This is a genomic window from Streptomyces sp. NPDC050448, from assembly GCF_040655295.1.
Lineage (GTDB): Bacteria > Actinomycetota > Actinomycetes > Streptomycetales > Streptomycetaceae > Streptomyces.
This window is the reverse complement of sequence record NZ_JBFAJR010000032.1, coordinates 1-57671: the sequence shown is the minus strand read 5'-3', so window position 1 is coordinate 57671 and position 57671 is coordinate 1. Positions and strand designations below refer to the sequence as shown.

The 57671-nt window shown below is 72.4% G+C and carries 45 protein-coding genes, 1 rRNA gene and 1 other RNA gene (1 of these 47 running past the window's edge); 26 read left to right on the top strand and 21 right to left on the bottom strand.

What is annotated here, in order from left to right; all coding sequences use genetic code 11:
* A protein-coding gene (locus AB0I68_RS29515) for a LysR family transcriptional regulator (protein WP_363180415.1) crosses the window boundary here: on the bottom strand, positions 1-333 show its start. It extends 633 nt beyond the left edge of the window; 333 of the gene's 966 nt are visible here — the first part of the coding sequence; its start codon is at positions 331-333; its stop codon lies off the left edge, out of view.
* 84 nt (positions 334-417) lie between these two features.
* Here AB0I68_RS29515 and AB0I68_RS29510 point away from each other — a divergent pair, with 84 nt between their 5' ends.
* From AB0I68_RS29510 to AB0I68_RS29500, 3 genes are read left to right on the top strand one after another with little or no spacing between them, the layout of a single operon-like run.
* Positions 418-1692 (top strand): MFS transporter, encoded by a 1275-nt coding sequence (locus AB0I68_RS29510; RefSeq protein ID WP_363180414.1) that lies wholly within the window; start codon positions 418-420, stop codon positions 1690-1692.
* Positions 1693-1720: 28 nt separating this feature from the next.
* On the top strand, positions 1721-1996 hold the full coding sequence (locus AB0I68_RS29505) for a type II toxin-antitoxin system Phd/YefM family antitoxin (protein WP_134075676.1): 276 nt from the start codon (positions 1721-1723) through the stop codon (positions 1994-1996).
* On the top strand, positions 1993-2250 hold the full coding sequence (locus tag AB0I68_RS29500; protein ID WP_363180413.1) for a Txe/YoeB family addiction module toxin: 258 nt from the start codon (positions 1993-1995) through the stop codon (positions 2248-2250). The genes AB0I68_RS29505 and AB0I68_RS29500 overlap by 4 nt, the downstream gene beginning before the upstream one ends.
* Positions 2251-2318: 68 nt before the next feature.
* Here AB0I68_RS29500 and ssrA read toward each other — a convergent pair.
* The 5 genes from ssrA to ftsE form a co-directional block, all read right to left on the bottom strand.
* Positions 2319-2707: a transfer-messenger RNA gene (gene ssrA / locus AB0I68_RS29495) on the bottom strand.
* Between the two features lie 84 nt (positions 2708-2791).
* Positions 2792-3277, bottom strand: coding sequence for an SsrA-binding protein SmpB (gene smpB, locus AB0I68_RS29490; RefSeq protein WP_352215056.1), 486 nt, complete (start codon positions 3275-3277; stop codon positions 2792-2794).
* An 18-nt stretch (positions 3278-3295) separates the two neighbouring features.
* Positions 3296-4501: a S41 family peptidase gene (locus AB0I68_RS29485; protein WP_363180412.1), complete on the bottom strand. Its 1206-nt coding sequence runs from the start codon at positions 4499-4501 to the stop codon at positions 3296-3298.
* A 67-nt stretch (positions 4502-4568) separates the two neighbouring features.
* On the bottom strand, positions 4569-5501 hold the full coding sequence (ftsX, locus tag AB0I68_RS29480; RefSeq protein ID WP_363180411.1) for a permease-like cell division protein FtsX: 933 nt from the start codon (positions 5499-5501) through the stop codon (positions 4569-4571).
* Positions 5502-5518: 17 nt separating this feature from the next.
* Entirely contained in the window at positions 5519-6208 is a 690-nt protein-coding gene (gene ftsE, locus AB0I68_RS29475; RefSeq protein WP_030161344.1) for a cell division ATP-binding protein FtsE, read from the bottom strand.
* Between the two features lie 224 nt (positions 6209-6432).
* On the opposite strand from ftsE, the gene AB0I68_RS29470 reads away from it, so the two are divergent.
* Entirely contained in the window at positions 6433-6624 is a 192-nt protein-coding gene (locus AB0I68_RS29470; RefSeq protein WP_363180410.1) for a hypothetical protein, read from the top strand.
* Positions 6625-6736: 112 nt separating this feature from the next.
* On the opposite strand, the gene prfB is transcribed toward AB0I68_RS29470, so the two are convergent.
* On the bottom strand, positions 6737-7846 hold the full coding sequence (prfB, locus tag AB0I68_RS29465; protein ID WP_363180409.1) for a peptide chain release factor 2: 1110 nt from the start codon (positions 7844-7846) through the stop codon (positions 6737-6739).
* A gap of 312 nt (positions 7847-8158) precedes the next feature.
* Here prfB and AB0I68_RS29460 point away from each other — a divergent pair, with 312 nt between their 5' ends.
* Complete coding sequence (locus AB0I68_RS29460; protein WP_363180408.1) at positions 8159-9166, top strand: 2-oxoglutarate and iron-dependent oxygenase domain-containing protein; 1008 nt, start codon at positions 8159-8161, stop codon at positions 9164-9166.
* Between the two features lie 202 nt (positions 9167-9368).
* Here the strand turns inward: AB0I68_RS29460 and AB0I68_RS29455 are convergent, their stop codons facing one another.
* Together AB0I68_RS29455 and AB0I68_RS29450 are read right to left on the bottom strand one after the other, a co-directional pair.
* Positions 9369-10613, bottom strand: a complete 1245-nt coding sequence (locus tag AB0I68_RS29455) for a serine/threonine-protein kinase (protein ID WP_363180407.1) — start codon at positions 10611-10613, stop codon at positions 9369-9371.
* A 160-nt stretch (positions 10614-10773) separates the two neighbouring features.
* Positions 10774-12546 (bottom strand): protein kinase, encoded by a 1773-nt coding sequence (locus AB0I68_RS29450; RefSeq protein ID WP_363180406.1) that lies wholly within the window; start codon positions 12544-12546, stop codon positions 10774-10776.
* Positions 12547-12997: 451 nt separating this feature from the next.
* On the opposite strand from AB0I68_RS29450, the gene AB0I68_RS29445 reads away from it, so the two are divergent.
* From AB0I68_RS29445 to AB0I68_RS29395, 11 genes are all read left to right on the top strand, one after another.
* Positions 12998-16315: an FHA domain-containing protein gene (locus AB0I68_RS29445; protein WP_363180405.1), complete on the top strand. Its 3318-nt coding sequence runs from the start codon at positions 12998-13000 to the stop codon at positions 16313-16315.
* A 124-nt stretch (positions 16316-16439) separates the two neighbouring features.
* A complete protein-coding gene (locus tag AB0I68_RS29440) occupies positions 16440-17828 on the top strand; it encodes an ABC transporter substrate-binding protein (protein WP_363180404.1) in 1389 nt (462 codons plus the stop codon).
* Between the two features lie 4 nt (positions 17829-17832).
* On the top strand, positions 17833-19161 hold the full coding sequence (locus AB0I68_RS29435; RefSeq protein WP_363180403.1) for a sugar ABC transporter permease: 1329 nt from the start codon (positions 17833-17835) through the stop codon (positions 19159-19161).
* On the top strand, positions 19158-20069 hold the full coding sequence (locus AB0I68_RS29430) for a carbohydrate ABC transporter permease (protein WP_363180402.1): 912 nt from the start codon (positions 19158-19160) through the stop codon (positions 20067-20069). Before AB0I68_RS29435 ends, AB0I68_RS29430 begins: the two co-directional genes overlap by 4 nt.
* A gap of 147 nt (positions 20070-20216) precedes the next feature.
* On the top strand, positions 20217-22502 hold the full coding sequence (locus AB0I68_RS29425) for a bifunctional glycosyltransferase family 2 protein/CDP-glycerol:glycerophosphate glycerophosphotransferase (RefSeq protein WP_363180401.1): 2286 nt from the start codon (positions 20217-20219) through the stop codon (positions 22500-22502).
* A gap of 119 nt (positions 22503-22621) precedes the next feature.
* Positions 22622-23389 (top strand): iron-containing redox enzyme family protein, encoded by a 768-nt coding sequence (locus AB0I68_RS29420; protein WP_363180400.1) that lies wholly within the window; start codon positions 22622-22624, stop codon positions 23387-23389.
* Between the two features lie 33 nt (positions 23390-23422).
* Complete coding sequence (locus AB0I68_RS29415; RefSeq protein ID WP_363180399.1) at positions 23423-24400, top strand: 2-hydroxyacid dehydrogenase; 978 nt, start codon at positions 23423-23425, stop codon at positions 24398-24400.
* Between the two features lie 2 nt (positions 24401-24402).
* Entirely contained in the window at positions 24403-25557 is a 1155-nt protein-coding gene (locus AB0I68_RS29410) for an FAD-dependent oxidoreductase (RefSeq protein WP_363180398.1), read from the top strand.
* A 54-nt stretch (positions 25558-25611) separates the two neighbouring features.
* The gene (locus AB0I68_RS29405) at positions 25612-26142 is read left to right on the top strand and encodes a hypothetical protein (RefSeq protein WP_363180397.1); all 531 of its coding nucleotides are present in this window, start codon (positions 25612-25614) and stop codon (positions 26140-26142) included.
* 13 nt (positions 26143-26155) lie between these two features.
* The gene (locus AB0I68_RS29400; protein WP_363180396.1) at positions 26156-27049 is read left to right on the top strand and encodes a hypothetical protein; all 894 of its coding nucleotides are present in this window, start codon (positions 26156-26158) and stop codon (positions 27047-27049) included.
* Positions 27049-28893 carry an SUMF1/EgtB/PvdO family nonheme iron enzyme gene (locus AB0I68_RS29395; RefSeq protein WP_363180395.1) on the top strand — a complete coding sequence of 615 codons (1845 nt, stop codon included), beginning with the start codon at positions 27049-27051 and terminating at the stop codon, positions 28891-28893. Before AB0I68_RS29400 ends, AB0I68_RS29395 begins: the two co-directional genes overlap by 1 nt.
* A gap of 90 nt (positions 28894-28983) precedes the next feature.
* Here the strand turns inward: AB0I68_RS29395 and AB0I68_RS29390 are convergent, their stop codons facing one another.
* Positions 28984-29622, bottom strand: a complete 639-nt coding sequence (locus AB0I68_RS29390) for a TetR/AcrR family transcriptional regulator (protein WP_363180394.1) — start codon at positions 29620-29622, stop codon at positions 28984-28986.
* 164 nt (positions 29623-29786) lie between these two features.
* Here AB0I68_RS29390 and AB0I68_RS29385 point away from each other — a divergent pair, with 164 nt between their 5' ends.
* A complete protein-coding gene (locus AB0I68_RS29385) occupies positions 29787-30704 on the top strand; it encodes an ABC transporter permease (RefSeq protein WP_363180393.1) in 918 nt (305 codons plus the stop codon).
* Positions 30697-31515, top strand: coding sequence for an ABC transporter ATP-binding protein (locus AB0I68_RS29380; RefSeq protein ID WP_363180392.1), 819 nt, complete (start codon positions 30697-30699; stop codon positions 31513-31515). The genes AB0I68_RS29385 and AB0I68_RS29380 overlap by 8 nt, the downstream gene beginning before the upstream one ends.
* 160 nt (positions 31516-31675) lie before the next feature.
* Here the strand turns inward: AB0I68_RS29380 and AB0I68_RS29375 are convergent, their stop codons facing one another.
* From AB0I68_RS29375 to AB0I68_RS29365, 3 genes are all read right to left on the bottom strand, one after another.
* Positions 31676-36652: an NAD-glutamate dehydrogenase gene (locus tag AB0I68_RS29375; RefSeq protein WP_363180391.1), complete on the bottom strand. Its 4977-nt coding sequence runs from the start codon at positions 36650-36652 to the stop codon at positions 31676-31678.
* Between the two features lie 354 nt (positions 36653-37006).
* The gene (locus AB0I68_RS29370) at positions 37007-37705 is read right to left on the bottom strand and encodes an HAD family hydrolase (protein WP_363180390.1); all 699 of its coding nucleotides are present in this window, start codon (positions 37703-37705) and stop codon (positions 37007-37009) included.
* Complete coding sequence (locus tag AB0I68_RS29365; RefSeq protein WP_363180389.1) at positions 37702-38202, bottom strand: hypothetical protein; 501 nt, start codon at positions 38200-38202, stop codon at positions 37702-37704. The genes AB0I68_RS29370 and AB0I68_RS29365 overlap by 4 nt, the downstream gene beginning before the upstream one ends.
* A gap of 377 nt (positions 38203-38579) precedes the next feature.
* Between AB0I68_RS29365 and AB0I68_RS29360 the strand changes: the two genes are divergently transcribed.
* The gene (locus AB0I68_RS29360) at positions 38580-38966 is read left to right on the top strand and encodes an Rv3235 family protein (RefSeq protein ID WP_363180388.1); all 387 of its coding nucleotides are present in this window, start codon (positions 38580-38582) and stop codon (positions 38964-38966) included.
* Positions 38967-39099: 133 nt separating this feature from the next.
* Here AB0I68_RS29360 and secA read toward each other — a convergent pair whose 3' ends face one another.
* A complete protein-coding gene (secA, locus tag AB0I68_RS29355) occupies positions 39100-41871 on the bottom strand; it encodes a preprotein translocase subunit SecA (protein ID WP_363180387.1) in 2772 nt (923 codons plus the stop codon).
* A 226-nt stretch (positions 41872-42097) separates the two neighbouring features.
* On the opposite strand from secA, the gene AB0I68_RS29350 reads away from it, so the two are divergent.
* Both AB0I68_RS29350 and AB0I68_RS29345 read left to right on the top strand, forming a co-directional pair.
* Complete coding sequence (locus AB0I68_RS29350) at positions 42098-42718, top strand: GNAT family N-acetyltransferase (RefSeq protein ID WP_363180386.1); 621 nt, start codon at positions 42098-42100, stop codon at positions 42716-42718.
* A gap of 46 nt (positions 42719-42764) precedes the next feature.
* The gene (locus AB0I68_RS29345; protein ID WP_363180385.1) at positions 42765-43967 is read left to right on the top strand and encodes a crosslink repair DNA glycosylase YcaQ family protein; all 1203 of its coding nucleotides are present in this window, start codon (positions 42765-42767) and stop codon (positions 43965-43967) included.
* 21 nt (positions 43968-43988) lie between these two features.
* Here AB0I68_RS29345 and AB0I68_RS29340 read toward each other — a convergent pair whose 3' ends face one another.
* The 6 genes from AB0I68_RS29340 to mtrA all read right to left on the bottom strand — a co-directional run bounded on the left by AB0I68_RS29340 (position 43989) and on the right by mtrA (position 51290).
* A complete protein-coding gene (locus tag AB0I68_RS29340; protein ID WP_363180384.1) occupies positions 43989-44690 on the bottom strand; it encodes a response regulator transcription factor in 702 nt (233 codons plus the stop codon).
* A gap of 199 nt (positions 44691-44889) precedes the next feature.
* Positions 44890-45585: a ribosome-associated translation inhibitor RaiA gene (raiA, locus tag AB0I68_RS29335; protein WP_363180383.1), complete on the bottom strand. Its 696-nt coding sequence runs from the start codon at positions 45583-45585 to the stop codon at positions 44890-44892.
* A gap of 349 nt (positions 45586-45934) precedes the next feature.
* The gene (locus tag AB0I68_RS29330; RefSeq protein ID WP_363180382.1) at positions 45935-46684 is read right to left on the bottom strand and encodes a phosphoribosyltransferase family protein; all 750 of its coding nucleotides are present in this window, start codon (positions 46682-46684) and stop codon (positions 45935-45937) included.
* Positions 46685-46761: 77 nt separating this feature from the next.
* Positions 46762-48618, bottom strand: a complete 1857-nt coding sequence (locus AB0I68_RS29325) for an LpqB family beta-propeller domain-containing protein (protein ID WP_363180381.1) — start codon at positions 48616-48618, stop codon at positions 46762-46764.
* A complete protein-coding gene (gene mtrB, locus AB0I68_RS29320; protein ID WP_363180380.1) occupies positions 48608-50599 on the bottom strand; it encodes an MtrAB system histidine kinase MtrB in 1992 nt (663 codons plus the stop codon). Before mtrB ends, AB0I68_RS29325 begins: the two co-directional genes overlap by 11 nt.
* Position 50600: 1 nt before the next feature.
* On the bottom strand, positions 50601-51290 hold the full coding sequence (mtrA, locus tag AB0I68_RS29315) for a two-component system response regulator MtrA (RefSeq protein WP_189973359.1): 690 nt from the start codon (positions 51288-51290) through the stop codon (positions 50601-50603).
* A gap of 234 nt (positions 51291-51524) precedes the next feature.
* Here mtrA and AB0I68_RS29310 point away from each other — a divergent pair, with 234 nt between their 5' ends.
* Genes AB0I68_RS29310 through AB0I68_RS29290 form a run of 5 tightly spaced genes read left to right on the top strand, consistent with a single transcriptional unit; the run spans position 51525 to position 57324 of the window.
* Positions 51525-52796, top strand: a complete 1272-nt coding sequence (locus AB0I68_RS29310) for a hypothetical protein (protein ID WP_363180379.1) — start codon at positions 51525-51527, stop codon at positions 52794-52796.
* A gap of 7 nt (positions 52797-52803) precedes the next feature.
* Entirely contained in the window at positions 52804-53484 is a 681-nt protein-coding gene (locus tag AB0I68_RS29305; protein WP_363180378.1) for a DUF4129 domain-containing protein, read from the top strand.
* Positions 53481-55055 (top strand): DUF4350 domain-containing protein, encoded by a 1575-nt coding sequence (locus AB0I68_RS29300; RefSeq protein WP_363180377.1) that lies wholly within the window; start codon positions 53481-53483, stop codon positions 55053-55055. The genes AB0I68_RS29305 and AB0I68_RS29300 overlap by 4 nt, the downstream gene beginning before the upstream one ends.
* On the top strand, positions 55052-56014 hold the full coding sequence (locus AB0I68_RS29295; protein WP_363180376.1) for a MoxR family ATPase: 963 nt from the start codon (positions 55052-55054) through the stop codon (positions 56012-56014). The genes AB0I68_RS29300 and AB0I68_RS29295 overlap by 4 nt, the downstream gene beginning before the upstream one ends.
* Complete coding sequence (locus AB0I68_RS29290) at positions 56014-57324, top strand: DUF58 domain-containing protein (protein ID WP_363180375.1); 1311 nt, start codon at positions 56014-56016, stop codon at positions 57322-57324. The genes AB0I68_RS29295 and AB0I68_RS29290 overlap by 1 nt, the downstream gene beginning before the upstream one ends.
* A gap of 261 nt (positions 57325-57585) precedes the next feature.
* Here AB0I68_RS29290 and rrf read toward each other — a convergent pair.
* Positions 57586-57671: ribosomal RNA gene (gene rrf / locus AB0I68_RS29285) — 5S ribosomal RNA — on the bottom strand; the annotation flags it as partial.

Below are 57671 nucleotides of genomic sequence, written 5' to 3'. Positions count from 1 at the left end.
CCGCTCGAGCACCGTGCGGGCGGTGCTCGGCCCGTCGGTGTTCAGGTCGACGAGCAGCGCCCGGGGTCCGGCGAAGGCGGCGGCGAGCCCCTCGTGCGCGGCCAGCACCCGCCGGGCCAGGGGCAGCAGCCGCTCCCCGTCGGCGGTCAGCTCGACGGCGCGGGTGGTCCGTACGAACAGCCCTGCGCCCAGGGCCTCTTCGAGCCGCCGTACGTCCCGGCTCAGCGCCTGCTGGGCGACGTACAGGCGGGCGGCGGCGCGGGTGAAGTGCAGCTCTTCGGCCACGGCGACGAACCCGCGCAGCAGCCGGGGTTCCACATCACGGGGATTCACCCGGTGAGACTAACAACGAATACGGGTGAATGGCTCCGGAACAGGTGTTGGACGCCGGTGCACCCCGCCCCGGAGCCTTGGATCATGCCGCAGACCGCTTCCGCCCCCCTCATGGCCGTGACCGGCTCCACCCTCGTCCTCTCCGCCCCGGCCAGCGCCCCGCGGCGCCGCGCTGCCCGCGCACCGGGCCCCTACCGGCGCCTGTTCGCCCTCCCCGGCACCCGCGCCTTCACCGCCGGGAACCTCATCGCCCGCCTCCCCACGGGCATGTTCGGCATCAGCGCGGTCATGATGATCGCCGGCCAGCGCGGCTCGTACGCCCTCGCCGGCGCGGTCACCGCCACCGGGCTGGCCGCCACCGCGGTGGTCGGGCCGTGGACCGCCCGCCTGGTCGACCGGTACGGGCAGGCCCGGATCGCCGTCCCGGCGACGCTGATCGCGGTGCTCGGCTCGGTGGGGCTGATCCTCTGCGTCCGTACGCACGCCCCCTCCTGGACCCTGTTCGCCTCCTGCGTCGCCACCGCGACCACCCCCAACATCGGCGGCATGTCCCGGGCCCGCTGGACGCACCTGCTGCGGGACTCGCCCGCCGCGCACCACACGGCGATGTCCTTCGAGCAGGCCGCGGACGAGCTCTGCTTCATGTGCGGCCCGGCGGTGGCGGCGTTCCTCTGCTCGGCCGCCTTCCCGGAGGCGGGCACCCTCACGGCGGCCGTCCTCCTCCTCACCGGCATGCTGCTGTTCACGTCCCAACGCGCCACGGAGCCCCCGGTGTCGGCGCCCCGCCACGGCACGTCCCCGCTCCGCGCGGTCCGCCCCCTCCTGGCGCTCTTCCTCCCCCTGGGCCTGCTGTTCGGCTCGATGGAGGTCACCTCGATCGCCCAGCTCGGCGCCCACGGCCTGGGCGCCGCCACCGGCCTGGTCCTGGCGCTCCAGGCGGCGGGTTCCTGCGCGGCAGGCCTGTTCTACGGCGCCTTGCGCCCGCGCAGCCTGCGGACCTGCCTGATCACGCTGAGCGCCGCGATGGCCCTCCCCTGGGCGGCCGCCTCGACCGGCTCGCTCGCCCTCCTGGCCCTCGCCCTGCTCCTGGCGGGCATGGCCACGGCCCCGACGATGGTGACGGCAATGTCCCGCATCCACGCCGTCACGCCGGAGGGGCGCCTCAACGAGGGCATGACCCTGGCGGTGACGGCCATCTTCGCGGGCATCTCCCTGGGCTCGGCCACGGCAGGCACCCTGATCGACGCCCTGGGCCCGACGACCCCCTACGCCCTCCCGGCCGCAGCGGCCCTCCTGGCCCTCCTGATCCTCCTCACCTGCCAACCGGTACGACTTTCCGGTACGACTCGGGTACCGTGAAGCGGTACCACTACCGGAGGAGCGGACCGTGTCCATAAGCGCCAGCGAAGCCAGGGCGACCCTGTTTCCGTTGATCGAACGGGTCAACACCGATCACGCCCCGGTGCGGATCACCTCGAAGAACGGTGACGCCGTTCTCATGTCCGCCGACGACTACGACTCATGGCAGGAGACCGTCTACCTCCTGCGGTCCCCGGCCAACGCCCAGCGGCTGATGGAGGCCGTCGCACGTGATCGCGAGGGCGCTTCGTCCGTCGCCAAGAGCATGGACGAGCTGAGGCAGTTGGCCGGAGGGGAGGAGTGAGGAGCGTTCATTTCGACCCGGCCGCGTGGGAGGACTTCCTGTTCCGGCTGTCCTCCGACCGGAAGATGGCCCGTCGGATCACCCGCCTGATCGGCGAGATCCAGCGCGACCCGTTCACCGGGATCGGCAAGCCCGAGCCGCTGAAGGGCGAACTGTCCGGCTACTGGTCTCGCCGCATCGACGACGAACACCGCCTCGTGTACCGGGCGGACGACAAGGAAGTGAAGGTGCTCAAGGCCCGGTATCACTACTGATGCCGCGGCCCCCGGCATGACGAAGGCCCCGCAGCCTGGAGGCTGCGGGGCCTTCGCCCACATGGGATGAGTGGAGATGGCGGGAATCGAACCCGCGTCCAACGGTGCAGAAGCAGGGCTTCTCCGAGCGCAGTCCGCTGCGCTTTTCTCGGCCCCGGAGATCACACGGACAAGTCTCCGACGGGCTCAGTCACTGTTTGGTTTCCCTCCAACCCCCGTGACCGGGGCTAGAGGTTTAGATCCCTAATTGACGCCAGGATCCGGACCGGGACCACTTCCGGGCTGACGCTCCTCACAGAGGCTTCAGCTCACTGTTATTAGGCAGCGAGGGTGAAGCGGGAGTTATCGCTCTTGGAGTTGGCGATTATTGTTTGCGACATGTGGTTAGCGAGATCATTGCCGCTTCCTCGGCTCGCTTCCCCTGCATCGACATCCGCTGTCGAAACCGATCATCCCCATGTTGTTTTTTCAAGGTGCTCCGCCCCCGGGGGGACGGCGCTGACGCCATGGTACGCGAAGTGGACCACGGGATGCCAGGAGATTACAGCTGACCGCGCTCCTTGCGCTTCACGGCCGAGATCACCCGGTTCGTCTCGCGCGTGTCCTGCTTCTCGCGCAGGGCCTGGCGCTTGTCGTACTCCTTCTTGCCCTTCGCCAGCGCGATCTCGACCTTCGCCCGGCCGTCCTTGAAGTACAGCGAGAGCGGCACGATCGTGTTGCCCGTCTCGCCGGTCTTCGAGTCCAGCTTGTCGATCTCCTCGCGGTGCAGGAGGAGCTTGCGCTTGCGGCGGGCGCTGTGGTTGGTCCAGGTGCCCTGGCTGTACTCCGGCACGTGCACGTTGTAGAGCCAGGCCTCGCCGCTCTCCACCGACACGAAGCCGTCCACCAGCGAGGCACGGCCCTGGCGCAGGGACTTGACCTCGGTGCCGGTGAGCACGATGCCGCACTCGTAGGTGTCGAGGATCGTGTAGTCGTGCCGCGCCTTCTTGTTCTGGGCGATCAGCTTGCGCCCTTTTTCCTTAGCCATAGTGCGGCCATTTTCGCACTAAGACCCCGCCCCGAGGCCACCCAATACCGTGCGTGCCCGTTCCTCGACGCCGTTGCCCGCCGCGACGTCCGGGGTGATGCCGCTGCCGTCGAGGCTGCGGCCCGCCGGGGTGCGGTACGTGCCGACCGTCAGCTCCGCCACCGAGCCGTCCGGGAGCTCTGTCGGCATCTGCACCGAGCCCTTCCCGAAGGTTCTCGTGCCCACCGCCACCGCGCGGCCGCGGTCCTGGAGGGCGCCCGTCACCAGCTCGGCCGCGCTCATCGTGCCGCCGTCGACCAGCGCGACCAGGGGTCTCGCGGTGTCCCCGCCCGGGCTCGCGTACAGGGCGCGCTGGGCCCCGCGCACGTCGTACGTGGCCACCAGCCCGCCGTCCAGGAAGGCGGAGGCGGCCGTCACGGCCTCGGTGACCAGGCCGCCGGGGTTGCCGCGCAGGTCGAGCATGAAGCCGGCCCCGGCCGGGGCCGCGCGGACTGCGGCCAGGACCTGTTCGCCCGAGCCGCGGGTGAAGGAGGCGACCTTGATGACGGTGATCCCGCCCGGGAGCTCCCGTACGGTCACGGGCTCGGCGTGCAGCTGCTCGCGGCGGAGGGTCTCGGTGAGGTCGGCGCCGTCCCGGGTGAGGTGCAGGACGACGGGGGTGCCGGCCTCGCCGCGCAGCAGGGCGACGACGTCGCAGACGCGCAGGCCGGTGACGGCGTGGCCGTCGATGCTCAGCAGCCGGTCCCCGGCGCGCAGGCCGGCCCGGGCGGCGGGGCTGCCGGGCTGGACCCTGTCGACGTCGATGCGGCCGTCCTGGCGGCGCTCGGCCCAGAGCCCGACGCCGGTCCAGCGGCCGTCGAGCTCGTCGGTGAAGGCGGCGTACTCGCCCTGGTCGTAGACCATGCCCCAGCGGTCGCCGCTGCGGCTGACCACCTCTTGGGCGGCCAACTTGCCGGACTTGCCCTCGGCGGCGGCCTCGGCGGCGGCGCGGGCGACGGCCTCGCGGTCGGCGGTGCCGGCCTCCCGGGGCGCCTCGGGCCCGGCCGCAAGCGGTGTCTGCGTACCGGCGGCCGTTAACCCGCCGCCGGCGGCGCTCAGGGCGTCCGCACGGTCCCAGCAGCCGGTGCTCGCCGCAGTACCGACGGCCGCGATGAAGGCCAACGTCAAAACGGCCCCGCGACGCAGGTCGCGGGGCCGGAGACAGAAGGCGGGCAGACCCGGCATGGCGCCGAGTCTAGGACAAGCCCCGTGGAGGCACGGCGCGTTGAGCGGACCTCACACGGGGCGCTTGTCACACCTTCAGGTACTTGCGCAACGCGATGAAGGCCGCCATGGAGGGCATCAGCACGCCGATGACCAGCACCAGCGGCAGCTTGGTCAGGACGGAGTCCCAGCCGATGAAGTTGATCAGCTCCATCTTGGTGCGCAGCGAGGCTCCGTGGTCGATGACGAAGTACTGGCCGGCGCCGAGCATGCCGCAGGCGAACACGGCGCCGATGAGGCCCGCGAAGGCGGCCTCCATGATGAACGGCACCTGGATGTAGAAGCTTGAGGCACCGACGAGCCGCATGATCCCCGTCTCACGCCTCCGGCTGAAGGCGGAGACGCGCACGGTGTTGACGATCAGCAGCAGGGCCACGATCAGCATGATCAGCATGATGCCGAGGGCGGCCCAGTTGAGGTAGCCGAGCATCTGGAAGAGGTTGTCGAGCTCGGTGTGCTGGTCGGCGACCGACTGGACGCCGTCGCGGCCCGCGAACGCCGTGGTGATGACCTTGTACTTCTCGGGCTGCTTCAGCTTCACCCGGAAGGAGTCGGGCATCTGGTCCGGGGTGATCACCGAGGCGAGCGCGGTGTGCCCGAAGCGCTCCTTGTAGTGCTTGTACGCCTCGTCGGAGGACTCGTAGTGGACCGTCTCGACGAGGTCCATCTTCTTCAGGTCGGTCTCGATCTGCTGCTTCTGTTCGGGAGTGACCGCGCCCTTGGCGCAGGCCTTGCTCCCGCTCTCGCTGTTGTCCTCCGCGTCGCTCTTGTTGCAGAGGTAGATCGAGACGTTGACCTTGTCGTACCAGTAGCCCTTCATCTTGCTCACCTGGTCGCGCATGAGCAGGGAGCCACCGAACAGGGCCAGCGACAGGGCCACGGAGATGATGACCGCGAAGGTCATGGTGAGATTGCGACGGAGACCGACGCCGATCTCCGACATGACGAACTGGGCGCGCATGACGTCTCAAGGGCCTTTCAGTGCTGGTAGCCGTAGACGCCGCGCGACTGGTCGCGTACGAGTCGGCCCTGTTCGAGTTCGATGACGCGCTTGCGCATCTGGTCCACGATCTGCTGGTCGTGCGTGGCCATGATCACGGTGGTGCCGGTCCGGTTGATCCGGTCCAGCAGCTTCATGATGCCGACCGAGGTCTGGGGGTCGAGGTTGCCGGTGGGCTCGTCCGCGATCAGGAGGGCCGGCCTGTTGACGAAGGCGCGGGCGATGGCCACGCGCTGCTGCTCACCGCCGGAGAGCTCGCCGGGCATCCGGTCCTCCTTGCCGCCGAGGCCCACGAGCTCCAGGACCTGCGGGACGGCCTTGCGGATCTCGCCTCTCGGCTTGCCGATGACCTCCTGGGCGAAGGCGACGTTCTCGGCCACCGTCTTGTTGGGGAGGAGGCGGAAGTCCTGGAACACGGTCCCCAGCTGGCGCCGCATCTGCGGGACCTTCCAGTTGGACAGCTTGGCGAGGTCCTTGCCGAGGACGTGGACCTGGCCGTGGCTCGCCCGCTCCTCGCGCAGGACCAGCCGCAGGAAGGTGGACTTGCCGGAGCCGGAGGAGCCGACCAGGAAGACGAACTCGCCCTTCGCGATGTCCAGTGAGACATCTCTGAGTGCAGGGCGGTTCTGCTTCGGGTAGGACTTGGAGACGTTGTCGAATCGGATCACGGGTGCACCACGGTCGCCGGGAGTAGGTGTGCGTGACCATACGCGAACGGGCGGGAGGTGGGGACCCGGCGTCCGGAGTTGCCCGATATATCCCCTGGTCCGGGAGGGGTCGGCCCGTGATTGCCCGGACGGGCCGCGCCGAATGTCGCGAGAGCTGGCACAGTGGTAGGGGAACGGAGTCGTTCCGTCAAGCGTTGTTCAAGGGGACGAGAGGAGGAGAGCGCATGACATATGACCGGCTCGTGTGCGCGAACTGCGCCGCGCCCGTCAGTCAGGGCCGCTGCCCGGTATGCCGGGCGAACCGGGAGCGCCTCCAGCAGGAGGGCCCCTTCGCCGGCCTGAACCCCATGGCGCTCATCGTGCTCCTGGTGGTCCTTGTGGCAGCTCTGGTTCTGGTGGCGCAGCACACGGCGTAGCCCTGCTCCTCGCCACGTCCCGATCATTCACAGAGACAAGAGACAGACGGACGTAGGGCCCGGACACCTCAGGTGTCCGGGCCCTACGTCCTGCGTGCGCGCGTCGACGCTGCTACACGGTCTGCTCCTGCTGCTTGCGCCAGCGGATGCCGGCCTCGAGGAAGCCGTCGATCTCGCCGTCGAGCACCGCCTGCGGGTTGCCGACCTCGAACTCCGTCCGCAGGTCCTTGACCATCTGGTACGGGTGCAGGACGTAGGACCGCATCTGGTTGCCCCAGGAGCTGCCGCCGTCCTTGAGGGCGTCCATCCTGGCCTGCTCCTCCTGGCGGCGCCGCTCGAGCAGCTTGGCCTGGAGGACGTTCATGGCGCTGGCCTTGTTCTGGATCTGCGAGCGCTCGTTCTGGCAGGAGACGACGATGCCGGTCGGGAGGTGCGTGATGCGCACCGCCGAGTCGGTCGTGTTGACGCCCTGGCCGCCGGGGCCGGAGGCGCGGTAGACGTCCACGCGCAGCTCGGTCTCGTCGATCTCGACGTGGTCGCTGGTCTCGACGACCGGGAGCACCTCGACGCCCGCGAAGGAGGTCTGGCGGCGGCCCTGGTTGTCGAAGGGCGAGATGCGCACGAGGCGGTGGGTGCCCTGCTCGACGGAGAGGGTGCCGTAGGCGTACGGGGCCTTGACGACGAAGGTGGTCGACTTGATGCCGGCCTCTTCCGCGTACGAGGTCTCGTAGACCTCGGTCGGGTAGCCGTGGCGCTCGGCCCAGCGCAGGTACATGCGCTGCAGGCGCTCGGCGAAGTCGGAGGCGTCGACGCCGCCGGCCTCGGCCCGGATGTTGACCAGCGCCTCGCGCTCGGCGTACTCGCCGGAGAGCAGGGTGCGGACCTCCATCTCGTCCAGCGCCTTGCGGACGGAGGTCAGCTCGGCCTCGGCCTCGGCCAGGGTGTCCGCGTCGTCCATCTCCTGGGCGAGCTCGAAGAGCACCGCGAGGTCGTCGATGCGACCACGCAGGGTCTCGGTCTTGCGGACCTCGGCCTGGAGGTGCGAAAGCTTGCTCGTGATCTTCTGAGCGGCCTCCGGGTCGTCCCACAGGGACGGCGCGGCGGCCTGCTCCTCGAGCACGGCGATTTCTGCCCTCAGCTTGTCGAGGTCCAGGACGGCCTCGATCGACCCCATGGTCGAGGAGAGGGACTTCAGCTCTTCGGAAACATCGACGACTGCCACGGGTCCAGCGTAGCCGGTCCGCGGGCGGCGCTGTCCGGGCAGGCCGGATCACCCGTTCTGGTGAACGGGGGAACGGGCGTACGCTCGCGGTATGACTCTCCTCCTCGTCAAGCGCCGCCATGTGGATCACATGCGTGTCACGACGACGAGCTGTCTGCCGCCGGACCATCCCCAAGCCTGATCCACCCCGATCCGACTTGGTCCTGACGCGGCCCAAGCGGCTCCGGCGCCATCCCTGCCGGCGGCCCTCCCCATCCGCTGCCCCGACACCTCTGGGGAACAGGACCCCGTGACATCCGAAACGGAGCCGTCATGCCGTCCGCGCACACCCTCCCTGTCATCGATCTCTCCCAGGCCGACGATCCGACCCTGCGGGCCGACTTCCTGAAGAAGCTGCACGCGGCAGCCCGGGACACCGGCTTCCTGCACCTCACCGGGCACGGCATCACCGATGCGGAGACCGCCCGCATCCTGGAGCTGACCAGGGCTTTCTTCGCTCTGCCCGAGGCCGACCGGCTCGCCGTGAGCAACCTGAACTCGCCGCACTTCCGCGGCTACACCCGCATCGGCCACGAGCTGACCGGCGGAGCCTCCGACTGGCGCGACCAGCTGGACGTCGGCGCCGAGCGGCCCGCGCCGGTGGTGGGCCCCGACGACCCGCCGTACCTGTGGCTGGAGGGCCCGAACCAGTGGCCGCAGGCCCTGCCGGAGCTGCGTCCGGTCGTACTGGACTGGCAGTCCCGGCTGGCCGCGGTGGCCCACCGCCTGCTGCAGGAGCTGCTGACCTCGATCGGCGCCCCCTCCGACTTCTTCGACGCGGCCTTCGCGGACCGGCCCCACCTGCACACGAAGCTGATCCGCTACCCGGGCTCCTCCCCGACCGGCACCGACCAGGGGGTCGGGGCCCACAAGGACTACGGCTTCCTGACCCTGCTGCTCCAGGACTCCGTGGGCGGCCTGCAGGTGCGGCAGGGCGACGGGTTCCTGGACATCCCGCCGATGCCGGGGGCGTTCGTGGTCAACCTGGGCGAGCTGCTGGAGATCGCGACGGAGGGCTACCTGGTGGCCACGGACCACCGGGTGGTCAGCCCGCCGGGGGCGGTGGAGCGGTACTCGGTGCCGTTCTTCTACAACCCGCGGCTGGACGCGGTGGTGGAGACGGTCCCGGGCGAGTACCTGCGCTCGGCGCCGGGAGTGGCGCACGACGCGTCGAACCCGCTGCATGCCGAGTACGGGCGCAACGAGCTGAAGGGCTGGACCCGGGCCCACCCCGCGGTGGCCCGCCGCTGGCACCCGGAACTGGTCGCTTCGGGCGCGTAGCCCTCCGGGTACGGGGCCCGGCGGGGATGCCGCCCCGGCCCCGCCTCCGGGTTGCCGCTGCGCGGGGACGGCCCCGCGCAGCGGCATTTCCGGCCCGTCCGGCGTTCGAGGACCGGGGTCCGGGCGGAGCCCCGGTGGGCGGGAGAAGGGCGGGCGGGGGACCGCTGCGCGCAGCGGACCCCCGGTGCCCGGTCCGGCGCGGCTACGGCTTCGACGGGGCCGAGTGCTTGCCGTCCTGGGGCGGCGGCTCGTCGCCCGAGGTGGCGAGCCAGCCGCCCACCCCCACGGCAGCGGCCAGCACGAGCGCCGCGGCCGTCAGCGCCAGGCGGCGCTTGCGGGCCGTTTCCGCGCGGTGGCGGGCCGAGCCCGGCCGGTGGCCGCCCGCCGGGCGGGGGACCCGGGCCGTGCCCAGTGCGCCCCCGGCCAGTTCGTCCGGCCCCGGCACCCGCATGGAGGTGTGGGTGTCCCGGTTGGAGTCCGTCGCGGAGCCCGGCACCAGCGGGACCACGCCCCGGCGGCGGACCGGGTCGGTCGCCGGCGGCTCCGCCGACGCGGGCTCCGGCTCCGGCTCGTCCGGCTCGTCCACGTCCAGCGGCGGCATCCCGGCCAGCAGCGGCAGCAGGTCCCGCAGCCGCGCCGACAGCTCGGAGGCCCGCAGCCGGGACGCCGGGGCCTTCGCCAGGCACTGCACGATCAGCTGCCACAGCTCGTCGGGGATGCCGGGGAGCGGGACCACGGTCTCCGTCACGTGCCGCCGCAGCACCGCGCCCGGATGTCCCCCGCCGAACGGCGTGAACCCGGCCAGCAGCTCGTACAGCACGGTGGCGAGGGCGTATATGTCCACGGCCGCCCGCGGCGGCAGGCCCTCCACGATCTCCGGCGCCAGGTAGTCCGGGGTGCCGATGATCCGGGTCGTCGGGGCCGAGGCCCGCCCTGCGGAGGCCCGGCGCGGCGAGTCGATCAGCTTGGCGACGCCGAAGTCGGTCAGCAGCGCCGGATGCGATCCGCCCGGCCCCAGCCGGCCCTGCATGTCCAGCAGGACGTTCTCGGGCTTCACGTCCCGGTGCACGACCCCGGCCGCGTGCGCAGCCGCCAGCGCGTCCGCGACGTCGGCGACGATCGCCACGGCCGCCTCGGGGGCGAGCCGGCGCTCCCGGTCGAGGCGCGTGCGCAGATCCGTACCGCGTACGAGGTCCATGACCAGGGCCAGGTCGTTGCCGTCGACGACGAGGTCGCGAACGGAGACGATGTGGGGGTGGTCCAGGCCGAGCAGCGCGCTGCGCTCCTGGACGAAGCGTCCGACCAGCTCCTGGTCGGACGCGAGGTCCTCGCGCAGCAGTTTGACGGCGACGGGCCCGTCCGGCCCCTCGCCCAGCCACACCGTGCCCGCGCTGCCGCGCCCCAGGATCTGGTGCGCGGTGTACCGGCTGCCGATCTTCCGTGCCACGACTGCTCCCTCAGCGGCTGGCGTACGCACCAAAGCTACGCGGCCGGGTGGGGGTTGGAGGCCAGTAGGGGGCCCGATTCGCGGCGACCTTCACTTCTGGGAGCGAAAACACGTCCCAGAAGTCGACAAATCCACGAAGTCGGCGCTACGAGGACCCGGTTCAGGGCGTGCTGCCACCCGCGCCGCCACCCGTGGCGTCGCCGAGCGCGCCGACCCAGTCGACGATGTCGGAGCCCCAGGTCCACAGCTGGTCCCACCAGCCCTTGCCGGTGCCGACCCACTCCTGGAGCGGGGTGAGCTCCCAGACCAGCCAGCCCGCCACGACGAACAGCAGGATCATGACCAGGCAGCCCTTGAGGCAGCCCAGGCCCGGGATCCTGACCGGGTTGGCGCTGCGGCGGCGCGGCTCACGCGGCTCCCGGGGGGCGCGCTGCTGCGGCGGCGGTCCCTGCGGGGGCTGCTGCTGCGGGGGCGCCTGGCGCGGCGGAGCCTGCCGCTGGGGCTGCTGCTGGTACTGGGGTTGCTGCGGCTGCTGGTACTGCTGCGGCGGCGGCTGCGGCTGGTAGTACGGCTGCTGCTGCGGAGGCTGCTGGTACGGCGGCTGCTGCTGGTACTGCTGCGGCGGCGGGCCCTGGCGGTACTGCGGGGGCTGCTGCGGCCGCTGCTGCGGCGGCGGGGGCGCCTGCCGCTGCGGGCGCCGGCGCAGCGGGTCCTCGCTGGGGTCGAGGTAGTGCATCTGCGTCTGCTCGTTGCGGTCGCGCGCGGCCCGCATCTGCGACTGCCACGGGTGCGGCTGGTCCGGCTGCTGCACCGGGGGCATGACCGAGGTCGGGTCCGCGCCGGGACCGCCCGGGCCGCCCGTGCTGGGCAGTACCGAGGTGGCGTCGGCCGCGCCGACCGGAGGGAGCACGCTGGTCATGCCGTTCGGGTCGTACCCGCCCATCGGCGCAGCGGCCCGGCCGGGCAGCGTCTGGGTGGGGTCGGCGGCGCCGCCGTCCGCAGTCGCGGGGACCGGCGCGGGCGAGGGGTCGGGCGCGAGCAGCGCGCCGACGCCGAGGGCGGCCTCCACCTCGGAGGGGGCGCTGTGCACGCCGATGCCGGAGGCGACCACGCGCAGTCCGCGGGCCAGGTTCTCGGCGCTGGGGCGCTCGTTCGGCTCCTTGCGCAGGCAGCGCTCGATGACGATCCAGAGCGGCTCGGGCACGTGCGGCGGGCGCTGCGGGTCTTCGCTGAGGTGGCGGTGGAGCACTTCGAGGGCGGTGCCGCCGGCGAACGGCGGGCGTCCGGTGACCAGTTCGTAGAGCAGGATGCCGGCGCCGTAGATGTCGACGGCGGAGGTCTGCGGGCGGCCCTCGGCGGACTCGGGGGCGACGTAGGCGGGCGTGCCGACGAACTCGTGCGTGCGGGTCAGGCCGGGGGAGTCGGCGAGGCGGGCGATGCCGAAGTCGGTGAGCATCGGCTTCATCTGGCCGCCGCGCTCGTCGAGCAGGACGTTGGCGGGCTTCAGGTCGCGGTGGACCACGCCGTCGGCGTGGCTGGCGGCGAGCGCGTCCGCGATCTGGGCGGTCAGCAGGCTCGCGGCGACCGGCGTGAAGGGGCCGTTCTGCCGGATGTACTTGTGCAGGTCCGGGCCGTCGATCAGGTCCATGACCAGGGCGAGGAGGTCACCCTCGACGACGAGGTCGCGGGTGCGCACGATGTTGGGGTGCGTCAGGCGCAGCAGGACGGATCGCTCCCGCAGGAAGCGCATGACGATGTCCGCGTCCTGGGCCAGCTCCTCCTTGAGGACCTTGATGGCCACGGTCTCGCCGGGCTGCCCGGCGACGGCTGCCTCCGAGCCGGCGGTCTCCCGCTGGCGGGCACGCCAGACGGTGCCCGTGGCGCCGCGTCCGAGCGGCTCCTCGAGCAGGTACTTGCTGCCGACTGGCCGCACGTCTCGCGCTCCCTGCTGTCGTCCTGCTGTGGTTCGTTTTTTCCGGCCCACTCTAGGGGGTGTCCCCGGGGAAGACGCGGGGTGCCGGAGGTTGGTTGCCGCACATATGTGCGAAGAGTGATGTTTGAAGGGGTATGCCGGGGGCGATTTTCCCTGGCCTCCCCCGGCTTTCGTCGGCTTGTATGCCTGCCCGGATGTCCGGATGCGTTGCGCCGCGCACGCAGTGGGGCGATCATTCAAGATCATTTATTGGTGCGGGCCGGGCGTGTTGTCCGCGACAGGTGCGAGGATGCACCCGTACGGAACGGCCGGGACGGGAGCCCTGCCTTCCGGGCAGACCTGACCGGACGACGCGCCGTGCCGGGTGGGGGGTTGACCGGGCGGGCATGCCCCGTCGTACCCCTGCCGGGCGCACGCACCGCGCACCGCGCAGAAGGGACCGCTGACGGCGATGCAGATCCGGCTGACCGTCCTTGGGTCGCGCAGCGGCCACCAGACCGCGCCCGCCGGCTGTGACGTGCTCGTCACCGCGCCCGCGGGCACCGCGCTCGCCGCCGTGGCCTCCGGCCTGGCGGCGACCGTCGGCGGGCCCGACACCGGCGGCACGGTCGTGCTGTACGCCGGTACGGAGCGGCTCGACCTCCAGCGACGGGTACTCGGGGAGCCGCCGCTCGTGGACGGGGCGGTACTGGGGCTGCACGCGCCGGTGCCGGACGTCCTGCCGGACGGGACGGACGGCGCGCAGCTGCACGTGGTGGCGGGCCCGGACGCGGGCGGGGTGCACCTGCTGCACCCGGGGGCGATCCGGATCGGGCGCTCGGCCGACGCCGACGTCCCGCTGGACGACCCGGACGTGTCGCGGCTGCACTGCGCGGTGACGGTGATGCCGGACGGGCGGGTGGCGGTGGCCGACCTGAACTCGACGAACGGCACGACGGTGGACGGCGCGGTGGTGGGGCCGCGGCCGGTGGCTCTGCCGCCGGGCGCGCTGCTGCGCATCGGCGAATCGACCCTCCGCCTGGCCCCCGACGCGGCGTCCCCCCTCCCGGTCGTCCCGGACCTGGAGGGCCACCTCTCCCTCCCGGGCCACGCCCCGGACACCTCCGGCGGGGGCCGGGGCGCGGACTCGGTCCAGGCCCCTGACGCAGGGCCGCGCCCCGGCGGGCCGGGCGCTGCCGCCGCCCCGCGGGGATCGCTCCCGCACCCCGCCGCTTCCCTGAACGACGCCCCCGGCCCCGCTGCCGACCCCTCGGGGGCCGCGGGGCCCCACCCCGGCGCCTCCGGCGCAGCCGAACCCGTCACGGGCACCGCGCCCGGCGTGACGCGGGGCGGCGCAGCCGGCCCGGGCTCGATGCCCGGCGGGCCCTCCGGGCACGCGCACGGCACGCCGTCCGGCGCGGAGCACGGCAGGACGTCCGGCCCCGGCGCGAGCGGGGCCCCTGGGGGCCCCTCGGAACACGGCGCAGCCGCCGCGGGCTCCGTGTCCGGCGGGCCCTCCGGGGTGGCTTCGGGCCCGGGCCTGCGCATCGGCGCACCCGGCGCGGGCCGGGCCGGGGCGGAGCACGGCACCTCCGGCAGCGGGTGGAGCGGCGCAGCCGGCTCCGGCGCGGGCCGCGGGACCGACCCGGCGGGTGGTCAGCGGGGCGGGCGGAAGCGGGGGATCGGGGCCTGGGCCCGGAAGTGGGTCCGCGGGGAAGAGGCGGCCGAGGCGGGCGTCGTGACCGGGTCGGCCGCGGCCGCCGCGCCCGATGCCGATGATCCCGCCGCGCTGCTGCTGGCCGCGCTCGGGCCCACCCGGCGGCTGTGGTCCCGTACGCGGGGGCGGCTCGATGTCGGCCTCGGGGCCGGGAGCCGGATCGCGTTCCAGGACATCGGCGCGCTCGGCATCGCCGGGCCGCGCGGACGCCTGACCGGGGTCGCCCGGTCCGTGGTCGCCCAGCTCGCCGGACTGCACGCGCCCTCCGAACTGGAGATCGTGCTGCTCACCTCCGACCGCTCCCGCGCCATCGCCGAGCGGCGCGCCGACTGGGGCTGGCTCGGCTGGCTGCCCCACCTACGGCCCGCGCACGGGCAGGACTGCCGGCTGCTCCTCGCGTACGACCGGGACCAGGCCGCCGCCCGCACCGGTGAGCTGACCCGTCGCCTCGACGAGAGTCCCCTCGGCACCCACTGGGCCGCCGCCGACCCCCGCAGCGTCCGCGAAGCCGCGTACGCCCACCAGGGCCCGTACACGCTGCTCGTCGTCGACGGCGATCCCGGCTCGGGGGCGCTGCGCGACATCACCGGCCGGCTCGCCTCGCACGGGCCGGCCGCCGGGATCCACGTCCTCGTGCTCGCCGAGACGCCGGCCGCCACGCCCGCCTCCCCGCTCGCCGAGACGTACGAGGCCGCCTGTGCGAGCAGCCCCGCCTTCCGGGACTGCGGCGCGGTCGCCCTGCTCAGCGGCGATGTGGCCACGACCGTACGGACGTTCACGGTGACCGGCGGCAAGCCGGTCCCGCCCGGCGCCACCGCCACCGCCGATGCCGTCTCCGCGGCCTGGGCCGAGCGGTTCGCCCGGGCGCTGGCCCCGCTGCGCGCCGAACCCTCCCCCGCCGGGCCCGGGCGGGCCATCGCCGCCGTGCTCCCGAACACCGCGCGGCTGCTCGACGAGTTGGGGCTGGCCCGGGCCACTCCCGCCTCCCTGATGGCCCGTTGGGCCGCCGCCACCGACCAGGGGCAGGGGGTCGGCGGCCGCGCCGAGCTCGTGCTCGGCAGCGGGCGGCGCGGGCCGGTCGGGGCCGAGCTGGTCCAGGACGGGCCGCATCTCCTCATCGAGGGACCCGCCGGCAGCGGCCGTACGGAGCTGCTGCGGTCGGTGGCCGCCTCGCTGTCCGCGGCCGCCCGGCCCGACCGGCTGGGCCTCGTCCTGCTGGACGGGGCCGGCGGCGAGCGCGGCGACGGGCTGCAGCCGTGCACCGAGCTCCCGCACGTCTGCGCCCACCTCGTCGCCTCCGACCCCGTCCGGATGCGGGAGTTCGCGCAGGCCCTCGGCGCCGAGCTGAAGCGCCGGTCCGAGCTTCTGGACGGGGTTCCGTTCGCCGAGTGGCATGCTCACCGCGCAGTGTCCGACCGGATGGTCTCGCCGCGCCGGCCCAGCCCCGGCGAACTGCTCGGCGACCTCGACCCCTCCCCTCGCCCTTCGGGCTGGGGAGACCCCATGAGCTCCGGCACGCTCCGGCTGCGCTCCGCCGCCCCGCGCACCGACCCGGCAGGGCCGAGCCCGCTCCCCCGTCTGGTGGTGCTGGTGGACGACTTCGACGCGCTGGTCGCACCGGGGCTCGGGAGTACGGGCCGCCCCGCCGCCGGCTCCGTCGTACGGGCGCTGGACGCGGTGGCCCGCGACGGTGCCCGGCTCGGCGTGCACCTGGTGGCCGCCAGCGCCCGCCCGGACCGTACGGCCGAAAGCGAGCTGGCCCGTACGAACCCGCTCCGGATCGATCTCGACGCCCCCGACCAGCCGGGCCCCGGCCGCGGCCTGCTGCGGTACGCCGATGGGCGGACGGTCCCGTTCCAGGGCGGCCGGGTGACCGGCCGGATCCCGCGGACGGCGACCCAGCGGCCGACCGTGGTGCCCGTGGAGTGGGAGCGGATGGGCGATCCTCCGGCCCGCCGCCCGGTGCGCGAGCTGGGCAACGGCCCGACCGACCTGGCGCTGCTGGCGAGCGCCCTGGACCGGGCCTCGCACCTGGTCTCGGCGATACCCGTGCTGTTCCCGCCGGCTTCCTGAGCCGGCCGGGACACCGCGACACACCGCGACACACCGCGACACGCGTGAGGCGGTATTGCGGGGGTGCGCGGCTCGGCGTAGACCTTGTGGGACGAGTCACATCACGGGCATCGGGGGCAGAGCCATGCGCAGGCAGGCAACGAGCCGTACGAAAAACCGTAGAAGCAGCCACGCCGCCGCCTGGACGGCACTCGCGGCCGCGGGGGCGCTCGCGCTGAGCGCGTGCGGGGACGGCGGGGACAAGAAGGAGCACCCCCCGCAGGGCGGGGAGGCGTCCACGGCCGGGCAGCGGGTGGAATTACCGAAGCTGACCGGCGAGAAGCTGGAGGTCGCGGCCGTCTGGACGGGGCCCGAACAGGCGAACTTCACCAAGGTCCTGAAGGAGTTCGAGAAGCGGACGGGTGCCACGGTCACCTTCGTCCCGGCCCAGGACCCCATCGTCACCTTCCTCGGCACGAAGATCGCGGGCGGCCAGCCGCCGGACGTGGCGCTGCTGCCGCAGGTCGGGGCCCTGGCCTCGGCCGTGCAGAACAAGTGGGTGCAGCCGGTCGGCCCGGAGGCCAAGGCGCAGCTCGACAAGAACTACTCCGACGGCTGGAGGAAGCTGGGCGCGGTCGACGGCACCCAGTACGGGGTGTACTACAAGGCCGCCAACAAGTCGCTGGTCTGGTACAACGCGAAGGCCTTCGAGGCGGCGGGCGTGCAGCCCCCGAAGACCTGGAAGGAGCTGCTGACCGCGGCAGACACCCTCTCCGCCTCCGGCACCCCGGCCGTCTCGGTGGCCGGCGCGGACGGCTGGACCCTGACGGACTGGTTCGAGAACGTCTACCTCTCGCAGGCGGGCCCGCAGAAGTACGACCAGCTGTCCAAGCACCAGATCAAGTGGACGGACGACAGCGTCAAGCAGGCGCTGACCACCCTCGGCGAGCTGTTCGGCCGCAAGGACTTCCTGGCGGGCGGCACGAGCGGGGCGCTGGCCACCGAGTTCCCGAAGTCGGTGACGCAGACCTTCTCCGGGGGCGACCGGCCGGCGGCCGCGATGGTCTACGAGGGCGACTTCGTGGCGGTGAACATCGCGCAGACCGAGGCGAAGGTGGGCAAGGACGCCCTCGTCTTCCCGTTCCCCGCGGTCGGCGCCAAGGCGCCGGTGGTCTCGGGCGGCGATGTCGCGGTCGCGCTGAAGCCGTCGACCGGGGCGCAGGCGCTGCTGACGTTCCTGGCCTCCCCGGACGCGGCGGAGATCCAGGCCCGCGAGGGCGGTTTCGTCTCCCCGAACAAGTCGGTCGACCCGAAGGCCTATCCGAACGACATCCAGCGGAACATCGCCAAGGCCCTGATCGCGGCGGGCGACGACTTCCGCTTCGACATGTCGGACCAGGCCCCGTCGGCGTTCGGCGGCACCCCGGGCGCCGGTGAGTGGAAGGCGCTCCAGGACTTCCTGGCGAACCCGTCGGACGTGGCGGGCACCCAGGCCAGACTGGAGGCGGACGCGGCCAAGGCCTACGGGAACTGATCCCGTGGGAGCCACGGCCAGCACGGCTTCACGGTCCGCGGAGGTCCGGCGCCGCCGCCTCGTCGCGGCGGTGTTCCTCCTGCCCGCCCTGGTGCTGCTCGGCGCGCTCGTCGTGCATCCCATCGGCTACTCGGTCTACCGCAGCTTGTTCGACCGCTCCGGCGACACGTTCGTGGGCGGCGGCAACTACCGGGAGATCCTGCACGACGACACGATCCGCACGGCCCTGCGGAACACGGCGCTGTGGGTGGTTTTGGCGCCGACCACGGCGACCGCCCTCGGTCTGATCTTCGCGGTGCTCACCGAACGGGTGCGCTGGGGCACGGCGTTCAAGCTGCTCGTCTTCATGCCGATGGCGATCTCGATGCTGGCGGCGGGCATCATCTTCCGGCTCGTGTACGACCACGACCCCGACCGGGGGGTCGCGAACGCGGTCTGGGTCGGGGTGCACGACACCTTCGCGGAGTCCTCGGCCTTCCCGAAGGCCCGTCCGGGCCGCGACTCCCCGCTGGTCCCGGCAGCGGGGGCCGACGCGGGCGGCTTCACGACCCGTGATCCCGTACGGGCGGGGGTCCCGGTGCTGCTCCCGCTGGTCGGCGTGGCGCCGGAGGACCTGCCCGGGGGGACCCGTACGGCGGGGAGCGCCGTTCCCGAGCCGGGCAAGGTCACCGGGACGGTCTGGCAGGACTTCACCCGGGGCGGCGGCGGCCGGACGAACACGGTCGACCCGACGGAGCAGGGCTTCGCCGGGATGCGGATCGAGGCGGTCAAGGACGGCAAGGTGGTCGACTCGGCGTCGGCCCGCGCCGACGGCACCTTCACCCTGTCCGCGAAGGCCGACGGGGCGCTGCTGCGGCTGCCCGCGTCGAACTTCCGGGCGGCGTACGAGGGGGTGGAGTGGCTCGGCCCGACGCTGGTGACCCCGGCGGTGATCGGGGCGTACGTATGGATGTGGGCCGGTTTCGCGATGGTGCTGATCGGGGCCGGGCTGGCCGCCGTACCGCGGGAGCTGCTGGAGGCGGCGCGGGTGGACGGGGCGAACGAGTGGCAGGTGTTCCGCCGGGTCACGGTGCCGCTGCTGGCGCCGGTGCTGGCGGTCGTCCTCGTCACGCTGGTCATCAACGTGATGAAGATCTTCGACCTGGTCTTCGTGATCGCTCCGGGCTCGGTGCAGGACGACGCGAACGTCCTGGCCCTCCAGCTGTACCGCACCTCCTTCGGCACCGACGCCGATCCGGGGCTGGGCAGCGCCATCGCCGTACTGCTGCTGGCGCTGGTGGTCCCGGTGATGCTCTACAACATCCGCAGGCTGCGGAAGGAGGGGGCCCGATGAGCGCCTCCGCCCAGACCCGCCCGGGAGCACGCGCCGGTGCCCGTCCCGCTCCCCGGGCCGGTGCCCGGGCCGGCCGGCTGGCCGCCGGCGCGGCGGCGGGGGCGGTCCGCGTCTTCCTGGTCCTGGCCGCGCTGTTCTGGCTGCTGCCCACCCTCGGGCTGCTGATCTCCTCCTTCCTCTCCCCCACCGACCTGAACAAGGGCGGCTGGTGGCAGGCGCTGACCGCGCCGACGCGGCTGACGGCCGACAACTACGAGCGGCTGCTGGCCAACGACACGATCACGAGCGCCCTGCTCAGCACGGTGGCCATCACCGTCCCGGCGACCCTGCTCGTGCTCGTCCTGGGCTCGTTCGCCGGATACGCCTTCGCCTGGCTGGAGTTCCCGGGAAGGGACTGGCTGTTCCTGATCGTGGTCGGGCTGCTCGTCGTCCCGGTGCAGGTGGCGCTGATCCCGGTCTCGGAACTCTTCGGCTCGATCGGGCTGTTCGAGACCACGGCCGGGGTGGTCCTGTTCCACACCGCGTTCGGGCTGCCGTTCGCCATCTTCCTGCTGCGCAATTTCTTCGCCCAGATCCCGCGCGAGCTGCTGGAGGCGGCCCGCCTCGACGGTGCGGGCGAACTGCGGCTGTTCACCCGGGTGGTGCTGCCGCTGGGCGGGCCGGCGATCGCCTCGCTCGGCATCTTCCAGTTCCTGTGGGTGTGGAACGACATGCTGGTCGCGCTGGTCTTCGCGGACTCGGCGCACCCGCCGATCACGGTGGCCCTCCAGCAGCAGGTCCGGCAGTTCGGCAACAACATCGACGTGCTGGCGCCCGGCGCGTTCCTGTCGATGGTGGTGCCGCTCGTGGTGTTCTTCGCCTTCCAGCGGCAGTTCGTCTCGGGGGTGATGGCGGGAGCGATCAAGTAGCGCACGGCAGTTGACGTGCGACGTTGACGCCGGGTAACCCGGATGCCATACGCCGCGTAACCCGATCGCCACGCCGGGGGTTGCTCGGGGCACTCCCCCAGCCTCCGGCCGGGGGGACCCCCACCCAGCGGCAGCTGGGGGAGCCATATGCCCACGCCGACCCCTGGATGTGCCGTGCCCCGGTTCAGCGTCATCGTGCCCGCGTACAAGGTTCAGGCGTACCTCCAGGAGAGTCTGGACTCGGTCCTGTCCCAGTCGTACCCGGATCTGGAACTGATCGCGGTGGACGACGCCTCCCCGGACGCCTGCGGGTCGATCATCGACGAGTACGCGGCGCGTGACCCCCGGGTGACCGCCGTGCACCTGGCACACAACGTCGGCCTGGGCCCGGCCCGCAACGCGGGACTGGCCCGGGCGAGCGGCGACTACCTGGTCTTCCTCGACGGGGACGACACCCTCGCCCCGGGCGCCCTGCAGGCCATCACCGACCGGCTCAAGGACACCGGCTCCCCCGACGTCCTCGTCTACGACTACGCGCGCACCTTCTGGACCGGGGAGCTGGTGCGCAACCGCCTCGCGCACCGGCTGTCCGAGGAGGGCCCGGCCAGCTTCCGGCTCGCGGACCGCCCGGCCCTGCTGGGCATGCTGATGGTGGTCTGGAACAAGGCGTACCGCCGCGAGTACGTGGAGCGCGAGGGGCTGGAATTCCCGCCCGGGTTCTACGAGGACACCCCCTGGACCTACCCGGCGCTGCTGGCCGCCGAGTCCGTCGCCGTCCTGGACCGGGTGTGCGTGCACTACCGCCAGCGGCGCACCGGCTCGATCCTGACCACCACCAGCCGCCGGCACCTGGAGATCTTCGACCAGTACGACCGGGTCTTCGGGTACCTCGCAGGCCGTCCCGAGCTGGAGCACTGGCGCCCCACTGTGCACCGGCGGATGGCCGAGCACTTCTGCGCCCTGTACGCCGACCCGCGCCGCCTCCCGCGGGCGAGCCGCGCCGAGTTCTTCCACCGGGCCTCCGGGATGCTGCGCCGCTACCGGTCCGCCGGCCCGCCCCCGCCGTCCCTGTCGCGCACCGACCGGGTCCGGCACACCCTGATGCGGTTCGGGGTGCGCCGTACGTACCGCACGCTGTCGGTGCTCCGCTCGGCCGCGCTGGCGGCGGGGCGCGCGGGGGTGTCGCTGGGGCGGGGCCTGCGCGAGACGGCGCTGCGCCTGCACTACCGCCTCCAGCGGCTCCTGCCGCTGCGGCCGGAGCTGGCGGTCTTCTCCGCGTACTGGCACGGCGGCTACGCCTGCAACCCGGCGGCCATCGAGGCCAGGCTGCGCGAGCTCGCGCCCCGGATGCGGACGGCGTGGATCTGCGACCCGCAGCACGCGGCGACGCTCCCGCCGCAGACGGCGATGCTCCGCCCGGGCTCCGCGGCGTACTGGACGGCGCTCGCCAGGGCCACGTATCTCACCACGAACGTCAACTTCGACCGGGCCCTGGTCAAGCGGCCGGGCCAGGTCCTGCTCCAGACCCAGCACGGCACCCCGCTCAAGCGGGTCGGCCTGGACCTCCAGGACCGGCCCGCGGCCACCCCGACGACGGATTTCGCGGGCCTGCTGCGCGGCGCGGACCAGTGGGACTACCTGCTCTCCGCGAACCGCCACTCCACCCTGGTGTGGGAGAAGGCGATCCCCTCCTCGTACACCACGCTCGAGTACGGCTACCCGCGCAACGACGCCTTCCACCGGGCCACCCTGGACGACGTCCTGGCGCTGCGCGAACGCCTCGGCATCCCGGCGGGCGGGGTGGCGGTCCTGTACGCGCCGACCCACCGCGACTACCGGCGCAGCCGGCCCGAACACCTCGACTTCGAGCGGGTGCTGCGCGATCTGGGCCCGCGCTTCACGATCCTGACGCGCACGCACCTGACGTACGCGGACGCGCCGGCCCGGCCGGTGCGCCACCCGCGCCTGATCGACGTCTCCGCGTACCCGTCGGTGGAGGAACTCTGCCTGGCGTCGGACGCACTGGTGACGGACTACTCGTCCCTGATGTTCGACTACGCGGCGCTGGACCGGCCGATCGTGATCCACGCGGACGACTGGGAGGCGTACGAGGCCGCCCGCGGCACGTACTTCGACCTGCGGTCGTGCCCGCCGGGCGCGATCGCCCGGACCGAGGACGAGCTGGTGGACATCTTCGCCACCGGGCACTGGAAGGGCTCCCGCTCGGCGCAGCTGCGGGCGGCGTTCCGGTCGCGGTTCTGCGCGTACGACGACGGCCACGCGGCCGAGCGCGTCGTCCGCAGCGTCTTCCTGGGCCTGCCGGCCGCGATCCCGCCGATCGTCCCGCTCCCGGAGCGCCGCCCCGCTCCCACGGCCCCGTGCTCCACCCCGGAACCACACTGGCCCCTGACAACTCCGGGGCTGTGGCCGTAGCCGTCCCGTCCTTCCGTTCCCATTAATCCGCCCGCAGATCGGCTTCTTCTGGGCCACTATGGGAGCGCCTTGCCTTGTGTGTCGACCGTCGGGCGTCCCAACACGGAAGAGGTGTCACGATGGCGTTGACCGGACCGTGGAACGCGGAGTTGGCCAGCCAACTTGTGGAATCGAACTTCGTTCAATGGCAGTACGGCGCAAGGTTCCTTCCCACCGGGTCCGTCCCCCTGCACCCGGTGGTCGAGGAAGCGAGCCGGCTGGTCCCCGAAAGCGGGGTCGAGCGGCATCCGTTCTTCGCTCTGGCCGGGGGGTCGCGGCCGGCCCTGGAGTTCTGGGTGACGCAGGAACTGTTCGTCACCGGGGTGTTCGCACAGTTGCTCGGCCTCACGTCGAGCGCGCTGGTCAACGTTCACCAACGGGCCCGTTTCAACCTGGTGTTGCAGGGGGAGCACGGAGGCGTGAAGGACGGGGTCGCACGGGCGTCGCACCCGTGGCTGCTGCACAAGCTGGCGCACAGCATGGGCATCCCGCCCGGCTCCGTCGCACCGGCCGAACCGACCTACGACTTCCTGCGGGACCTGGCGTCCTCCATGAGCTCCCCGATCGGCGCGCTGGGCGCGCTCGGAGTGGGAAACGAACAGATGCTGGTCCCGGAATACGGGGCCGTCAAAAGTGCTTTCGAAAGCGCGGCACCGGAAGTCGAGCACGGCGATTTCCTGAACGCCAACATCTATGAGGATACGGAGCACTCAGCCCTCATCGCGCATATAGCATCCGAGCTGATCGCGCACGATCCGTCGCTGGCCGAGGACTACTTGACGGCCGCCCGCCGCTCTGTCACCGCGCGGATGCGGTATTACGACAGGTTGGCCGATCTCTTCACATGACCATCAGTCACTATCCGACGTTTGGGGTATCGCGTGGCCGATCTGGGAAAGATCCTCGTAACGGGCAGCAGCGTGGCGCAGAAGCACCTCGACCGCCTGTCCGAGTCCGGCTTCAGGGTGCACCCGGTCCCGGGCCTGCTCAGCGAGGACGAGTTGGGCACCGAGCTGGAATCGTGCACCGCCTACCTGCTGGGCGGGGATGAGTTCGCGTCGCGCGCGGCGCTCACCCGGGCCAAGTCGCTGAAGGTCGTCGGCTTCCTCGGAGTGGGCTACCAGTCCTTCGTCGACGCCGACGCCGCCGCCGAACTCGGCATCGCCGTGACGAACACCCCCGGAACGCTCACCAACAGCGTCGCCGAGTTCACGGTGGGCCTGCTCCTCGCCCAGCGCCGGCAGATTCCCTCGTACGCCGACGACTTCCGCTCCGGGCGTTCCGGCGCGGAGGAGAAGCAGCACGATCTCGCCGGGCACCGGCTCGGCATCATCGGCCTGGGCGCGATCGGCACCCGCATCGCCGAGATCGGCGCACTGGGGCTGGCGACGGAGACGGCGTACTACTCCCGGACCCGCAAGCCCGAGGTCGAGGAGCGCCTGGGCATCGCGTACAAGGACCTGCCGAGCCTGCTGTCCTGGGCCGAGAACCTCATCGTCATGGTGCCGGACACCCCCGAGACGCGCGGCATGATCGGCGTGGACGAGGTCGCCCTGCTGCCGGCCGGCGGGATCACCCTCGTCAACACGGCGCGGCCCTCCGTGGTCAGCCCTGCGGCGCTGCTCCAGGGCCTGAAGAACGGGCGCATCCACACGGCGGCGTTCGACGGCTTCTACGACGCGGACGTCCCGGAGACGGCGGAGCTGCTGGCGCTGCCCGCATCGAGGCTGCTGGTCACCGGGCACATCGGGTCCCTGACCCACGACGCCCGCGACGCCATGGCCGTCAAATGCATCCAGTCCATCGTCAACGTGGTGACGGGAGAGCAGGACTCCTACATCGTCAACGGGAGCAGCTGAGCATGGGCTCCGCACTCGTCGTCGTCGGAGCGGGCGTCATAGGCTGCGCGGTCGCCGCGGCGGCGAGCGACCTCTTCGACAGGGTCGTGCTCCTCGACGCCCGGCCGGACACCGGGCTGGCGGCGAGCTGGGCGGCCATCGGCGGGATCACACCGCAGAGCGACGACTTCTGCCGCGGCCCGCTGCGGCAGTTCGCCGAGGCGAGCCGTCGGATGTACCCGCAGTGGCTCGCGGGGCTGGAGGCCGGATCCGGGATCGCGGTGCCGTTCCTGGACTCCGGGCTCCTCCAAGTGGCGTTGGACCCCTCGGAGCAGCGGCGGGTCCAGGAGCAGCTGGTCCCGCAGTGGGTGGAGCAGGGCTTCCGGGTCGAGCAGCTCGACGCGGGGAGCACGGCGCAGGCCGAGCCGCTGCTGTCGCCGGCCGTGCTGTCGGCCGTACGGCTGCCGAGCGAGGGCGCCCTGGAGCCGCGGGTGCTGATGTCCGCCCTGCGCGAGGTGGTGCGCCGGGATCCGCGGATCGAGGTCGTGGCCAGTGCCCGGGTGCGGGGTGTCACACCGGGCGCCCAGGGGGTCGAGGTGCTGCTGGAAGGCGGTGGCGTCGTCCGGGGGGACCGGTGCGTGGTGGCCGCGGGGGCGTGGAGCCCCGAGCTCGTGCCCAGCCGGCCCGGCGGGCAGTTCCCCGTACGGGGCCAGGCCGCCGAGCTGGTGGTGCCCGGCAGCGGGGGCTACCCGCTGCGCCACCACGTGTACTGCAAGGTCGCCCTGGACGACACCACGGTCTCGTCGTACGTGGTCCCGCGCCACGACGGGCGGGTGGTGGTCGGCGTGACGTACGACCAGGGCCGCTGGGACGAGGAGCCGGAGGACCGTGCGACCGAGCGGCTGCTGGCCGCGCTGCGGCTGGTGGTGCCGGCCTCGCGGGACTGGAGGCTGGTCGGTTCCTGGGCCGGGATCCGGCCGGGGACGGCCGACGGCTACCCCTTGGTGGGAAACGCCGACGCCGACGGCAGGGTCGTCATGGCGACCGGCCACTTCGGCGTCGGGATCACCCTCGCCCCGATCACGGCGGCGCTGGTACGGAGCATCCTGTCCGGGGCCGGGCTGACGGCCGGCCAGGCGGATGCCCTGCGTGTGATGGACCCGCGGCGATTCCTGTGAGGTGCGTACCGAGTGGCGGCAGCAGACCTGAAGGCCATATGGCATAGCAGGGCGATGCGCTGGGGGCTCCTGGCCGCGGTGGTCCTGCTCCTCTCCCTTCCGCTGTGGGGACTCCAGCCGTACGGGAGGAAATTCGACCACGACGCGGCGGGGACATGGGGGGACTGGGTCAGCGGGGTGGGCCAGGTCGGCGCGGTCACGGCCGCCGTCGGCACGGTCCTGCGCTCGGAGAACCAGGAACGGAGGAGGCAGCGCACCGCCGCGGCCGCGTGGATGACGGTGCTGTCGGACGGAGGTCAGCCGTACTGGGCGGTGCAGGTGGAGAACTCCACCTCCCTGCCGGTCTTCCGGTGGCGGGCGGACAGCCCGGACGGATCGGTGCACCTGTGCCACGAGGAGCTCGGGCCGCTCGTCCCCGGCCGGACGGACTACGAGGTCCCGCTGACCGTGCAGCCGGACCAGCGCCGGGCACTCCCGCTGAAGTTCGTATTCGCAGACAGTGATGGACGGTTCTGGAGCCGGTCGGAGCTGGGGGGCATCACCGCCGTCCCCGAGCCCGCGTCATGGCATCCGGCCGGCCCGTGATGGGTGAGGTGAGATGACCCCTGAAGAAGGCTCCGGCCCGCAGGGCGCACGCCCGGCGATCCGTCGCATCAACCCGCAGGCGCCCCGCGGGACGAGTGACCGCGTCCCGGATCAGCCGGGCCCGGCCGATCCGGGGCCGCCGCCCGCACCGGACCCGGCCCCGCGGGACCTTCCCGTGGAGCTGGTCCACTACCTGGGCGCGCTGCGCGCCCTGTCGGCGACGAGCCAGGAGGGCGCGGACGCCGTCGCCTTCCCCGACCGTCCCCTGGATGCGGTCTGGATCCCCCGGGAGGTACGGCAGATCGACGCCCTGGCCCGGACCGCCCCGCCGGGCGACGAGGACACGCCGGGCCTGCCCCTCGACGGCATCGTCCTGCACGGCGCGGGCCGCTCCGTGGTGCTCATCGGGCCGCCGTGTTCCGGTCGCACCTCGATCTGTACGCACTACGCCTCGCTGCTCGCGGAACGGGCCCTGGACGGCGACACGGAGGCGCCCGTACCGCTGCTCGTCAACGCCCTCGACGTGCCCGCGCAGGGAGACTTCGCGGCGACCGCCGAGGCCATCACGGACGCCGCCGTCACCCGTTCGGGGATCGGGGTCTACGGCGGCAACGCACGCACCCTGCTGCGGGGTTCGCTCGACCGGGCCTTCCTCTTCGTGGACGGCGTGGAGGACGTTCCCCTGCGCGGCCACGCGAGTTCCGACAACTGGTCGCCGCGCACCGTCCTGCAGACCCTGGCGCAGCTCCACGTGCACTTCCGCAACCTGCGTGTCCTCGTGACCGTCTCGGATTCGAGCTGGTTCTCCGCCGAGTGCGCGAGGGCGCGCGACGTCAGCGCCTACTTCCTGCGGCCGCCCAAGCAGCGCGACCTCGAGAACTACATCACCGGATGGTTCACCGCCTGATGACCACTCACGAAGGAAAGCTCTCCGAGCGGCTCATCGCCGCGATCCGGGGCGACAGCGCTCTCGCCTCGGCCGCGCGCGTCCCGTACCTGCTGCACCTCCTGGTCGTCTCCACCGAGCGCAACCACGAGGTCCCCACGTCCGTCGGACACTTCTGCCGGCTGGCCTCGGAGGAGTTCCTGCACAAGCGTCCCCGCAGACGCGCCGCGGCCGCCGCGGACCCGTGCCTCCTGCGGCCCTGCTACGACACGGAGATCCAGCGGATCATCGAGGAAGTGGGCTTCTCCATCACCTCGTTGAGATCGGCGCACCCCGAGGCGAACTCCATCTCCGCGGCCGCCGTCCAGGAGCCCATCCTGCGGGCGCTGGGCGAGGACCTCGAGTTCCTCGACGCGTACCCGGCCGTGGTCGACTACGTGCAGTTCCTCAGGAAGGGCCACGGCATACTCGCGGTCGACACGGCCACCCAGCTCTCCTTCAGGGAGAACCTCTTCCGCGACTACTTCGCCGGCTGCGCACTGGCGCGCCGGGACTCGGAGACCATCGTCGGGCTGTGCCGCCATCCCATCTGGCACGCCCCGCTGCGCTACTGGGCCAGCGCCCAGACCACGCCCGAGGGGCACCGCCTCGTCACCGGCACGGCGGCCGAGCTGGTGGGCGCCGCAGAGGAGGCCGACGACGAGGGGCTGCCGCTGTGGCTGCTCGCCGGCGAGCTGCTCGTGATCCTCGCGGCGGCCCGGCCGGACTCGGAGCCGTCCGGGCTCGTACGGCGGCTGCGGCGCTCGGTCTCGGACGCCGCAGCCGCCGCCCGCGGGGACCGCGGGCAGGATCTCGAGACCCGGGCCCGCGCGGCCACCGTGCAGGCGCAGCTCAACCCGTCCACGTGGGAGGAGCGATCAGGCTCGTTCCTCGCCCGGAGCTGCGCCGTACCGGCGGGCGACTACCCCATCGGCTCCACGACCCCGCTCAACTCGCAGGACGACAAGTACCGGCACATCGACTGGTTCCCGCAGCGCACCGAGGCCATCGGCTCCTTCCGGATCTCCACGCTGCCCGTCACCAACCGGGACTACGCGCAGTTCGTCGCCTCGGGCGGGTACCAGGACCTGGACTGCTGGCCGGACGGGCCGGCGCGGCTGTGGGTCAGGCACGACCCGTCCTTCATCGACGCGCCGGACGGACCGCGTGCCGGGTCGACGGACACCCAGCGGATCCATCTGAGCAAGGAGATGCGGGAGGGCATCGTCGACGAGGAGTCCCTCCAGGAGTACGTGGACCAGCTGCTGCTGCGGCAGGTGCCGCTCTACTGGTGGGATCCCCGCTACAACCAGCCCACCCAGCCGGTCGTCGGGGTGAACTGGTGGGAGGCATTGGCGTACTGCCGTTGGCTGACGAAGCGGCTGCGCGAGCGGAACGTGCTGGACGGCAACGGTTACGCGGACATTCCCACCGAGGCCGAGTGGGAGTGCTCCTGCCTGGGCCGGCCGGCGCCCGACCCCTACCCGTGGGGGAACGAGTGGCAGGAGGGCATGGCCCATGTCCGCACGGCGCAGGGCTGGACCCAGCGCTCCGTGCCCGTGGGCCTGTTCCCCTGGGCGGCCAGGGAGGGCGGCCCCCAGGACATGATCGGCAACGTGTGGGAGTGGACGCGGTCCCTGGCCCGGTCGTACGAGGACGCCCGGCCCGGCCGCGAGGACCTCCGGGCCCCGGGCGACCGCATCGTCCGCGGGGGCTCCTGGTTCTCCCGAGAACAGCGCGCCCGCATGATCCAGTTCCGCTCGTACGACCCGCCCCAGAACGCCTACGTGGATCTGGGCTTCCGCGTGGCCTTCTACACCCGCTAGCCGGCTCCGGCCCGTCCCGCCTCCCCGGCTCCCCCGGCGTTTCCCGCGCGGGGCCCGGGGCGGGGCCCGGTTCCTTCCCCTCGGCCCCCGTCAGGACGCGGACGACGTGGCCGTCAGGCCCGCCACCACCGACCTGGCCAGGTCGTCCAGGTACTGCGCCGGCACGGCGTCCCGGACCACCACCTGCCGCCAGTAGAGCGGGCCGATCGCCAGGTCCAGCGCCCGGCCCGGATCCGTTCCCCGCGCCAGTTCGCCCCGGGCCACCGCCTCCGACACGATCCCCTCGGCCATCCGCCGCTCCCCGTCCAGCAGGGCGCCGCGCACCGCGTCCGCGATCTCCGGGCTGCGCGCCGCCTCGACCAGCAGGTCCGGGATCACCGCCGAGGCGACCGGGTGCCGCAGCACATGCGACATCACTTCGAGCAGGGCCCGTACGTCCCCGTACAGCGATCCCGTCGCCGGCACCGGCAGGCCGTCCACCGCGAAGGCCCCCACCAGGTCCAGCACCAGGTGCAGCTTCGACTTCCAGCGCCGGTAGACGGCCGTCTTGCCGACCCCCGCGCGCCGGGCGATCCCCTCGATGGACATCCGCGAGAACCCGACCGCGGCCAGTTCGTCCAGCACCGCGGCCCGGATCGCCTCGGTCACGTCCTTGCGCAGGACGGCGGCCCCGGCGGGGGCGCGGCGGGCGGGAGCGGGGGTGGGGGCGGCGGCAGGGTCCGTGGTCATGCACAGAGCATAGCCGCGCACGCCGGGACCAACCCGTCACGACGATACGGTTGCGTTCCGACGTGTCGCGCCCTAACCTCGCCGTAGCGACGATACGTATTCGTCCCATCGCCGGCCGACGCATCCGATCCCCGTCGAAAGCGACCCCCGTGACCCCCGTGAACGTGACCACCACGCCCGCCGCGCTCGCTGTCGCCGCCGCGCCCGCCGCGCCTGCCTCGCTCGCAGAACTGGCGGCGGCCCACGGCCTGACCGTCAGCGGCGCCCGCCCCTCGCTCCCGAGCTACGTGCGCCAGCTCTGGGGCCGCCGCCACTTCGTGACCGCGTACGCCACCGCCCGGATGCACGCCACGTACAGCACCGCCAGGCTCGGCCAGGTCTGGCACCTGGTGACGCCGCTGCTCAACGCGGCCGTCTACTACTTCATCTTCGGCGTCGTCATGAACGCCAGCCACGACGTGCCGGACTACATCCCGTTCCTGATCACCGGCGTGTTCGTCTGGGACTTCATCGGCAGCTCCATCAACGCCTCCACCCGCGCCGTCCACGGCAACCTCGGCCTGGTCCGCGCCCTGCACTTCCCTCGCGCCAGCCTGCCGCTGTCGACCGTCGTCCAGCTCTTCCAGCAGCTGCTGGTCACCATGGGCGCGCTCGTCCTGCTGCTGTTCGCCTGCGGCCAGACGCCGACCGTGAAGTGGCTGCTGGCCGCCCCCGCACTGCTCCTGATGGCGGTCTTCTGCGCCGGCGTCGCCATGGTCATGGCCCGCCTCGGCAGCAAGAGCCCGGACATCAGCCAGCTGATGCCGTTCATCCTGCGCACGTGGATGTACTCCTCCGGGGTCATGTGGTCCATCGACCAGATGCTCAGGAAGGACCACCTCGCGCACTGGGTCACCGTCGTGCTCAAGACCAACCCCGCGGCCGTCTACATCGACCTGATGCGCTACGCGCTGATCGACAGCTTCGACCCGCACGCGCTCCCGCACCACGTATGGGCGATCGCCGTCGGCTGGGCCCTGCTCGCGGGCGTCGGCGGATTCATCTACTTCTGGAAGGCTGAGGAGGAGTACGGCCGTGGCTGACACCGCAACCGCACCCGCGCACCCGGCACCGCCCGCGGCGGTCCCCGACACCCGCGTCCCCACCGTCATCGCCGACGAGGTCCACGTCGTCTACAAGGTGCACGGCGCCGGCGCCCGCAAGGGCGGCGCCACCGCCGCCCTCAGCCGGATCTTCTCCCGCAAGCCCGCCCCGGGCATGCGCGAGGTGCACGCCGTCAAGGGCGTCACCTTCGTCGCGTACAAGGGCGAGGCCATCGGCCTGATCGGCTCCAACGGCTCGGGCAAGTCCACCCTGCTCTCCGCGATCGCCGGCCTCCAGCCCGTGGCCCGCGGCAAGATCTACTCCCACGGCCAGCCCTCGCTCCTCGGCGTGAACGCCGCCCTGATGAACGACCTCACCGGCGAGCGCAACGTGGTCCTCGGCGGCCTCGCGATGGGCATGTCCAAGCAGCAGGTCCGCGAGCGCTACCAGGGCATCGTCGACTTCTCCGGCATCAACGAGAAGGGCGACTTCATCTCCCTCCCGATGCGCACGTACTCCTCCGGCATGGGCGCCCGGCTGCGCTTCTCCATCGCCGCCGCCAAGGACCACGACGTCCTGATGATCGACGAGGCCCTGGCCACCGGCGACGCCGCCTTCCAGCGCCGCAGCCAGGCACGCATCGAGGAGCTCCGCGAGCGGGCCGGCACCGTCTTCCTCGTCAGCCACAGCATCGGCACGGTTCGCGAAACCTGCGACCGGGCGATCTGGCTGGAGTCCGGCGTCCTGCGGATGGACGGCCCCTCCGCCGAGGTCTGCGACGCGTACGAGGAGTTCACCTCAGGCCGCTGAGACCGGGACCGGCGAAGCGCCGGCGCCGACGTGCGCGGCCCGCCCGCCCGCGGCGCCCGTCAGGGCCCCGTGGACCACGGCCGGCGCCCCTACGGGAACGGGCGGCCCCGGGACCATCAGGTCCCGGGGCCGCCCGTTCAGCCGTTCCGGCTGCGCGCGGCTAGGCGTGTGCGCGCAGGAGCGAGCGCATCGTCCGCATCGCGACCGACAGGTTCGCCAGGTCGAAGTCGTCCGATCCCCGGATCTCGTCCAGGGTCGTCCGGGCCCGGCTGATGATCGCCACGTTCTTCTCCTCCCACGCCTTGAAGCGCTCCTCGGGAGACGAGTCGCCGTTGCCCACCGCCAGCACGTCGGCGGTCAGCGCGGCGTGCGCCGCGAACAGGTCCTCGCGGATGGAGGCGCGGGCCATGGACTGCCAGCGGTCGGCCCGCGGCAGCTCGATGATCCGGTCCATCAGCTGCGTGATGTCCAGGCGGTCGGCGAGGTCGTAGTACACCTCGGCGACACCCAGCGGGTCGACGCCGGTGCGGTCCGAGATCGCGACGATGTCGAGCGTCGGGAAGGCCGAGGAGAACCCGGCGACCTTGGCCGCCAGCTCGTCCGGCACGCCCTCGCCGGTCAGCTCGTCCATGATCGACTGGTACCACTCGAGGTCGGCGCCGCGCACCAGCTTGGGCAGCTCGGCCCAGACCTGCCTCACCCGGTCACCGAAGAGCTCGATGGTCTCGGTGATCTGGAGCGGCTGCGGCCGGTTGTTCAGCAGCCAGCGGGTGCCGCGCTCGACCAGGCGCCGCGAGTGCAACCGCACCCGGGTCTGGACGTCGGCCGCGACCTTGTTGTCCAGTGCCTCGACCGCGTCCCACACCTCGGCCAGGCCGAAGATCTCGCGGGCCGCGAGCTGCGCCCGGACGATCTCCTCCGTGGAGGCGCCGGTCTCCTCGCGCAGACGGTGCAGGAAGGTCGAACCACCGGTGTTGACCGTGTCGTTGACCAGCAGCGTCGTGATGATCTCGCGGCGCAGCGCGTGCGTGTCGATCTGCTCCGGGAACTTCCCGCGCAGGGCGCCCGGGAAGTACGCGTGCAGCAGGCGGCGCAGGTACGGGTCGTCCGGCAGCGCGGTGGCGATGAGCTCGTCCGCCACCGTGATCTTGGTGTAGGCGAACAGGACGGCCAGCTCCGGCTGGGTCAGGCCCTTGCCGTTGTTGAGCAGCTCGCGGATCTGCCGGTCGGCGGGCAGGAACTCCAGGCTCCGGTCCAGCAGGCCGGCCGACTCGAGGCGGCGCATGAAGCGCTGCTGGGCGTGCAGCAGGCTGGGGGCCTGGGCGATGCCGTTGGCGAGGGCCACGTTCTGCGCGTAGTTGTTGCGCAGCACCAGGCGGCCGACCTCGTCGGTCATCTCCGCCAGCAGCTTGTTGCGCTGCTTGACGGTCATGTCCCCGTCCGTGACCACCGCGTTGAGCAGGATCTTGATGTTCACCTCGTGGTCGGAGGTGTCCACGCCCGCGCTGTTGTCGATGGCGTCGGTGTTGACCTTGCCGCCCTCACCGCCGGCGCCGATCCGGGCGAACTCGATCCGGCCGAGCTGGGTCAGGCCCAGGTTGCCGCCCTCCCCGATGACCTTGGCCCGGACGTCCCCGCCGTTGACGCGGATGGCGTCGTTGGCCTTGTCGCCGACGTCCGTGTGCGTCTCGGCCGACGCCTTGACGTACGTACCGATGCCGCCGTTCCACAGCAGGTCCACGGGAGCCTGGAGGATCGCCTGCATCAGGTCGGCCGGGGTCATCTTGGTGACGCCCGCCTCGATCCCGAGGGCCTCGCGGACGTGCGCGTTGACCGGGATGGACTTCGCCGAGCGCGGGTGGACACCGCCGCCCGCGGAGAGCAGCTCGCTCTGGTAGTCGGCCCACGAGGAGCGCGGCAGCTCGAACAGGCGCCGGCGCTCGGCGTACGAGGTCGCCGCGTCCGGGGTCGGGTCGATGAAGATGTGCCGGTGGTCGAAGGCGGCGACCAGGCGGATGTGCTCGGAGAGCAGCATGCCGTTGCCGAACACGTCGCCGGACATGTCGCCGACGCCGACGACCGTGAAGTCCTCGGTCTGGGTGTCGTGGCCCAGCTCGCGGAAGTGCCGCTTGACGGACTCCCAGGCGCCGCGGGCGGTGATGCCCATGCCCTTGTGGTCGTAGCCGGCCGAGCCGCCCGACGCGAACGCGTCGCCCAACCAGAAGCCGTACGCCTCGGCGACACCGTTGGCGATGTCGGAGAAGGTCGCGGTGCCCTTGTCGGCGGCGACGACGAGGTAGGTGTCGTCCCCGTCGTGGCGGACCACGCCGTGCGGCGGCACGACCTCGCCGCCGACCATGTTGTCGGTGATGTCGAGCAGCGCCGAGATGAAGATCTTGTACGAGGCGATGCCCTCGGCGAGCCACGCGTCGCGGTCCACCGACGGGTCCGGCAGGTTCTTGGCGACGAAGCCGCCCTTGGCGCCGACCGGCACGATGACGGTGTTCTTGACCATCTGCGCCTTGACCAGGCCGAGGATCTCCGTACGGAAGTCCTCGCGGCGGTCGGACCAGCGCAGGCCGCCTCGGGCGACCTTGCCGAAGCGCAGGTGGACGCCCTCGACGCGCGGGGAGTACACCCAGATCTCGTAGGCCGGGCGCGGAGCCGGGAGCTCCGGGATGGCCTGCGGGTCGAACTTCATCGACACGTACGCGTGCTGCTCGCCCGCGTCGTTGAGCTGGAAGAAGTTGGTGCGCAGGGTCGCCTTGATCAGCGTGAGGAAGGACCGCAGGATCCGGTCCTCGTCCAGCGAGGCGACCTGGTCCAGGGCCCCGGCCAGCTCCTCCAGCATGGCGTCGATGAGCTCGGTGCCGGCGGACTGGCGGCCGGGCGACATCCGGGCCTCGAAGAGCGAGACCAGCAGCCGGGTGGTGTGGACGTTGTTGCGGAGGGTGTCCTCCATGTAGTCCTGGCTGAAGTTCACGCCGGCCTGGCGCAGGTACTTCGCGTACGCGCGCAGCACCACGGCCTGGCGCCAGGTGAGCCCGGCGCTCAGCACCAGGGTGTTGAAGTTGTCGTTCTCGGCGTCGCCCTGCCAGACCGCGGCGAAGGCGTCCTGGAAGCGCTCGCGGGCGTCGTCGCCGAAGTAGTTGGACGCCGCGCCGTCGCCGTTGCCGGAGGGCAGCGGCATCCGCAGGCCGAAGTCGTAGATCCACGCGTTGGTGCGGTCGCTGCAGCGCAGCTCGTACGGGCGCTCGTCGGTGACCTCGACGCCCAGGCGCTGGAGCACCGGCAGGACCGCGGACAGCGACACCTGCTCACCGGTGCGGTAGATCTTGAACCGGCGCTCGCCGGGGCCCGCGCCGACCGGCTCGTACAGCGAGAGCGCGAACTCGCGGTCGCTCGCGGAGAGCCGCTCCAGGTGGCACAGGTCGGCCACGGCCGCGCGCGGCTTGTGGTCGGCCTTGTAGCCCTCGGGGAAGGAGCTGCCGTACTTGCGCAGCAGCTCGGCGGCGCGCTCCTCGCCGACCTCGGAGACCAGGGCCTCGCCGAAGCCGTCGGCCCACGAGCGGGCGGCCTCGACCAGCCGGCCCTCGATGCGCTCGACGTCGGCGTCGGTCAGCACGGGCAGCTCGGTGCCCTGCGGGACGCGGACGACGAAGTGGATGCGGGCGAGGATCGACTCGGTGTTCCAGGCGGTGAAGTCGACGCTGATGCCGTCGAGTTCCTCCTGCAGGATCGAGATCAGGCGCAGCCGCACGCCGGTGGTGTAGCGGTCGCGCGGCAGGTAGACGAGCGCCGAGTAGTAGCGGCCGTACTCGTCCTGGCGCAGGTACAGCCGCAGCCGGCGGCGCTCCTGGAGGTACAGGACGGAGGTGGCGATCTCGCGGAGCTTGTCGACCGGGGTCTGGAACAGCTCGTCGCGCGGGTAGGTCTCCAGGATCTGCAGCAGGTCGCGGCCGTCGTGGCTGTTCGGCGAGAAGCCGGCGCCCTCGAGGACCTCGGCGACCTTGCGGCGGATGACCGGGACGCGGCGCACGGACTCGGTGTACGCGGCGGAGGAGAACAGGCCGAGGAAGCGGCGCTCGCCGACGACGTTGCCCTCGGCGTCGAACTTCTTGACGCCGACGTAGTCGAGGTACGAGGGGCGGTGCACGGTGGCGCGGCTGTTGGCCTTGGTCAGCACCAGCAGGCGGTGCTCGCGGGCCTTGGCGCGGGCGTCGGCCGGCAGCCGGTTGAAGGACGGCGAGACGGGGTGGGCGTCCTCGCCGCTGTGGTGCGGGTCGGAGCGCAGGATGCCGAGGCCGGTGCCGGGCACGGCGGCCAGGGCGTCGCCGTCGACGAGGTTGTACTCGCGGTAGCCGAGGAAGGTGAAGTGGTCGTCGGAGAGCCAGCGCAGCAGCTCACGGGCCTCTTCGAGCTCGTACTCGCGCAGGTCGGGCGCGGTGGGCTCGTTCGGGAGGTCGTCGGCGATGCGCAGCGCGGCGTCGCGCATCTTCTCCCAGTCCTCGACGGACTCGCGGACGTCGGACAGGACGCGGCGCAGGTCGTCGGTGATCTGCTTGAGGTCGGCGCGGTCGGTCTCGCGGTCGGTCTCGACGTGGATCCAGGACTCGACGAGGGAGTCGTGGGGGCGCGCGGTCTTGGGGCCGTGCGCGTCGCAGTCGGGACCGAGGATCTCGATCAGCTTGCCGGTGACGTCACGGCGGACGACGACCTGCGGGTGGATCACGACGTGGATGCCGCGGCTCTGCCGGGACAGCTCGTTCGTCACGGAGTCCACGAGGAACGGCATGTCGTCGGTGACCACCTCGACGACCGAGTGGCTGGACGTCCAGCCGTTCTCCTCGACCGTGGGGGTGTGCACGCGCACGTTCGCGGTGCCCTGCGGCCGGTTCTCGGCGAGCCGGTAGTGCGACAGCGCCGCGCCGAACACGTCGACCGGGTCCCGGTCGAGGAGGTCCTCCGGGGCGGTGTGCAGGTAGTAGCGCTGGAGGTAGGCGAGAGTGGTGTCCCGGTCGGGGCGCTCTCCCTGCTCGGACCCAGTCGGAAGTAGCCCCCCGGCCGGGCTGTGCTCAGCTACCCGGGCCGCCCGCGCGAGCAGCTCGGCCTTTGCTTCGTCCAGCTTGGTCTGCATGTCCTCTGGCTCCTGTCGCGCGCCATTGCGTGACGTAGGTGAAGGAAGGAATGACGTAGCGCCGCGACGCGGGGTGACCGCTGGGAATCGGCGCCATGCCGTCGTGAGAGCCGCCCGGGAGGGATTTGGCCATGATCGGCTCGAGGTCCCGGCAGCGGGGATCAGCGAAGGCCCGGGCACGGTCGTGCGCCGGGCGCTGGCCGGAGGCGGCAATGCCCCCGATGACTATCGCGCTGATCACGGGTACCAGGCTATCTCGCCTGCCCCCCTCTAAGTCACGCACCAGATCTGTACAAAAGCAGGTCGGTAACTTTGACGATGTGCGCAGTGACGCGACCCGCCCGATGCCAGTACTTATCCGGCCAGCTCGCGAGCAGTGCGTACGGCCTCGGCCAGCGAGTCGACGACGGGGACCCCGGCTTGTTCAAGACTGCTGCGGCTGTGCGAACCACCCGTGTAGAGGACGGCCCGGGCGCCCACATGGGCCGCGGCGAGCGCATCGTCCGCGGCGTCCCCGATGAGGACCGTGCGGCCGGCGGTCACACCGGTCTCCTCCAGGGCCGCCATATGGCGTACGAGATGTCCCGCCTTGCTGGTGTGCGAGGGCCCGATCCGCCCGTCGACGCGCAGGAAGTGCCGGTCGATGCCGTGCGCCTGGACGAGCGGTACGAGCTTCTCGTGGGGCGCGAGGGAGAGCAGGGACTGCGTGAGCCCGTCCGCCTGCCAGTCCCGCAGGAGCTCGCGGGCCCCGTCGGTGAGCCCGGCGGTGTCGGCGGCGGCCCAGTAGTACCGGTGGAAGGTCGCGTCCATGACCTCCCACTCGGCGTCGGTGGGCAGCCGTCCCATCAGCCGCTCGTAGAACTTCGGCACCGGTACGACGTACAGCTCGCGGTAGCGCTCCAGCGTGATCGGCGCGAAGCCGAACTCGGCGAAGGAGGCGTTGGTGGCGGCGATCACGGCGTCGATGTCGTGCAGCAGCGTGCCGTTCCAGTCCCAGACTATGTGGACGGGAGCGGCGGCGGTGTCGAGGACGGCGGGGGCGGCTGCGGTCATTTCAGCAGCCCCGGGATCTCCTGGACGCCGAACCACAGCAGTTCGTGGTCCTCGGCGCCGTCCACGGTGAACTGCGCGTCGTCGTCCCCGCCGTCCGCGGCCTCGAGGGCGGCGGCGGCGGCCGAGACGTCGCCCAGGGCGTCATCGGCGTCGACGTGCACGGCGGCGGCCACGGAGAGCCGTACGGTCCCTGCGAGGGTCACCTGGCCGAGGGCGGCCTCGTCGGTCCCGGGGGTCGCGGCGGCGGCCTTGTCGGCCACGTCGACGGCGACGACGACCCGCTTGCGCGGGGCGGCCTCGTCCTCGGCGATCATCCGCAGCGAGGCCGCGGCGGCCCGGCCGAGGGCGGCGTACTCCAGCTCCTCCAGGTCGTCCGACACGTACCACTCCCGCAGGCCGGGCGTGACGGCGTACGCACGCAGCGGGGCGGGGCCCAGCTCACCCGCCTTGTGCGCCGCGGCGAGCCCGGGGAGGGTCAGGGGGACGTACACGCGCATGGCCGGCTGCTTTCGGTAGTCGGAAACGCCCTCAGGATACGACTGCCCCCGCCTTTCCCGACGCCCCCGGGCACGGCAGGGCCCCGGCGGGCGGGGCCCAGGCACGACCCGGCCCTGACGGCCCGGACTCCGTCCGGTGACGGCGGCGGTCCCCCTTCGGGCTGCCGGGCGACGGCCGGATTCCGTCCACCGCGTGCCTCTCTGAGTCGCCCGGACCGGCCGGGGGGCTCGCGGCGCCCACCCGGATAGGTGAACGGGTCCCGGCCCGTCCGGGCCCCGGAGGCGCCGTTGCGGAGGGTGGTCAGGAACCGTAGAAGTCCCCTACCAAGTTACCGCCCGGTACCGCTCCGGGCCCGGACTTCTCGGGGACGACCGCCATGACCAGGACCAGGAACACCACCCGGCCCCCCGGCCGCCACGACCAGCGCCGCCCCGCGCGGACCCCGCGGGGCCCGCACGACTGGTTCGCGGAGCGGCTGCTGGCGGTGGTGAGCGGCCAGCGGCCGGTCCACTCGCTGCTGGGCCACACGGTCGGCCCCGCGTACGACCAGCTGGTCACCCTGGCCCCCACGGCCCCGCTCCGGGACCGGCTCCGCCCGGTCCTGCGCCAGTGCGGCCGCTTCCACCCCGGGCCGGGCGTGATCGAGGCCTTCGCCCGCATCGCGACGGGCGACCGCGTCTCGGCCATGGCGTTCCGCCTGGAGCAGGGCCAGGACCTCCGCTGGCGCTGCGCAGCCGTCGAATTCCAGGGCCCCCTCCCGTAACCGCTGCACGACGCGTTCCCCGGGCGCCCGCCCCCGGCGAGGCGCGGCACCCGCCCCGGTGCCGGAACGCCGCCGGGGCCGGACACCGCGAGTGGTGTCCGGCCCCGGCGGGGGTGCCCGTACGGGCAGCGGGTTACTTCTTGCGGCGGCGGCCGCCCGCGGCCTTCTGGGCCTTGCGGCGCTCCGCCCGCGTCATCCCGTCGCCCGCCTCGTCGGCGTCGAAGTCGCCCTCGACGACCCCGCCCTCGCCGTCCACCGTCGGCGCCGAGAAGTGCAGCCGGTCCGGCCGCTGCGGGGCGTCCAGGCCCTTGGCCCGGATCTCCGGACGCGCGGCCGCCGGCTCGGTGTCCTGCACCGGAAGCTCCTCGACCTGCTGCTCGACCTGGACCTCCAGGTTGAACAGGTAGCCGACGGACTCCTCCTTGATGCCCTCCATCATGGCGTTGAACATGTCGAAGCCCTCGCGCTGGTACTCGACCAGCGGGTCCTTCTGGGCCATCGCCCGCAGGCCGATGCCCTCCTGCAGGTAGTCCATCTCGTACAGGTGCTCACGCCACTTGCGGTCCAGCACCGACAGGACCACGCGCCGCTCCAGCTCGCGCATGATGTCGGAGCCCAGCGCCTTCTCGCGCGCCTCGTACTGCTCGTGGATGTCGTCCTTGACGGACTCCGCGATGAACTCGGCGGTGATGCCCGCGCGGTCGCCCGCCGCGTCCTCGAGCTCGGCGACCGTGACCTTGATCGGGTAGAGCTGCTTGAAGGCGCCCCACAGCCGGTCCAGGTCCCATTCCTCGGCGAAGCCCTCGACCGTCTCGGCCGCGATGTACGCGTCGATCGTGTCGTCCATGAAGAACCGGACCTGCTCGTGCAGGTCCTCGCCCTCCAGGACGCGGCGGCGCTCGCCGTAGATGACCTCGCGCTGGCTGTTGAGGACCTCGTCGTACTTCAGGACGTTCTTGCGCGTCTCGAAGTTCTGGGTCTCGACCTGCGACTGGGCCGACGCGATCGCGCGCGTCACCATCTTGTTCTCGATCGGCACGTCGTCCGGCACGTTCGCCATCGCCATGACGCGCTCGACCATCTGCGCCTTGAACAGGCGCATCAGGTCGTCGCCCAGCGACAGGTAGAAGCGGGACTCGCCCGGGTCGCCCTGACGGCCGGAGCGGCCGCGCAGCTGGTTGTCGATACGGCGCGACTCGTGCCGCTCGGTGCCCAGCACGTACAGCCCGCCGAGCGCCTTGACCTCTTCGAACTCGGCCTTCACGGCCGCCTCGGCACGCTTGAGGGCCGCGGGCAGCGCGTGCGCCCACTCCTCGATGTGCTCCTCGGGGTCGAGGCCCTGCTGGCGCAGCTCCGCCTCGGCGAGGTCGTCCGGGTTGCCGCCGAGCTTGATGTCGGTACCGCGGCCGGCCATGTTCGTGGCGACCGTGACGGCGCCGCGGCGGCCGGCCTGGGCGACGATCGAGGCCTCGCGCTCGTGCTGCTTCGCGTTCAGCACCTCGTGCGGGACGCCGCGCTTGGAGAGCTGCTGAGAGAGGTACTCGGACTTCTCGACCGAGGTGGTGCCGACGAGGATCGGCTGGCCCTTCTCGTGCTTCTCCGCGATGTCGTCGACGACGGCGGCGAACTTCGCGACCTCGGTCCGGTAGATCAGGTCCGGCTGGTCCTTGCGGACCATGTCGCGGTTGGTCGGGATCGGGACGACACCGAGCTTGTAGATCTGGTGGAACTCGGCGGCCTCGGTCATGGCCGTACCGGTCATGCCCGACAGCTTGGTGTACAGGCGGAAGAAGTTCTGCAGGGTGATCGTGGCGAGGGTCTGGTTCTCGTCCTTGATGTCCACCCCTTCCTTCGCCTCGATCGCCTGGTGCATGCCCTCGTTGTAGCGGCGGCCGGCGAGGATACGGCCGGTGTGCTCGTCGACGATCATGACTTCGCCGTCGATGACGACGTAGTCCTTGTCCTTCTTGAACAGTTCCTTCGCCTTGATGGCGTTGTTCAGGTAGCCGACGAGCGGGGTGTTCACCGACTCGTAGAGGTTCTCGATGCCGAGCCAGTCCTCGACCTTCGCGACACCGGCCTCGTGGATGCCGACGGTGCGCTTCTTCTCGTCGACCTCGTAGTCGCCGGTCTCCTCGATGCCCTTGAGCGGCTGGCCGGCCTCGCCCTTGGTGAGGCGGGTGACCAGCTTCGCGAAGTCGGCGTACCACTTCGTGGCCTGGTCGGCCGGGCCGGAGATGATCAGCGGGGTACGGGCCTCGTCGACCAGGATCGAGTCGACCTCGTCGACCACGGCGAAGTTGTGGCCGCGCTGCACCAGCTCGTCCGCCGACCACGCCATGTTGTCGCGCAGGTAGTCGAAGCCGAACTCGTTGTTCGTTCCGTACGTGATGTCGTTGCCGTACTGCTCCCGGCGCTGGGCCGGGGACATGTTCGCCAGGATGCAGCCGACCTCGAGGCCGAGGAACTTGTGCACCCGGCCCATCAGCTCGGAGTCGCGCTCGGCGAGGTAGTCGTTCACCGTGATCAGGTGGACGCCCTTGCCGGACAGCGCGTTCAGGTACGCGGGAAGCGTGCCGACGAGGGTCTTGCCCTCACCGGTCTTCATCTCGGCGACGTAGCCGAGGTGCAGCGCGGCACCGCCCATGATCTGGACGTCGTAGTGCCGCTGGCCGAGGACGCGCTTGGCGGCCTCGCGGACGGTCGCGAAGGCCTCGGGCAGCAGGTCGTCCAGGCTCTCGCCGTCCTGGTAACGCTGCTTGTACTCGTCCGTGAGCGCCCGCAACTCGGCGTCGGAGAGGTTGACGAAGTCCTCTTCGATGGAGTTGACCTGGTCCGCGATGCGGTGCAGTTTGCGCAGGATCTTGCCTTCGCCTGCACGCATGAGCTTGTTGAAGACGGACACCGAGGTTTGTCTCCTTGCCGGTCGGGCCTGGCACTGGTTCGTACACGGGCACGGAGGGTGGGCCCCACCGCAACGGCCATCGTAAGCGAGGACGCGGTCGCGTCGGGAGGTCCACACCTTCCGCAGGGCGCGAGCGCCCGGAATGAGAACGTACGGGAGCGGCGGAAGGTGCCGGTGCGGGCGAAAAACGCTCGCCCGGGGGACCCGGCGTGGCCACAATCCCTCCATGGAGCCGACCACGCTGACCACCGAACGCCTCCTCCTGCGGCCCTTCGCCCCCTCGGACGCCGACGAGGTGTACGCGGCCTGCCAGGACCCCGACATCCAGCGCTGGACGCTCGTCCCCTCCCCGTACGAGCGCGGGCACGCCGAGGGCTGGGTCACCGGGCTCTGCGCCGACGGCTGGCGCGACGACACCGGGTACACGTTCGCGGTGCGGCTCGGGGCCGAAGGCCCGCTGGTCGCCTCCGTCGGCGTGCACGTGCGCGGCCCCGGGGAGTACGAGATCGGCTACTGGACGGCCAAGGAGCACCGCGGACGCGGCTACATGGCCGAGGCGGTCCGCGGCGTCGCCCGGTGGCTGTTCACCGAGGTCGGCGCCGGCCGGCTGGAGTGGCGCGCCGCCGTGGGGAACGCGGCCTCCCGCGCCGTCGCGGAACGGGCCGGATTCCGTGTCGAGGGCACCCTGCGGGCCGCGCTCGACCTCCGCGGCGCCCTGCGCGACTGCTGGATCGGCGCCCTGCTCCCCTGCGACCTGGGCCTGCCGTCCCCGCTGCCGTACCTGCCGTCCCCGCTGCCGTCACCGCTGCCGTCACCGCCGTCACCGGCCCCGTCACCGCCGGCGTGATCGCCGGTGGCGCCCTCTTGTCGGTGGCGCCCTCTAGGGTGCGGCCATGACGACCGCGCCGCAGCCGACCCTGTCCCTGTCCGCCGACGAGGCCCGCCGGATCGCCCTGCGGGCGCAGGGGTTCCTCGGTGCGCCCGACCGCCGGGGTGGGGGTACCCCCGGCGGAGCCAGGGGGAGGGTGCGGGGCGTCCTGCGCCATCTGGGCGCCGTGCAGCTGGACACGATCTCCGTACTGGCCCGCTCGCACGAGCTGATCCCGTACGCGCGGCTGGGCGCGGTGGGCCGGGACACCGTGGAGAAGGCCTACTGGTCGGACCGGCACGCCTTCGAGTACTGGTCGCACGCGGCCTGCATCCTGCCGATCGAGGAGTGGCCGCATTTCGCGTTCCGGCGCCGCGCCCGCCGGGCCCGCGGCCACCGCTGGCACGTCCTGCGGGACAAGGAGCGCTCGACGCAGGCGGTGCTGGACCGGCTCAGGGCCGACGGCCCGCTGACCTCGACCGAGCTGGGCGGCGCCAAGAACGGCGGCGAGTGGTTCGAGTGGTCCGAGACCAAGATCGCGGTGGAGTGGCTGCTCGACACCGGCGAGGTGGTCTGCTCCGAGCGCCGCGGCTGGAAGCGGGTCTACGACCTCCCCGAGCGGGCGGTCCCGGACGCGCTGCTCCACGACGACCTGGACGACCGCGAGTGCCTGCGCCGCCTGGTGGCGCTGGCCGGACAGAGCCTGGGCGTGGGCACCCGCGCCGACATCGCCGACTACCACCGCCTCAAGGGCGAGCAGGTCGACGCGGTGATCACCGACTCGGGCCTGGTCCCGGTCGAGGTCGAGGGCTGGGCGAAGCCGGCCTGGGCCGACCCCGCCGCGCTGGCGGCGGCCCCCCGGGGGCGCCACCGCACCACCCTGCTCTCACCGTTCGACTCCCTCGTGTGGGACCGGCCGCGCACGGAGCGGATCTTCGGCTTCACGCACCGGCTGGAGGCGTACGTCCCCAAGCCCAAGCGGATACACGGCTACTTCGCGATGCCGCTGCTGGCGGGCGGGCGGCTCCAGGGCCGGGTCGACCCGGCCCGCGAAGGCAGCACACTGGTGGCCCGCCAGCTCTCCCTGAGCACCCTCAAGGCGGCCCGCCCCATGGCCGAAGCGCTCCGCGAGGCGGCCGCCTGGGTCGGCTGCGACGCCGTGCGCATCGAGCGCGCGGGATCTCCCGAGCAGGCGGCCGCGGTCACCGCGGAACTGGCCGCCCTCTGACCCTCTGACCCTCTGAGAGTCTCAGCGGATCTCGAGGATCTTCTCCCGCATCGCGTAGACCACGGCCTCCATCCTGGAGTGCAGCTGTAGCTTCTCCAGGATGTTGCGGACGTGGTTCTTCACGGTGTTCTCGGAAATGAACAACTCCTTCGCGATGTCGCGGTTGTTCATTCCGGTCGCCACGAGCTTGAGCACTTCCAGCTCGCGGTCCGTCAGCCTCGGCGCCGGCACCAGCCGCCGCTCGTCCGTCCGCTGGATCATCGACTTGAACTCCGTCAGGAGCTTCGAGGCCATCGACGGGCTGATCTGCGACTGCCCGTCGGCCACCGCGCGAATCGCCGTCGCCACCTCGTCGGTCGAGATCTCCTTCAGGAGGTATCCGGTGGCTCCCGCCTTGATCGCGTCGTAGAGGTCCGCCTCCTCGTCGCTGATCGTCAGCATGATGATCTTCGCGGAGGGGGCCACCTCCTTGAGCGAGGTGCACGCCTCGATACCGCCGCGCCGCGGCATCCGCACGTCCATCAGCACGATGTCCGGCAGCAGGTCCGCCGCCTTGTCGACCGCCTCCGCGCCGTCCCCCGCCTCACCGACGACCTGGATGTCCTCCTCCTGCGCGAGGACGATCTCCAGCCCGCGCCGGAACAGGGCGTGGTCGTCGACGACGAGCACCCGGATCGGCTCGCCGCCCTCATCACCGCGCACCGGCCCGAAGCTGTCCGCCATCGTTCCTCCCCCTGCATGTACCGAGCTGCCGAGCCAACCGGACGGGAATGTCCGGCGGTTGACTGCCCGCCATGATTCCATGCCCGCGCCACCCGGCGGGGAGCCTGCGACGGTCACCTGGCGTATACGAGTCACACAGGGGCCCCCGGAGACGCTGCTGCATCCCCGGGGGCACTTCACCGAAAATCAGGACGCGGCGTCAGCCGCCGAGCGCCCCGCCCGCGCCGGAGCCGGGCTCACCCGAGCTGGACGCCTCGTCGGAGTTGAGGTGGATCACGCCGTAGTCATAGCCGTGGCGCCGGTAGACGACGCTCGGCATCTTGGTGTCGGAGTCGACGAACAGATAGAAGTCGTGGCCGACCAGTTCCATTTCGTACAGAGCCTGGTCGAGCGGCATGGGTGCGGCAGAGTGCGTCTTCTCGCGGACGATGAGCGGGCCTTCGCCCTGTACTTCCAGCGATCCGATCCGGGTGGTCGGGATCGCGTCCGCCGCCTCCTCCGTGACGGGCTGGCCGCTCCCGTTCAGCCGGGCCACGCCGGGAACCACGTCGGCGACCTCGGCCGCCGAGAGCCGCCCGTTGCCACGGCGGGTGTAGCGCTTGTCGTGCTGCTTGCGCAGCCGGGCCTCCAGCTTGTCCTGTGCCAGGTCGAGCGCCGCGTACGGGTCCGCGGCAGCGGCCTCGGCACGGATCACCGGGCCCCGCGAATGCAGGGTGATCTCCACGCGGTCGGAACGGTCGGCCTGGCGCGGGTTGTGCTCCTTGGACACCTCGACGTCCAAGCTGATCACCTTGGCGTCGAGCTTCTGGATCCGCTCCGGATTCAGCTTCTCGGCCACGTGCTTGCGGAACCGCTCGGGCACCTCGGTCTTGCGGCCCTTGACGACGATGTCCACGCAGAACTCCGTTCCCGGATAGCTCCGCCCACGGGGCGAAGCGTCTCCCTTTCGCACCAGGCCCCGGTGAACACCGGAGCCTCGGACTTGGCGACTTTCACCTCCTCCTCCCCCATCGGCAAGATCTACACCCCACCGACTTCGGAGTCGAGAGACAGCCTCTGACACGAAGATTCAGAAACGACGAAACGTGCGATCCGATGCGTGGAGCCAGGACTCGCCAGTTCCTTACAACCGAACATATCTCTCCATGCCGGTTGTCGGCACCCGCTACCGGAACGTACCTCCGTTCAGGTGGCTGTTCCCTCTTACTGCCTGCAACGATGCGCCTTCCCCGTGAGTTCCAAATCTATTCACAAGAACGTTGGTCTGTACGGGTTGTCGACCGGATTCGTACGAAGGATCCCGCCGGAGCCGCCACCACGGCCGCCCCCGCCACCGGTCCGACCGACGCCGCCCGCACCGCCCGGGCCGCCTCCGCGAGCGTGGCTCCGGTGGTGATCAAGTCGTCCACCAGCACGATCCGCACACCGGCGATCAGCCGCGCCGCGCCCCCGCGGCACACCCCCAGGGCCCCTGCGAGGTTCTCCCGGCGCTCCCCGGCCCCCAGGCCCGCCTGATCGGCCACCGGCCGGACATGGCGCAGTACGGGCGCCACGCGCGCGGGAACACCGGACCGCCGCAGCCGCCCCGCGGCCGCCAGGGCGATCCTGCGGGCCGGATCGTGCCCGCGCGCCCGCACCTGCCGCCGCGCCGACGGCACCGGGACGAGCACCAGCTCCTCCCCCGCCGCCCGGGCCGCTCCCGCGCGGACGCCCGCACGGACGGCCGCCGCCAGGGCAGCACCGAGCGGCCCGGCCAGCGGCAGCGCCCCGCGCTCCTTGTGCGCCAGTAAGGCCTCCCGTACGGCGCCCTCGTACGCGGTGGCCGCATACACCACGGGCAGCCCCTCGGGCCGCGGAGACGGCCGCACACACCCCGCCGCGGCCCCGCTCAGCGCCGCCGCGCAGCCCGCGCACAGCAGTACCCGGGCAGCCCCGCAGCCGGTGCAGTCGACCGGCAGGACCAGCCCGGCGAGCTCCTGCCACCACCCCCGCATGCCCACCACTGTGCCGGGCCGGCCGGACCGCCCGCCACCCCTGTGGACAACCGGGCACCGGGGTGCGAAAGGGCAGGTCAGCCGGGGTAGACCGGGGCCCGGCCGCCCGCCGCCACCGTGCGCCACTGCGCCCCCGGCGGCAGCCACACGATGCCGTCCTCGTCCGAGGCCGCCACCACCGGCTTCTTCTCGTCCTCCGTCGCCGCGACCGACACCAGCCCGGTCGCCCCGGGCAGGCTCGCCGCGACCATGGACCCGTCCGCCAGCATGTACCGGGCCTGCACGACCCCGCCGCTCTCCCGGCCGACCACCAGCAGCCGACCGCGCGGAGCCCAGCTCAGCGCCGTCACGTCCGCCATCTGCGGGGCCGCGGGACGCAGCTCGCGCACCGACACCGGCGACCCGGCCGACCTGCTGCCGTCCGGCTGCTCGATCCGCCCGATGTACAGGCGCTTGCGGTTGTCCTTCTGCAGCACCAGCAGCGCGATCCGTACCCCGTCCGGGGACGCCTTCAGCGCGGTGATCCGGCCGTCGAGCCCGGCCACATCGATCCTCTGCGGGGTCCCGGTACCGCCCGCCACCCGGTACAGCCCCGGATTCTGCGGATCCTGGTCCGCGATCCACAGGTCGCCCGCCGCGTCCCAGCTCGGCGCACCCAGCCCGTTCGGCTTGGCGGCCTTGCCGATCAGCACCGGCTGCGGCATGGGCCCGGCCGTCGTCAGGTTCACCAGGTACAGCCCGTGCCCGTCCTCGGACACCACCGCCGCGCGCTTCTCGTCGTACGAGACGGCCGCGGAGCCCACCTTGAACCCGGGGCTCGTGGCGGTGGGGGACAGCGGCCCCGGCACCGGCTCGGCCCGGTACTGCTGGTCCTCACTGGCGATGTCGAGCTTCATCCGGACGAGCCGGCTCTCGCTGTCGACGTAGTACTGGTACTCGGGACTCGGCACCCGGTGGGCGATCGCCGCCGCCGCCGCATCGGTCACCGAGCACAGCGAGGACCGGTCCGCGCGCAGCAGCTCGACCCGCGCCAGCCGGGAGGCCGTCAGATCCTGCACGGTGTACAGGAGTTGCGCGGCCATCTTCTGGCACTGCGGCTGCGCGACGTTGTCGACCTTGTCGTTGAGCGGCACCTTCAGCGCGTTCTGGCCGTCGTACGCAAGAGACTTGGTGCCCGCGCGCAGTTCCGTTCCGGTGGGGAAGCTCGAAGTGACCACGGGGCCCAGCCACTTGGACGGCCCGGCCAGCAGCGACTGCACGGTCTGCGTGGTCGGGTCCATCCGCGAGTCGGGGTCGCTGCGCTGGCGCACGTACACGGGATCGGCGACGAGGCTGCCGCCCGCGAAGTAGTACTTGTTGACCGGCATGTAGATGCGCTGGAAATCGGACTCGCTGAGCACGAGGCTGCTCGGCGGCGTCGCGATCCGCCACTGCTTGTTCTCCTGGACCAGCTGGAGGAACTCCTCGTAGCGCGCGCCGGTGGTCTCCGGCTGGTACGCGCTGCGCTCGTCCACCGTCGCGAGCTTCTTGCCGGTCATCTTCCAGCGGGGGCCCGAGGGGTCCTTCTCGCCCTGCACGGAGAACCGGTCGATGCCCGCGGAGAGCACGGTGACGGCGGCGCCGGGCTTCCAGTTCTTCGCCGCGTCCTCGGTGAGGTACTTCCGGGCGGTCTGCAGCTGCGGGTCGTCGCTCGTCATGGCCTCCAGGAAGCCGTCGACGATGTCGGCCGCGCTGGCCTTGTCGGCCGGCGGTACGCCGAACACCCGGACCTGCGAGTCGACGCCCTGCGAGGCCCGCACCTCGCGGATCTCGCCGTGGTCGGGCATGGAGGCGCAGCCGGCCAGCAGCAGCCCGGCCGCGCCGAAGGCGTACGCGCGCACCGCCCGCCACCGGCGGCGGTCGTCCCTGCGTACCCGTGCGGGCTCAGCGTCCACCTGCTCCATCCTCCTGTGCTGCTGCCTGGTCGGCCGCGGCGGCCCGGTCGGCTGCCGCCTGGTCGGCCGGCCGGGCCACGACGCGGGCCCCGTTGCCCGGCAGGGCCGTCGGGTCCGCGGGCACCGGCAGCGCCCCGGCTACCGCCGACCGCGGCGGGATCGGCGAGCGGTCGGGCCGCCCCGGGGCCTGCGGCGCCCGCGGGGACGCCTTGAAGCCCGCCGCGTCGGCCGCGGCCCTGGCCCGGTTGGCCCGGGAATCCTCCGGCTCCAGCGGGATCGGGGACCCGCGCAGCGGCTCGTCGGCGGTCCGCGGCAGGGTCAGCCGGAACTGCGAACCGCCGCCCGGCTCGCCCCAGGCCTGGAGCCAGCCGCCGTGCAGCCGCGCGTCCTCGACGGCGATCGACAGGCCGAGGCCGGTTCCGCCGGTGGTGCGGGCGCGGGCCGGGTCGGCCCGCCAGAAGCGATTGAAGACGCGGGTCGCCTCGCCGGGCTTGAGCCCGACGCCGTAGTCCCGTACGGCCACCGCGACGGCGCCGCCCGCCGACGCGAGGCGCACCACCACATCGCGGCCCTCACCGTGCTCCACGGCGTTGACGACGAGGTTGCGCAGCACCCGCTCCACGCGCCGGGAGTCGGCCTCGGCTATGACGGGCTGGGTGTCGCCCAGCACCCGGATCCGGGTGCCCTTGTGCTCGGCGAGCGGCTCGGCGCCGTCGATGACCCGGCGTACGACCTCCCGCAGGTCGATCGGCTCCGCCTCCAGGGCCGCGGCACCCGCGTCGAACCGGCTGATCTCCAGCAGGTCCGCGAGCAGCGACTCGAAACGGTCGAGCTGCCCGGCCAGCAGCTCGGCGGAGCGGGCCGTGATCGGGTCGAAGTCGACCCGGGCGTCGTGGATGACATCGGCTGCCATCCGTACGGTCGTCAGCGGCGTCCGCAGCTCGTGCGAGACGTCGGAGACGAACCGGCGCTGCATCCGCGACAGGTCCTCCAGCTGCTGGATCTTGAGCTGGAGATTTTGGGCCATCTTGTTGAAGGCCTCGCCCAGACGGGCGATGTCGTCCTCGCCGGTGACCTTCATCCGCTCCTGGAGCCGCCCGGCCGAGAGCCGCTCGGCGATCCCGGCGGCCATCCGCACGGGCGTCACGACCTGGCGCACGACGAGCCACGCGATCGCGCCGAGCAGCACGACCACGAACACGCCGGCGGTGGCGATGGTGACCTTGATCAGGTTGAGGGACTCCTCCTCCTGCGTGAGCGGGAAGAGGTAGTACAGGTCGTACGGGTCACCGTTGATGTCGGTGAGCCGCTTGCCCACCACCAGCGCGGGCTCGGGCGCCTTGCCCGCGGCCCCGGCGGTGTACCGGATCTGGGAGAACGTCTTGAAGGTCCCGGTGGCGTGGTTGACCTCCCGCCGCAGCTGCGGGGGGACGCTCGCGGTCGGGTCCACGTTGCCGGAGGCACGGGCGCCCTTGACGCCCGAGACGGTGGGCCCGTCGGGCTGCCCGCCCGCGCCGGGGCCGGCGCCGAGCGCGACCACCTCGAAGGCGGTCTGGCCGCCGCTGGCGAGCTGCTTGACCAGCGAGTTCATCCAGGTGCTGGCGTCCTGCCCGACCTTGTTGTCGGTGACCTCGGGCCCGTCCACGGTGGAGGGCGTGTTGGCCTTCTCCTGTGCGACCGCGAACCCGCCCGCCGCCTGGCTCTGCGCGGCCTCCTCCTTGGCGTCGAGGAGCCCCTTGCTGACCTGGGCGATCACGACGAAACCGAGCGCGAGGACCACGGCCAGCGACATCAGCAGCGTGGCGGCGACCACCCGCAGCTGGATGTTGCGCCGCCACAGCCGGACAGCCGGAAGCAGCGGCCGGCGTACGAGGCGTACGAACAGCCGCAGCACAGGGCCGCCGGGCGCTCCGTCCTGGAGCAGCCGGCCGCCCCGCAGGGCCCCCCAGCGGGAGCCGCGCCGGGGCCTGCCGGGCTGCACGTCAGCTCGGTCCGGCCTTGTAGCCGACACCGCGCACCGTCACGACGATCTCGGGGCGCTCCGGGTCCTTCTCGACCTTGGAGCGCAAACGCTGCACATGCACGTTGACCAGGCGGGTGTCCGCCGCGTGCCGGTAGCCCCAGACCTGCTCCAGCAGCACCTCGCGGGTGAACACCTGCCAGGGCTTGCGCGCGAGCGCGACCAGCAGGTCGAACTCGAGCGGGGTCAGGGCGATCGAGGCACCGTCCCGCTTGACCGAGTGCCCGGCCACGTCGATGACCAGGTCACCGATGGCCAGCTGCTCGGGCGCGGGCTCCTCCGACCGGCGCAGACGGGCCCGGATGCGGGCCACCAGCTCCTTCGGCTTGAACGGCTTGACGATGTAGTCGTCGGCCCCGGACTCCAGGCCCACGACGACGTCCACCGTGTCGCTCTTCGCGGTGAGCATGACGATCGGCACTCCGGACTCGGCCCGGATCAGCCTGCAGACCTCTATGCCGTCCCGTCCGGGCAGCATCAGGTCCAGCAGCACGAGATCCGGCTTCGCCTCCCGGAAGGCAGCCAATGCCTTGTCGCCGTCCGCTACGAACGACGGCTCAAAACCTTCTCCACGCAGCACAATGCCGAGCATCTCGGCCAGCGCGGTGTCGTCGTCGACGACAAGGACTCGTCCCTTCATGCTTGACATCATCCCATTAGCTAATCGTTACCCGGCGGTGAGCTGTCCCACAGCCAAAAGGGCTGGAAATCGCCCCTCGGACCTGCGTGGACATCAGGCCGACCAGTCTGCCCCGGATCCCGGCGACAATTGAAGGCGCGGGCTGGCGGAGTTCCGGGGGGACGGCCGGTCCACTCAACAGTCCCACGTGGCACGATGGCAGCCGACCAGCGCCCCCGCCCCGCAGGTGCACGTGAAGGAGCGACGATGAACGACTCTCCGGGCTGGGCTGTGCCCGGACCCTCCTCGTCCGATGGCGAGCGGCCGGGCGCACCCGACGGTCGAGACGGCGGCGAAGGCAGCACGCAGCCGTCCACCGGCGGACAGAAGTGGTCCGCCGAGCAGCCGCCTCCCGGCGAGTGGTCGAGCCCCGGAACCCCCCAGGCCCCGCCGCAGCGGCAGCCGCAGCCGGGCGCAGGCTGGGGGTCGTACGGCGGCTCCCAAGGCCCGCAGGGCGCCCAGAGCGGCCAGTACGGCTACCCGGGCGGCCCCGGCCAGTGGGGCAAGCCCCCGGCCGCCAAGCCCGGCGTGATCCCGCTGCGCCCCCTCGACCTGGGCGAGATCCTCGACGGCGCGGTCGCCACCATGCGCAGCCACTGGCGCACGGTCCTGCCGATCACCCTGGTCGTGGCCACCGTCGTCCAGGTCATCAGCGTGCTCGTGCAGAAGTACGCGCTCTCCGGCCTCCCCGTCGCCTCCGACCCGAAGGCGAGCCTGCAGGACGCCCTCGACACCCTCGGCGGGACCATGGTGGTCCTGCTCGCGAACGGCTTCGTCCAGCTCATCGGCACCATCGTGGCCGCCGCCATGCTCACGATGATCTTCAGTCGTGCCGTGCTCGGCCACGGGTCCACGATCGGCGAAGCCTGGCGCGAGGCCCGCCCCCAGCTGCTCCGCCTGCTCGGGCTGACCCTCCTGCTGGCCCTCGGCGGCGTCGTCATCCTCTTCGCGCTGATCCTGCCCGGCATCGCCCTGAGCAGCATCGGCCTCGCTCTCCTCGGCGGCCTCGCCGCCATCCCGCTCATCGTCTGGCTCGGCATCAGGTTCGGCCTGGCCTCGCCGGCGCTGATGCTGGAGAAGAGCGGCGTCATCACCTCGCTCCGCCGCTCCTCGAGGCTCGTCCAGGGCTCGTGGTGGCGCATCTTCGGCATCACCGCCCTGACGGGCCTCATCACCGCGTTCGTCTCGGCGGTCATCATCTGGCCGCTCACCGCCGTCGGCCTCGCCATCGGCTTCTCCGACGGCGGAGTGGCGAGCCTGGAGAACGGCACCGCCACCACCGGCTGGGCGCCGCTCATCCTCTCCGCGATCGGCGCGGTCATCGCGCAGACCATCACCATGCCCATCCAGTCGGGCGTCACCGTCCTCCTGTACGTCGACCAGCGCATCCGGCGCGAGGCCCTCGACCTGGAGCTCGCCCGGGCGGCAGGCCTGGAGAACTACGGCCCGGACGCCACCGCACCGCCGACCGGAGGCTGATGCGCCGATGATGAGTACGGGGGGCCTCATCACGCTCTGCGCGGCGCTCCTGCCGACCGCGGACCAACCACCGGTGACGACACCGCGCGACCCCGCCCGCGAGGCGGCCGAACGCGAACTGTCCAAGCCGCTGTACCACCAGGACGACCCGGGTCTGTTCCAGCGCGCCCTGGACCGGTTCTGGGACTGGGTCGGCGACCTCTTCGACCACGCCTCGGGCGCCACCCCCGGCGGCACCCTGGGCCTGGTCGCGATCGCCGCCCTGGTCGTCCTGGCCGTCGCCGCCCTCTGGTGGCGGCTCGGCTCCCCCCGCCGGACCGCCACCGGCCCGGCCACCCTGTTCGACGACACGCTGCGCAGCGCCGCCGACCACCGCGCCGCAGCCGACGCGCACGCCGCCGCGGGCCGCTGGACCGAAGCCGTCCAGGAGCGCATGCGTGCCATCGTGCGCTCCCTCGAGGAGCGCACCCTGCTCGACCCGCGCCCGGGCCGCACCGCCGACGAGGCGGCCGCCGAAGCCTCCGTCCCCCTCCCGGACCACGCCGAAGCCCTCCGCACGGCGGCCCGCGCCTTCGACGACGTCACGTACGGCGGCCGCCCCGCCGACGCCGGCATGTACGCCCGCCTGCGCGCCCTCGACCTCACCCTGACCCGTACGAAGCCGCTCCTGACGGGACCCCAGGCATGACCGCCCCCACCCCGGGCACGAACAGCAGCACACCGCGCGCGGCCACCGACACCCCGAGCACGGACAACACCCCGCCAACCCGGCCGCCCGCCGCCCCGGACACAAGCAGCACCACACCCGGCACGGCCACCGACACCCCGGACACGGACAGCACCCCGCCAGCCGCCCCGCCGCCAGGCGGCCCGTCCGCCGCCGGCACAAGCAGCACCACACCCGGCGCGGCCACCGACACCCCGGACACGGACAACACCCCGCCAGGCGGCCCCCTCGGCACGCTGCCCGGCAGCGCTCCGCCGCCCGGCGCAGCCGCCGACACCCCCGCACCCACCGGCGGAGCCACCGGCACCGGAACCCCCGCCCCGGCATCCGGCGGACCCACCGGGACGGCCACCGGGGGGACCACGCCCGCCGCGGTGTGGCGGCGCTCCCGCGGCATCCTCATCTGCCTCGGGATCCTGCTCGTCGCCGCCGTCACGCTCGCCGCCCTCGGCTCGGGCAGCCGCCACGGCCGCCTCGACCCCCGCTCCGCCGACCCCGACGGCAGCCGGGCCGTCGCCGAGCTGCTCCAGGCCCGCGGGGTCACCACCCGCGTCGTCACCACCGCCCGCGAGGCCGCCGCCGCGGCCGGCCCCGGCACCACCCTGCTGGTCACCGACCCCGACCGGCTCGGCGACGCCCAGCAACGCGCCATCCGCTCCGCGATCGACCTCTCCGGCGGCCGCACCGTCCTGCTCGCCCCCGGCAGCCCGAGCCTCTCCGATCTGGCCCCGGCCGCCCGCACCAAGGGCAGCGCCCCCGACCAGAGCCTCGACCCCGGCTGCGCCCTGCCCGCCGCCGTCTCCGCCGGCCGCGCCACCACCGGCGGCGGCCACCGCTACACCAGCGGCGCAGCCACCGGTACCGCCTGCTACCCCAGCGACGGCCACCCCACCCTCCTCGTCCTCCCCTCCGGCACCACCGGCGGCGACACCGTCCTCCTCGGCTCCGAGACGATCCTCCTCAACAAGAAGCTCGCCTCCGAGGGGAACGCCTCCCTCGCCCTCCAACTCCTCGGCTCCCGCCCCGACCTCGTCTGGTACCTGCCCTCCCTCACCGAGGTCCAGGACGAGGACCCCGCGCAGGAGAAGAGCTTCTTCGAGCTCGTCCCCCGCGGCTGGGGCTGGGCCCTCCTCCAGCTTTTCGTCGCCGCCGTCCTCGCCGCCCTCTGGCGCGCCCGCCGACTCGGCCCCCTCGTCACCGAGAAGCTGCCCGTCGCCATCCGCGCCTCCGAAACCACCGAGGGCCGCGCCCGTCTGTACCGCAAGGCCGGCGCCCGCGACCGCGCCGCCACCGTGCTGCGCGCCGCCGCCCGCGAACGCCTGGCCGCCCTGGCCGGCGTACCGCCCACCCGGGCCCACGAACCCGCGGCCCTGGTCCCCGCCGTGTCCGCCCGCCTGACGGACGACTGGCATACGGACAGACGCCGGGACCTGACCGCCCTCCTCTTCGGCACCACACCCGCCGACGACGCGGCACTCGTCGCGCTCGCCGACCACCTCGATGCCCTCGAAAGAGAGGTCCGCACCTCATGACGGCCACCACGGACAGCGCCCGCTCCTCCCTGGAAGCGATCCGCACCGAGATCGGAAAGGCCGTCGTCGGCCAGGACTCGGCCGTCACCGGTCTCGTCGTCGCCCTCCTGTGCCGCGGCCACGTCCTCCTCGAAGGCGTACCCGGCGTCGCCAAGACCCTCCTCGTACGGGCCCTCGCCGCCTCCCTCGCCCTCGACACCAAGCGCGTCCAGTTCACCCCGGACCTGATGCCCAGCGATGTCACCGGCTCGCTCGTCTACGACGCCCGCACCGCCGAGTTCTCCTTCCAGAACGGCCCGGTGTTCACGAACCTGCTCCTCGCGGACGAGATCAACCGGACCCCGCCCAAGACCCAGTCCTCCCTCCTCGAGGCCATGGAGGAGCGCCAGGTCACCGTCGACGGCACCCCGCGCAAGCTGCCCGAGCCGTTCCTCGTCGCCGCCACCATGAACCCGGTCGAGTACGAGGGCACGTACCCCCTCCCGGAAGCCCAGCTGGACCGCTTCCTCCTCAAGCTCACCGTGCCCCTCCCCTCCCGCCAGGACGAGATCGGCGTCCTGACCCGGCACGCCGCCGGCTTCAACCCGCGCGACCTCCAGGCCGCGGGCCTGCGCCCGGTCGCCGGCCCGGCCGAGCTCGAAGCCGCCCGCGACGCCGTCGCCAAGGTGTCCGTCTCCCCGGAGATCTCCGGGTACGTCGTCGACATCTGCCGCGCCACCCGCGAATCGCCGTCCCTCACCCTCGGCGTCTCCCCGCGCGGCGCGACCGCCCTGCTGGTCACCGCCCGCGCCTGGGCCTGGCTCACCGGCCGCGACTACGTCACCCCCGACGACGTCAAGGCCCTGGCCCTGCCCACCCTGCGCCACCGCGTCCAGCTCCGCCCGGAGGCCGAGATGGAAGGGGTCACGGCCGACGCCGTCATCACCGCGATCCTGTCCCACGTCCCCGTCCCGCGCTGATGGCCCTCACCGGACGCGCCGCCCTGCTGGCGGCCCTCGGCAGCCTCCCCGTCGGCATCCTCGAACCGAGCTGGACGGGGATGCTCGCGGTCAACGGCACCCTCGCCGCGGCCTGCGCCCTCGACTACGCCCTCGCCGCGCCGGTCCGCAGGCTCACCCTCACCCGCACGGGTGATACCTCGGTCCGCCTCGGCGAACCGGCCGAGGTCCACCTCACCCTCACCAACCCGGGCACCCGCGCGCTCCGGGCCCGCATCCGCGACGCCTGGCCGCCCAGCAGCTGGCTCCCGGGCACCGAGGCCGAGGCCTCCCGGCACACCCTGACGATCCCGCCCGGCGAACGCCGCCGGATCACCACCCGGCTGCTCCCCACCCGACGCGGCGACCGGCACGCCGACCGCGTGACGATCCGCTCGTACGGGCCACTGGGCCTGCTCACCCGCCAGGGCACCCACACCGTCCCCTGGACGGTCCGGGTCCTGCCACCCTTCACCAGCCGCAAGCACCTCCCGTCGCGCCTGGCCCGGCTGCGCGAACTGGACGGCCGTACGAGCGTCCTGACCCGCGGCGAGGGCACCGAGTTCGACAGCCTCCGCGACTACGTCCCCGGCGACGACACCCGCTCCATCGACTGGCGGGCCACGGCCCGCCAGCACAAGGTCGCCGTCCGCACCTGGCGCCCGGAGCGCGACCGGCACATCCTGATCTGCCTGGACACCGGTCGCACCTCGGCGGGCCGCGTCGGCGACGCCCCGCGCCTGGACTCCGCCATGGACGCGGCCCTGCTGCTGGCCGCCCTGGCCTCCCGCGCGGGCGATCGCGTCGACCTGCTGGCCCACGACCGCCGCACCCGCGCCCAGGTCCAGGGCCGCTCGGCCCGCGACATCCTCCCGGCCTTCGTGGGCGCCATGGCCACCCTGGAACCGGAGCTCGTCGAAACCGACGCCCGCACCCTGGTCTCCACCATCCTCCGAAACGCCCCGCGCCGGTCCCTGGTGGTCCTTCTGACGAGCCTCGACGCCGCCCCGACAGAGCAAGGCCTGCTCCCCCTCCTCCCCCGCCTCACGCAGCGCCACACGGTCCTGCTGGCCTCCGTGGCAGACCCCCGCATAGAGGCGATGACGAAGTCCCGCGGCTCGCTCGACGCGGTCTACGAGGCCGCGGCCGGCACCCAGTCCCAGGCGGCCCGCCGCCGCACGGCGAAGCAGCTCACCCGCCACGGAGTCCACGTGGTCGACGCCACCCCGGACACCCTGGCCCCGGCCCTCTCCGACGCCTACCTGGCCCTCAAATCCGCCGGCCGCCTCTAAGGGTGTCCGGCGGATCAGGATCGGGCCCGGCCATGATCTGCCGGACACCCCCCAAGCCCTGTCGTCACCGGTTGAGGTCGAGCCCGGCCACGCCCTGGCCTTCGTAGGATTTCGGCTCAACAGGGTCGGAGCGTCCAGGACGAGATGGCTGCGCTCTCCTCATCCGTGCAGGACGGTCTGCATCTCCGTATACGCCACGTGGAGGGTAAACGCAGAAAAGCCCCGTACCGGATACCCGGTACGGGGCTTTCTACAATGATTGTTCGGCGGCGTCCTACTCTCCCACAGGGTCCCCCCTGCAGTACCATCGGCGCTGAAAGGCTTAGCTTCCGGGTTCGGAATGTAAC

Coding starts and splice junctions, on each gene's coding strand:
- AB0I68_RS29370 (WP_363180390.1), bottom strand. CDS start 37,705: ATGACCGCAGCCGCCCCCGCCGTCCTCGACACCGCCGCCGCTCCCGTC.
- AB0I68_RS29510 (WP_363180414.1), top strand. CDS start 418: ATGCCGCAGACCGCTTCCGCCCCCCTCATGGCCGTGACCGGCTCCACC.
- AB0I68_RS29340 (WP_363180384.1), bottom strand. CDS start 44,690: ATGGCGGACAGCTTCGGGCCGGTGCGCGGTGATGAGGGCGGCGAGCCG.
- AB0I68_RS29345 (WP_363180385.1), top strand. CDS start 42,765: ATGACGACCGCGCCGCAGCCGACCCTGTCCCTGTCCGCCGACGAGGCC.
- AB0I68_RS29460 (WP_363180408.1), top strand. CDS start 8,159: ATGCCGTCCGCGCACACCCTCCCTGTCATCGATCTCTCCCAGGCCGAC.
- AB0I68_RS29305 (WP_363180378.1), top strand. CDS start 52,804: ATGATGAGTACGGGGGGCCTCATCACGCTCTGCGCGGCGCTCCTGCCG.
- AB0I68_RS29485 (WP_363180412.1), bottom strand. CDS start 4,501: ATGCCGGGTCTGCCCGCCTTCTGTCTCCGGCCCCGCGACCTGCGTCGC.
- mtrA (WP_189973359.1), bottom strand. CDS start 51,290: ATGATGTCAAGCATGAAGGGACGAGTCCTTGTCGTCGACGACGACACC.
- AB0I68_RS29425 (WP_363180401.1), top strand. CDS start 20,217: ATGCCCACGCCGACCCCTGGATGTGCCGTGCCCCGGTTCAGCGTCATC.
- AB0I68_RS29470 (WP_363180410.1), top strand. CDS start 6,433: ATGACATATGACCGGCTCGTGTGCGCGAACTGCGCCGCGCCCGTCAGT.
- AB0I68_RS29375 (WP_363180391.1), bottom strand. CDS start 36,652: ATGCAGACCAAGCTGGACGAAGCAAAGGCCGAGCTGCTCGCGCGGGCG.
- AB0I68_RS29300 (WP_363180377.1), top strand. CDS start 53,481: ATGACCGCCCCCACCCCGGGCACGAACAGCAGCACACCGCGCGCGGCC.
- AB0I68_RS29430 (WP_363180402.1), top strand. CDS start 19,158: ATGAGCGCCTCCGCCCAGACCCGCCCGGGAGCACGCGCCGGTGCCCGT.
- AB0I68_RS29390 (WP_363180394.1), bottom strand. CDS start 29,622: ATGACCACGGACCCTGCCGCCGCCCCCACCCCCGCTCCCGCCCGCCGC.
- AB0I68_RS29365 (WP_363180389.1), bottom strand. CDS start 38,202: ATGCGCGTGTACGTCCCCCTGACCCTCCCCGGGCTCGCCGCGGCGCAC.
- AB0I68_RS29295 (WP_363180376.1), top strand. CDS start 55,052: ATGACGGCCACCACGGACAGCGCCCGCTCCTCCCTGGAAGCGATCCGC.
- AB0I68_RS29330 (WP_363180382.1), bottom strand. CDS start 46,684: ATGCGGGGGTGGTGGCAGGAGCTCGCCGGGCTGGTCCTGCCGGTCGAC.
- AB0I68_RS29420 (WP_363180400.1), top strand. CDS start 22,622: ATGGCGTTGACCGGACCGTGGAACGCGGAGTTGGCCAGCCAACTTGTG.
- AB0I68_RS29290 (WP_363180375.1), top strand. CDS start 56,014: ATGGCCCTCACCGGACGCGCCGCCCTGCTGGCGGCCCTCGGCAGCCTC.
- AB0I68_RS29410 (WP_363180398.1), top strand. CDS start 24,403: ATGGGCTCCGCACTCGTCGTCGTCGGAGCGGGCGTCATAGGCTGCGCG.
- AB0I68_RS29360 (WP_363180388.1), top strand. CDS start 38,580: ATGACCAGGACCAGGAACACCACCCGGCCCCCCGGCCGCCACGACCAG.
- AB0I68_RS29405 (WP_363180397.1), top strand. CDS start 25,612: ATGCGCTGGGGGCTCCTGGCCGCGGTGGTCCTGCTCCTCTCCCTTCCG.
- AB0I68_RS29310 (WP_363180379.1), top strand. CDS start 51,525: ATGAACGACTCTCCGGGCTGGGCTGTGCCCGGACCCTCCTCGTCCGAT.
- AB0I68_RS29440 (WP_363180404.1), top strand. CDS start 16,440: ATGCGCAGGCAGGCAACGAGCCGTACGAAAAACCGTAGAAGCAGCCAC.
- AB0I68_RS29400 (WP_363180396.1), top strand. CDS start 26,156: ATGACCCCTGAAGAAGGCTCCGGCCCGCAGGGCGCACGCCCGGCGATC.
- ftsX (WP_363180411.1), bottom strand. CDS start 5,501: ATGCGCGCCCAGTTCGTCATGTCGGAGATCGGCGTCGGTCTCCGTCGC.
- smpB (WP_352215056.1), bottom strand. CDS start 3,277: ATGGCTAAGGAAAAAGGGCGCAAGCTGATCGCCCAGAACAAGAAGGCG.
- AB0I68_RS29395 (WP_363180395.1), top strand. CDS start 27,049: ATGACCACTCACGAAGGAAAGCTCTCCGAGCGGCTCATCGCCGCGATC.
- AB0I68_RS29445 (WP_363180405.1), top strand. CDS start 12,998: ATGCAGATCCGGCTGACCGTCCTTGGGTCGCGCAGCGGCCACCAGACC.
- AB0I68_RS29350 (WP_363180386.1), top strand. CDS start 42,098: ATGGAGCCGACCACGCTGACCACCGAACGCCTCCTCCTGCGGCCCTTC.